Origin of the sequence: Aeribacillus pallidus (assembly GCF_050478865.1) — a bacterium.
GTDB lineage: Bacteria > Bacillota > Bacilli > Bacillales > JACDOC01 > JACDOC01.
This window is the reverse complement of record NZ_JBCNBW010000006.1, coordinates 1-57671: the sequence shown is the minus strand read 5'-3', so window position 1 is coordinate 57671 and position 57671 is coordinate 1. Positions and strand designations below refer to the sequence as shown.

General features: G+C 38.2%; 57 protein-coding genes and 1 pseudogene (1 of these 58 running past the window's edge). 23 read left to right on the top strand and 35 right to left on the bottom strand.

Going from position 1 to position 57671, the window contains the following annotated elements; translation table 11 throughout:
- The 7 genes from ABES52_RS02210 to ABES52_RS02180 all read right to left on the bottom strand — a co-directional run.
- A protein-coding gene (locus ABES52_RS02210; protein WP_429648488.1) for a hypothetical protein crosses the window boundary here: on the bottom strand, window positions 1-657 show its 5' portion. It extends 462 nt beyond the left edge of the window; 657 of the gene's 1119 nt are visible here — the first part of the coding sequence; the start codon lies at window positions 655-657; its stop codon lies beyond the left edge, outside the window.
- A gap of 13 nt (window positions 658-670) precedes the next feature.
- Complete coding sequence (locus ABES52_RS02205) at window positions 671-1945, bottom strand: hypothetical protein (RefSeq protein ID WP_429648486.1); 1275 nt, start codon at window positions 1943-1945, stop codon at window positions 671-673.
- Complete coding sequence (locus ABES52_RS02200; RefSeq protein WP_429648484.1) at window positions 1920-2810, bottom strand: ABC transporter ATP-binding protein; 891 nt, start codon at window positions 2808-2810, stop codon at window positions 1920-1922. The genes ABES52_RS02205 and ABES52_RS02200 overlap by 26 nt, the downstream gene beginning before the upstream one ends.
- The gene (locus tag ABES52_RS02195) at window positions 2804-3568 is read right to left on the bottom strand and encodes a hypothetical protein (protein WP_429648482.1); all 765 of its coding nucleotides are present in this window, start codon (window positions 3566-3568) and stop codon (window positions 2804-2806) included. The genes ABES52_RS02200 and ABES52_RS02195 overlap by 7 nt, the downstream gene beginning before the upstream one ends.
- Entirely contained in the window at window positions 3565-4116 is a 552-nt protein-coding gene (locus tag ABES52_RS02190; protein WP_429648480.1) for an RNA polymerase sigma factor, read from the bottom strand. Before ABES52_RS02190 ends, ABES52_RS02195 begins: the two co-directional genes overlap by 4 nt.
- A gap of 332 nt (window positions 4117-4448) precedes the next feature.
- A complete protein-coding gene (locus ABES52_RS02185) occupies window positions 4449-4934 on the bottom strand; it encodes an NUDIX hydrolase (protein WP_429648478.1) in 486 nt (161 codons plus the stop codon).
- Between the two features lie 96 nt (window positions 4935-5030).
- Window positions 5031-5795 carry a hypothetical protein gene (locus ABES52_RS02180; RefSeq protein ID WP_429648476.1) on the bottom strand — a complete coding sequence of 255 codons (765 nt, stop codon included), beginning with the start codon at window positions 5793-5795 and terminating at the stop codon, window positions 5031-5033.
- A gap of 339 nt (window positions 5796-6134) precedes the next feature.
- Between ABES52_RS02180 and ABES52_RS02175 the strand changes: the two genes are divergently transcribed.
- Window positions 6135-6848, top strand: coding sequence for a metal-dependent hydrolase (locus tag ABES52_RS02175; RefSeq protein ID WP_429648474.1), 714 nt, complete (start codon window positions 6135-6137; stop codon window positions 6846-6848).
- Between the two features lie 944 nt (window positions 6849-7792).
- Here the strand turns inward: ABES52_RS02175 and ABES52_RS02170 are convergent.
- Window positions 7793-8308, bottom strand: coding sequence for a hypothetical protein (locus ABES52_RS02170; protein WP_429648473.1), 516 nt, complete (start codon window positions 8306-8308; stop codon window positions 7793-7795).
- On the opposite strand from ABES52_RS02170, the gene ABES52_RS02165 reads away from it, so the two are divergent.
- A complete protein-coding gene (locus ABES52_RS02165; protein ID WP_429648471.1) occupies window positions 8276-9295 on the top strand; it encodes an IS1595 family transposase in 1020 nt (339 codons plus the stop codon). The genes ABES52_RS02170 and ABES52_RS02165 overlap by 33 nt on opposite strands.
- Window positions 9296-9358: 63 nt before the next feature.
- On the top strand, window positions 9359-9796 hold the full coding sequence (locus ABES52_RS02160) for an HIT family protein (protein ID WP_429648469.1): 438 nt from the start codon (window positions 9359-9361) through the stop codon (window positions 9794-9796).
- A 454-nt stretch (window positions 9797-10250) separates the two neighbouring features.
- Here ABES52_RS02160 and ABES52_RS02155 read toward each other — a convergent pair whose 3' ends face one another.
- Genes ABES52_RS02155 through ABES52_RS02145 form a run of 3 tightly spaced genes read right to left on the bottom strand, consistent with a single transcriptional unit; the run spans window position 10251 to window position 11870 of the window.
- Complete coding sequence (locus ABES52_RS02155; RefSeq protein WP_429648467.1) at window positions 10251-10460, bottom strand: hypothetical protein; 210 nt, start codon at window positions 10458-10460, stop codon at window positions 10251-10253.
- A gap of 23 nt (window positions 10461-10483) precedes the next feature.
- Window positions 10484-10864, bottom strand: a complete 381-nt coding sequence (locus ABES52_RS02150; RefSeq protein ID WP_429648465.1) for a tryptophan-rich sensory protein — start codon at window positions 10862-10864, stop codon at window positions 10484-10486.
- A gap of 46 nt (window positions 10865-10910) precedes the next feature.
- A complete protein-coding gene (locus ABES52_RS02145; protein ID WP_429648463.1) occupies window positions 10911-11870 on the bottom strand; it encodes a nuclease-related domain-containing protein in 960 nt (319 codons plus the stop codon).
- Window positions 11871-12091: 221 nt separating this feature from the next.
- Between ABES52_RS02145 and kynU the strand changes: the two genes are divergently transcribed.
- The 3 genes from kynU to kynA are packed head-to-tail and all read left to right on the top strand — an operon-like array spanning window position 12092 to window position 14837.
- The gene (kynU, locus tag ABES52_RS02140) at window positions 12092-13369 is read left to right on the top strand and encodes a kynureninase (RefSeq protein ID WP_429648461.1); all 1278 of its coding nucleotides are present in this window, start codon (window positions 12092-12094) and stop codon (window positions 13367-13369) included.
- A gap of 1 nt (window position 13370) precedes the next feature.
- Window positions 13371-14003 (top strand): arylformamidase, encoded by a 633-nt coding sequence (kynB, locus tag ABES52_RS02135; RefSeq protein WP_429648459.1) that lies wholly within the window; start codon window positions 13371-13373, stop codon window positions 14001-14003.
- Window positions 14004-14015: 12 nt separating this feature from the next.
- Complete coding sequence (gene kynA, locus ABES52_RS02130; RefSeq protein WP_429648457.1) at window positions 14016-14837, top strand: tryptophan 2,3-dioxygenase; 822 nt, start codon at window positions 14016-14018, stop codon at window positions 14835-14837.
- Window positions 14838-15079: 242 nt separating this feature from the next.
- Here the strand turns inward: kynA and ABES52_RS02125 are convergent, their stop codons facing one another.
- Complete coding sequence (locus ABES52_RS02125; protein ID WP_429648455.1) at window positions 15080-15502, bottom strand: hypothetical protein; 423 nt, start codon at window positions 15500-15502, stop codon at window positions 15080-15082.
- 675 nt (window positions 15503-16177) lie between these two features.
- Between ABES52_RS02125 and ABES52_RS02120 the strand changes: the two genes are divergently transcribed.
- The 6 genes and pseudogenes from ABES52_RS02120 to ABES52_RS02095 all read left to right on the top strand — a co-directional run.
- Entirely contained in the window at window positions 16178-16864 is a 687-nt protein-coding gene (locus tag ABES52_RS02120; protein WP_429648516.1) for a response regulator transcription factor, read from the top strand.
- Window positions 16865-16869: 5 nt separating this feature from the next.
- Window positions 16870-18273, top strand: coding sequence for a sensor histidine kinase (locus ABES52_RS02115; RefSeq protein ID WP_429648453.1), 1404 nt, complete (start codon window positions 16870-16872; stop codon window positions 18271-18273).
- Window positions 18274-18394: 121 nt separating this feature from the next.
- Entirely contained in the window at window positions 18395-19306 is a 912-nt protein-coding gene (locus ABES52_RS02110; RefSeq protein WP_429648451.1) for an ABC transporter ATP-binding protein, read from the top strand.
- Window positions 19306-20046, top strand: coding sequence for an ABC transporter permease (locus tag ABES52_RS02105; RefSeq protein WP_429648449.1), 741 nt, complete (start codon window positions 19306-19308; stop codon window positions 20044-20046). The genes ABES52_RS02110 and ABES52_RS02105 overlap by 1 nt, the downstream gene beginning before the upstream one ends.
- Before the next feature lie 13 nt (window positions 20047-20059).
- The gene (locus ABES52_RS02100) at window positions 20060-20803 is read left to right on the top strand and encodes an ABC transporter permease (protein ID WP_429648447.1); all 744 of its coding nucleotides are present in this window, start codon (window positions 20060-20062) and stop codon (window positions 20801-20803) included.
- Between the two features lie 309 nt (window positions 20804-21112).
- A pseudogene (locus ABES52_RS02095) lies at window positions 21113-21304 on the top strand (IS110 family transposase); the annotation flags it as partial.
- 149 nt (window positions 21305-21453) lie between these two features.
- On the opposite strand, the gene ABES52_RS02090 reads toward ABES52_RS02095, so the two are convergent.
- The 9 genes from ABES52_RS02090 to ABES52_RS02050 form a co-directional block, all read right to left on the bottom strand.
- Window positions 21454-21768, bottom strand: coding sequence for a VanZ family protein (locus ABES52_RS02090; RefSeq protein ID WP_429648514.1), 315 nt, complete (start codon window positions 21766-21768; stop codon window positions 21454-21456).
- A gap of 42 nt (window positions 21769-21810) precedes the next feature.
- A complete protein-coding gene (locus ABES52_RS02085) occupies window positions 21811-23643 on the bottom strand; it encodes a DUF262 domain-containing protein (RefSeq protein ID WP_429648445.1) in 1833 nt (610 codons plus the stop codon).
- Between the two features lie 190 nt (window positions 23644-23833).
- Window positions 23834-24178 (bottom strand): hypothetical protein, encoded by a 345-nt coding sequence (locus ABES52_RS02080; RefSeq protein WP_429648443.1) that lies wholly within the window; start codon window positions 24176-24178, stop codon window positions 23834-23836.
- A 731-nt stretch (window positions 24179-24909) separates the two neighbouring features.
- The gene (locus tag ABES52_RS02075) at window positions 24910-25104 is read right to left on the bottom strand and encodes a hypothetical protein (RefSeq protein WP_429648441.1); all 195 of its coding nucleotides are present in this window, start codon (window positions 25102-25104) and stop codon (window positions 24910-24912) included.
- Window positions 25105-25748: 644 nt separating this feature from the next.
- Window positions 25749-27128 carry a 23S rRNA (uracil(1939)-C(5))-methyltransferase RlmD gene (rlmD, locus tag ABES52_RS02070; protein WP_429648439.1) on the bottom strand — a complete coding sequence of 460 codons (1380 nt, stop codon included), beginning with the start codon at window positions 27126-27128 and terminating at the stop codon, window positions 25749-25751.
- 5 nt (window positions 27129-27133) lie between these two features.
- Window positions 27134-28006, bottom strand: coding sequence for a DNA-3-methyladenine glycosylase family protein (locus tag ABES52_RS02065; RefSeq protein ID WP_429648437.1), 873 nt, complete (start codon window positions 28004-28006; stop codon window positions 27134-27136).
- Between the two features lie 1161 nt (window positions 28007-29167).
- Window positions 29168-29965 carry a delta-lactam-biosynthetic de-N-acetylase gene (pdaA, locus tag ABES52_RS02060; protein ID WP_429648435.1) on the bottom strand — a complete coding sequence of 266 codons (798 nt, stop codon included), beginning with the start codon at window positions 29963-29965 and terminating at the stop codon, window positions 29168-29170.
- 232 nt (window positions 29966-30197) lie between these two features.
- Window positions 30198-31736, bottom strand: coding sequence for a fumarate hydratase (locus ABES52_RS02055; RefSeq protein ID WP_429648433.1), 1539 nt, complete (start codon window positions 31734-31736; stop codon window positions 30198-30200).
- Between the two features lie 198 nt (window positions 31737-31934).
- Window positions 31935-32111, bottom strand: coding sequence for an SE1561 family protein (locus ABES52_RS02050; protein ID WP_429648512.1), 177 nt, complete (start codon window positions 32109-32111; stop codon window positions 31935-31937).
- Window positions 32112-32254: 143 nt separating this feature from the next.
- On the opposite strand from ABES52_RS02050, the gene yfkAB reads away from it, so the two are divergent.
- Window positions 32255-33382 carry a radical SAM/CxCxxxxC motif protein YfkAB gene (gene yfkAB, locus ABES52_RS02045; protein WP_429648431.1) on the top strand — a complete coding sequence of 376 codons (1128 nt, stop codon included), beginning with the start codon at window positions 32255-32257 and terminating at the stop codon, window positions 33380-33382.
- 810 nt (window positions 33383-34192) lie between these two features.
- The gene (locus tag ABES52_RS02040; RefSeq protein ID WP_429648429.1) at window positions 34193-34648 is read left to right on the top strand and encodes an SRPBCC family protein; all 456 of its coding nucleotides are present in this window, start codon (window positions 34193-34195) and stop codon (window positions 34646-34648) included.
- 301 nt (window positions 34649-34949) lie between these two features.
- On the opposite strand, the gene ABES52_RS02035 is transcribed toward ABES52_RS02040, so the two are convergent.
- Together ABES52_RS02035 and cax are read right to left on the bottom strand one after the other, a co-directional pair.
- Window positions 34950-35759: a YfkD famly protein gene (locus tag ABES52_RS02035; protein ID WP_429648427.1), complete on the bottom strand. Its 810-nt coding sequence runs from the start codon at window positions 35757-35759 to the stop codon at window positions 34950-34952.
- 500 nt (window positions 35760-36259) lie between these two features.
- Window positions 36260-37312: a calcium/proton exchanger gene (cax, locus tag ABES52_RS02030; protein ID WP_429648425.1), complete on the bottom strand. Its 1053-nt coding sequence runs from the start codon at window positions 37310-37312 to the stop codon at window positions 36260-36262.
- Between the two features lie 138 nt (window positions 37313-37450).
- On the opposite strand from cax, the gene ABES52_RS02025 reads away from it, so the two are divergent.
- Window positions 37451-37870, top strand: coding sequence for a pyridoxamine 5'-phosphate oxidase family protein (locus ABES52_RS02025; protein WP_429648423.1), 420 nt, complete (start codon window positions 37451-37453; stop codon window positions 37868-37870).
- An 83-nt stretch (window positions 37871-37953) separates the two neighbouring features.
- Here the strand turns inward: ABES52_RS02025 and ABES52_RS02020 are convergent, their stop codons facing one another.
- Window positions 37954-38346: an OsmC family protein gene (locus ABES52_RS02020; protein ID WP_429648421.1), complete on the bottom strand. Its 393-nt coding sequence runs from the start codon at window positions 38344-38346 to the stop codon at window positions 37954-37956.
- Window positions 38347-38469: 123 nt separating this feature from the next.
- On the opposite strand from ABES52_RS02020, the gene ABES52_RS02015 reads away from it, so the two are divergent.
- Window positions 38470-39648, top strand: a complete 1179-nt coding sequence (locus ABES52_RS02015; protein WP_429648419.1) for an MFS transporter — start codon at window positions 38470-38472, stop codon at window positions 39646-39648.
- A gap of 246 nt (window positions 39649-39894) precedes the next feature.
- On the opposite strand, the gene ABES52_RS02010 is transcribed toward ABES52_RS02015, so the two are convergent.
- Window positions 39895-40842 (bottom strand): DMT family transporter, encoded by a 948-nt coding sequence (locus tag ABES52_RS02010; protein WP_429648417.1) that lies wholly within the window; start codon window positions 40840-40842, stop codon window positions 39895-39897.
- Between the two features lie 290 nt (window positions 40843-41132).
- On the opposite strand from ABES52_RS02010, the gene ABES52_RS02005 reads away from it, so the two are divergent.
- Window positions 41133-43061: a heavy metal translocating P-type ATPase gene (locus tag ABES52_RS02005; protein ID WP_429648415.1), complete on the top strand. Its 1929-nt coding sequence runs from the start codon at window positions 41133-41135 to the stop codon at window positions 43059-43061.
- Between the two features lie 484 nt (window positions 43062-43545).
- Here ABES52_RS02005 and ABES52_RS02000 read toward each other — a convergent pair whose 3' ends face one another.
- From ABES52_RS02000 to ABES52_RS01990, 3 genes are read right to left on the bottom strand one after another with little or no spacing between them, the layout of a single operon-like run.
- Window positions 43546-44379, bottom strand: coding sequence for a YihY/virulence factor BrkB family protein (locus ABES52_RS02000; RefSeq protein ID WP_429648413.1), 834 nt, complete (start codon window positions 44377-44379; stop codon window positions 43546-43548).
- Window positions 44380-44391: 12 nt separating this feature from the next.
- Window positions 44392-44700, bottom strand: a complete 309-nt coding sequence (locus ABES52_RS01995; RefSeq protein WP_429648411.1) for a hypothetical protein — start codon at window positions 44698-44700, stop codon at window positions 44392-44394.
- A gap of 15 nt (window positions 44701-44715) precedes the next feature.
- Window positions 44716-45183 (bottom strand): low molecular weight protein-tyrosine-phosphatase, encoded by a 468-nt coding sequence (locus ABES52_RS01990; RefSeq protein WP_429648409.1) that lies wholly within the window; start codon window positions 45181-45183, stop codon window positions 44716-44718.
- Window positions 45184-45336: 153 nt separating this feature from the next.
- Between ABES52_RS01990 and ABES52_RS01985 the strand changes: the two genes are divergently transcribed.
- Complete coding sequence (locus tag ABES52_RS01985; protein ID WP_429648510.1) at window positions 45337-45564, top strand: DUF1128 domain-containing protein; 228 nt, start codon at window positions 45337-45339, stop codon at window positions 45562-45564.
- 585 nt (window positions 45565-46149) lie between these two features.
- Here ABES52_RS01985 and motB read toward each other — a convergent pair.
- From motB to ABES52_RS01970, 3 genes are all read right to left on the bottom strand, one after another.
- Window positions 46150-46884 carry a flagellar motor protein MotB gene (gene motB, locus ABES52_RS01980; protein ID WP_429648407.1) on the bottom strand — a complete coding sequence of 245 codons (735 nt, stop codon included), beginning with the start codon at window positions 46882-46884 and terminating at the stop codon, window positions 46150-46152.
- Entirely contained in the window at window positions 46871-47671 is an 801-nt protein-coding gene (gene motA / locus ABES52_RS01975) for a flagellar motor stator protein MotA (RefSeq protein WP_429648405.1), read from the bottom strand. The genes motB and motA overlap by 14 nt, the downstream gene beginning before the upstream one ends.
- 131 nt (window positions 47672-47802) lie before the next feature.
- Entirely contained in the window at window positions 47803-48177 is a 375-nt protein-coding gene (locus ABES52_RS01970) for a DnaJ family domain-containing protein (protein ID WP_429648403.1), read from the bottom strand.
- Window positions 48178-48323: 146 nt separating this feature from the next.
- Between ABES52_RS01970 and ABES52_RS01965 the strand changes: the two genes are divergently transcribed.
- Window positions 48324-48515 carry a hypothetical protein gene (locus ABES52_RS01965; protein WP_429648401.1) on the top strand — a complete coding sequence of 64 codons (192 nt, stop codon included), beginning with the start codon at window positions 48324-48326 and terminating at the stop codon, window positions 48513-48515.
- Between the two features lie 42 nt (window positions 48516-48557).
- Here ABES52_RS01965 and hmpA read toward each other — a convergent pair whose 3' ends face one another.
- On the bottom strand, window positions 48558-49778 hold the full coding sequence (gene hmpA / locus ABES52_RS01960) for an NO-inducible flavohemoprotein (protein WP_429648399.1): 1221 nt from the start codon (window positions 49776-49778) through the stop codon (window positions 48558-48560).
- Between the two features lie 178 nt (window positions 49779-49956).
- On the opposite strand from hmpA, the gene ABES52_RS01955 reads away from it, so the two are divergent.
- The 3 genes from ABES52_RS01955 (at window position 49957) to ABES52_RS01945 (ending at window position 53142) form a co-directional block, all read left to right on the top strand.
- On the top strand, window positions 49957-50391 hold the full coding sequence (locus ABES52_RS01955; protein WP_429648397.1) for an Rrf2 family transcriptional regulator: 435 nt from the start codon (window positions 49957-49959) through the stop codon (window positions 50389-50391).
- Window positions 50392-50474: 83 nt separating this feature from the next.
- Entirely contained in the window at window positions 50475-51719 is a 1245-nt protein-coding gene (locus ABES52_RS01950; RefSeq protein WP_429648395.1) for an aminopeptidase, read from the top strand.
- A 139-nt stretch (window positions 51720-51858) separates the two neighbouring features.
- Entirely contained in the window at window positions 51859-53142 is a 1284-nt protein-coding gene (locus tag ABES52_RS01945; RefSeq protein ID WP_429648393.1) for an MDR family MFS transporter, read from the top strand.
- A gap of 19 nt (window positions 53143-53161) precedes the next feature.
- On the opposite strand, the gene ABES52_RS01940 is transcribed toward ABES52_RS01945, so the two are convergent.
- Window positions 53162-53908, bottom strand: a complete 747-nt coding sequence (locus ABES52_RS01940; protein ID WP_429648391.1) for a YkgJ family cysteine cluster protein — start codon at window positions 53906-53908, stop codon at window positions 53162-53164.
- A gap of 519 nt (window positions 53909-54427) precedes the next feature.
- On the opposite strand from ABES52_RS01940, the gene ABES52_RS01935 reads away from it, so the two are divergent.
- Window positions 54428-55834: a hypothetical protein gene (locus tag ABES52_RS01935; protein ID WP_429648389.1), complete on the top strand. Its 1407-nt coding sequence runs from the start codon at window positions 54428-54430 to the stop codon at window positions 55832-55834.
- Between the two features lie 221 nt (window positions 55835-56055).
- Here ABES52_RS01935 and ABES52_RS01930 read toward each other — a convergent pair whose 3' ends face one another.
- Together ABES52_RS01930 and ABES52_RS01925 are read right to left on the bottom strand one after the other, a co-directional pair.
- Complete coding sequence (locus ABES52_RS01930) at window positions 56056-57366, bottom strand: protoglobin domain-containing protein (protein WP_429648387.1); 1311 nt, start codon at window positions 57364-57366, stop codon at window positions 56056-56058.
- Between the two features lie 73 nt (window positions 57367-57439).
- Window positions 57440-57671 (bottom strand): hypothetical protein (locus ABES52_RS01925; RefSeq protein ID WP_429648385.1); only part of this gene is annotated, 232 nt, incomplete at its 5' end.

The following is a 57671-nucleotide window of genomic DNA, read 5'->3' as shown; positions in this document are numbered from 1 at the left end:
TCTCCCTTTTTTTGATGTATATTGTAATAAACGAACATGATTTCGTTTATCGGACACATAAATTGGAGATAACAGAACAATAATGCTTACGATGATGATGATTGTCACGTTTTTAATAATACGATTATAGTTTTCAAAAACGAACCATGGAAGAATGGATTGATAGGTACCACTATCGATGATTTGATTAATTTTCCCCTCTTGCTTTGGAGTTAGTTCCTCATATAATCCCTTGATCCACCGATCCCTCATTTCGTATCGTTCCATTATGTATTCCAACGCTTCGAGCTTTAAAAATAAATCCACTTGTTCTACATCTAATTCATCATTACTAAGGTCAGCCGTTCGAAAGTCTTCATACGTCCGAATTCCTGCATGCGCAAAATCTTCTCTGGACTGGATGTATTGATCGGCTTGTTTTACCATATCGTTATACCACTTTTTCAAGTCGGTAAATTCTTTTTCATCGATGGAAACTCCATATTTCTCTATCATCTCTTTTGATAGATGATATTCATCTAATGTCGGACGTCCATTCGGAAAATGCTTAATATCAAAATCAATAAACAAATAGTACATAACGATATTTATCAGTATAATAAGTAGAATATTTTTCCAATCAAACAGTTTTTTCATTTCATAATACACCAGTCTCATAATAATCCTCCTTTTAATACACATCCTGTTGTTTAAACCTTCTTACTGAATATAGCGCAACAATTAATAACAAAATCGACCAAACAACGATCGTAACTAGTTCATAGTATTTAAATGTAGTAAACGCACCGCTTTCCATGAACCATAAAAATGGGTTTAGTATTAATATAAATGGGGTGAAATGAGCAATAATGATAGCTATCGAATTTTTTGCCATCACACTCGGAAGTAATAACCCCGCTCCAAACAATACCCAAAAGAGAAAAAACACAAAGTAACTATGGCGAATCCACATGGCAATCACATACGTCATCGTACTAAATATCAAGACGCTCAACAAAAGGAGTATGCTTGCTAACGTTAAATACAAAACAAAAGGCAGGTTCCACCACGAAATATATGGATAATCATACTCCCAATTAAACCCACTGCTGATGGGTACCTTCCATAAACCTGAGTAATCAAAAATACTAAAGTACGCTATGAACGTTCCACCTAAAACAAGAACCGTTGTAATGGAACTAGCTGTGAGGGAAACGATCCACTTATCCACACTTAGCCTTCTCCCTCTTTTCGATGAATAGGTTAACAGATACGTTTTATTTTCAAATTCAAAATTAACCAAATAGCCTGTTAAAAGGACAGCTAATATTATGGATTCAAATAGAACCGCCCGAAACAACGTCTGGAACAACAATGTATGCATTTTGTAAAAAGAACCGATAAAAAACAAATGATTGTACTCGTTAGTTTCAATTAACTCGGTAAACCGTTCTTTCAGCTGGGCATACTGTTTATTAACAAAACGTTCAGCTTGCCCTGATAACCCGTATCTAGAAATTTGAAACTTAGCGATATTCATCACATCAAAGTTTTTATAATAGGTATCTAGGTCGTTAAGGTAATAGTAGTACGATTCCACAAGAGCAATTTCCTCAATCCATTGCAGTTGCTCTTCGTCTACCTTCGTTTCTTCAAAAGCTCCATGATGAAAATCTTCTAAAAACTCTTGAACTGTATGATACTCCTTTGAAAAATATACCTTTGTGAACTGTTGAAAATCGTCTAATTGTTCGAAATAATACTCCTTAAAGCGATCCGCCTTCTCACCATTCATTTCATGACCAAAGCGATCGACGAGTTTGGTCAACACCGCTAACTCTTCCCTTATGTGGCTATGTTGATAAATGATGAACATGTTAAATGAAAGAAAAATCACCAAAAGACTGACCAATATTGGAGACGTTCGGACTTTTGTAAACTCATATTTCATTATTGTCCACATCATGTGATTGCTCCTCATCTTGATACGCATATAAAAACACATCTTCTAATCTAGGTGAAACGATGGTCCAATCTGTTTGAGGACTCGATGCAATAAATCGAACTTTCCATTTTCCTTTTCGTTGCATTTCTGATAAGGTGAAATGGTTCTTCCTAAATTGCACCATTTCTTGATCGTCCACTTCTGTTTCAAATACTTTTCCCTCTAATAGTTGACAAATATTTCCGATGGTATCTTTATAAAGAACCTGTTTATTTTTAATCATAATAATTTCGTTGGCGATGGACTCGACATCCGAAACAATATGGGTAGAAAGAATAACAATACGGTCTCTTGCTAAGTCAGACAACATATTGCGAAAACGTACCCTTTCTTTTGGATCGAGGCCTGCTGTCGGTTCATCTAAAATCAAGATTTTCGGGTCATTTAACATCGCTTGAGCAATTCCTACTCGTTGAATCATTCCACCTGAGAATTTCTTCATTTTTTTATGAGCCACATCAGCAAGGGCTACTTTTTCTAATACATCGTACACCCGTTTTTTAGCTACTTCTTTTTCAATCCCTTTCAACGCCGCTAAATAAAGTAAATATTGAACAGGGGTATAATTTTTGTAGTAACCAAATTGTTGAGGCAAGTACCCTAACACTTCACGGTACCGTTCATCAAGCTGAAAAATATCGATTCCTTCATACAAAATGTCCCCTTTTGTCGGATAAAGTAAAGTCGTCAACATTTTGATTAATGTTGTTTTCCCCGCTCCATTTGGTGCTAATAATCCATATACTCCATGATGAAATTCAAGCGAAATATCTTCTAATGCACAAAAATCCCCGAAATATTTGGTCACATTGTTCATCACTAACATCTTGCCTCTCTCCTTCTAACCGTTGTTTGCATCATGTCTTGAATTTGCTTTACGTATAGATATCCACATAGAAATACAACGAAGATATACACATATATCGGTATTTGACTTAAACAAGTATGATAAAATTCGTCACTATATATGAAAAGCACACAATTTAGAAACACCCAGGCGGTGAGCCATCCATAAAACACCCGACGCGACCGATAGCGAATGATGACATAGATAAAAAGCGCTGAAAAAATAAAGAGGGAAGAAATCGAAATCGTGAATAATTCCCAAAAATGAACGACACGATTTACTTGAATACTTAAAAATGCTGCCCCTAGCAAACTTAACAAGATGCTGAGAATACTATAGACTAACATGCGAAAAGCTGTAAGTTGATAAAAGTTGTACTTACAAACCATTTCTACTTCATACGTTTGATCCTTATCTAGCAAAGCCCAGAATGAAAAACTAATATATATGAGGGGCGATGTGATAAACATAAAAGAGTAGACGTTTCCGATATCATTTTGGAAATAATTTGTGGATTGTAATACTGTAAACGTAAAAATAATGACCAACATGAATAACGTGAAGGCTGTTTCATACCAATCTCGAAACAAATGCTTCACACCAACTTGTCGATACATGTTTTTCAAAAAAGCGAAAAAAGAGTCCCGGTCATTGCCAAACTGATTGACAATCGTGTGAATTTCATACTGAATAGTTTCTTCATCTGGATATTCAACGTGAAATTTTTCCTTCCTCATTGGCCATCCCCCCTCATTTTGTTTTTGATTTTTTTCACAGCCGAATAATACTTCGTTTTCACCGTCGCCTCCGGTAGGTTTAATATGTCAGCAACTTCGGAAAACGTATAATCTGAAAATAGCTTCAGTCTGAATATTTGTTGGATGGAAGAATCGAATTGAACAAGAAGATGCAAAATTCTCTCGACATCTTCTTTATATTCCAACGTCAATGTAAAATCATCCCACTGAGAAGGCTCATATTCTTCAATCGGTTCTGCTAAGTGATGGTATTTGTAATATTTTGAACGGTAATAATCAATGATTCGATAGGTTGCTAGTTTATAAAGCCACGTCCTGAACGAAGCTTTTTTCTCATCAAAAGAACGGATTGATTGAAGCATGCGTAAAAAGATTTCTTGCGTTATGTCCATTGCTAATTCTTTATTCATCGTTTGCTTATACACATAGGCATATATTTCTTTATAGTATTTAGAAATCAGTTGATTGGCAGCTTTCCGGCAGGACTTTCTTTTGATTTTTCTGATCCACTGTCTTTCCTGATCCATCATTCACATCTCTTTTCTTTTCTAGCAGATTTATGGAATTGGAAACTTCTATCTATTTATTCGTAACAGAGGAAAAAATAGTTTTAAAGAAATTTATTTTTTAGAAAAAAGTGGATTGGTTCTGAGGATTCGAAATTGAGGAAGATAAGGGGAAAAAGGCGCCGTTGTTAGCGCCTTGCAAATTTCATACTCTTTCCAAAATAGCAAAGCGTTTTAAAATACAGTTTTTCCTAACATAAAATAACAGTTTCATAGAAGCTATTACATAACTGTTTTTTAGAATTATTTATATTTTCTTGTTGAACTAACACTCCCTTTTAATGGAAGATAAATTAGTTTGCAGCATGATTAAGTATTTCTTGATATAGTTCGTTCCAATCATGATAATATTCTATAACTTCGCATGGATTGATTAGAATTCTTTCTGCCGACTCATACTTGGCTTCAAAGTCATGTAATTTTTCAATATCCATACGATAGAAGATCTGATAACCAACTTTTGGATAAGGACTACGTTCATTCCATTTTGGGTTTTCAGTGTGGTCAACGATAATATACCCTAGAAGAGAGCATCTTCCCGTGACATACCCCTCTTCATAGGCTTCGCGCTTTATACATTCTTCAGGAGTTTCTTCATGCTCAATATGACCACCAGGAAAATCCCAACCCCTATGGTTTAAATGAACTAAAAGTAGCTTCTCATCTTTAAAACAAAATGCGTGAACGCTTGTAATGAACTCTCTTGGAGGAAGGCTCGTATCATGCTTCCAAGTTAACTTTACTTTTCCGTCTCCCCAATTGACAACTTTTGTGGTCAAATTCCTTCCTCTCCTCTTAAATAGATTCCTATTGAAACCACAAATATGTTAGAAAACAGGCTTTTAAAAATACATTTCTCCTTAATTCATTTTATTCTATTTCTCCACTTCCCACTCCACCTTTATACTCCCCGATAAATGGTGACCTGTTACGACGATGTAGTAGGTACCGGTAGCTTTTGCTGTAATCGAACGCGTATTTTCTCCCAATTCCGTTATGTCGACATATTGGTTTTCTTTGTTCCTTACATGATACCCATATCCACCGCCATTTGTCGGATGAAACTCAATGGTAAACGTTAGCGTATCACCTTGTTCTAAGTGAACGGGAATTTCGTGCTTCCCGTGAAAGTAGGAAAAGGTAGCTTGGAAGCTATTGTCGATTCTCGTTTCGTTCCATTGTTTTTTCGTCGTAAAGTCGATGGATAAAAGTGTGATAAGGAATAGTGGGATACCAACCGCAAATAACCACCGTCGCCACACATTCTTTTTCGAAAATATAGTTTCAAGATAAAACAGTAACGAAAAAATAGCTCCAACAGCACCAGCAAATAAAGTAAATGGATTTACACCTCGAACTAGAAAATAAGCAAATCCGGCCACGATATAAAGCACGATTTTCGTCGTTTGATGGAACTTTTTCACTCTTGTTGTTAGCCCATCAATAACGATGGAACAAGTAATTCCGTACGCGTAAAAAATAAACCAAAGCATCTTTGTTTGATTAAAGTTTTCAACTGTATCGTACATGTCAAATTCAGCGGACATTAAAATGACAAGAAAATAAATAAAGATGGAAAAGCCGGCACCGGCTAACTTTGTCAGTAAATATCGCCCAATGGTGAGGGCTTTTTCTTGCATCATGGAATCCCCCCATCGAAGCCGTTTATAATCTGTATTTATTTTCCATTGTACATGAAGAATGAAGTGTTTGGAGGAAAATTCCACTTAAAAAATAATTTCAAAGGATCTTCCAATTCATATTACACAGAAACTTGAAGATATTTATGATCAAAGGGATTATAAGTTAGATATTTTTTATCCGGAAAAGCTTAAATTTTCTTATACTAATTTTGAAAACAATATAATTTTTCCAGGAATAACATTAATGTATGATAGTATCAGAGGGAATATCTCGCCAGAAGACTCATTCGTAGAATTTCAAAAGGTTATATGGGATAACTGAAAGGATGATAGATAATGGAATACTTAGCGATAGGGGTAAATTTAATCCTCGCAACCTTACCACATATACTTGTGAGTAGTATAATAACCATTCTTACCTTGGTGAAAGATAATGATTCTTTTAAGAAAAAAATATTTATTCTGTTATTCAGTAGTTTAGTTGTAATTTCACCAGATATATTGAAAATAATGAGTATCCTTTCAAGCCACTCTTTATGGCTAGTTCCAATATTAGGTTTAATTCTTTCATTTATTTATGTTCAACTAAATAATGAAAATAAATTAAATAAAGTCTGGATGATTTTTTCTCTGATTATTTTATTTGGACATATTTTTATTGATTTTATTGGTAATGGAGCTAGACTATTTTACCCTTTTATTAAAGATGATTTTGAGTATACTATAATCAATAAAATAGACCTACTTTTCATAGCAATTCTCATGACTTCATTCATCCTTCTTTTCTTTTATAAGAAAAAAACTGCTATTGTTATAACTTCATTATCAATAATTGGTTTATATCTTGGTGCACTAACAGTTTCAAAAATGCACTTGGAATACACCTTAAAGAAGGAATTCAAAGATGAGGATATTGTTTTATTGATAACATATCCTGACGATGATTTTAATTGGGAATTTCAAGTAAGAACTGAAAGGTTGATTGTAACAGGAGAATCACCTATAAACAAAACAAATATAAAGATTGAAACCAGAACAGAAATTGATTAAAATAATGCTCATATTATTTTTCGGAGATAAATCGAATAAGGAGAGACGACAAATTTTTGATGATTTATTAGATTTTATAGAAATTATAATTTTAAATGCAACATAATGTCTATTATGTTGCATTGGAAAGTAAATAATCAGATTAGCCTCGCCTCTTTCCTATCAAGGGGTGAGGCTTTTTATGTTGACGAGATTGATATTCAAATGCAACATAATGAATCAAGTTGTTTTATTCAATCTAAAGTTTGTATCTTTAAACCCTCTAATTAGAAGGGAGAACAAAACCAAAAGTTCATGTTGGGAACGTTCTCCATATGGGGGTATCATGGGCACCAAATTTGTTATGGTTTGAATTCCTATTCCACCTACTCTTTATGAGAAGAGGACGGAAAGTCTTATTCCTTATATGTCAGACGAAAAATAACGTGTTGTACACATTCTAGTTTTCTTCACTCTCTTGTTAGGGTTTACTATACTCTACCAATGAAAATGTGCATGTTTGATGCACATTTTATCTCTCCTAAATCACGAAAATATTGATATATCAAGATTAGTATGTGCACATTTTTTTATTCTTTTGACGTTAGCTCTGCCCAAAAACTTTTTTTGAATAATGAAGGGAACCATCCTCCTTCTTTAAGAGATAAAAATAATTTATTGTCGGACATAAACATAAATTTGGGTATAATGAAATTATTAAATGTCAGACAAAAAAGGTGATTGAAATGAAAGAAGCGAGATGTTACCAGGAAGACGATTTTGAACAGTAATTGTTATCAGTCTTCCAGCACATACGGCCACAAAATGAAGAAGAAAAAAGGCGTCTTCAAGAAGCATATCTGCGGATTTTAGAGGAAACGTCACAAATGTGGAAGCAATTGGTTCAGGAGAATCAGTCCATTTACGATCGACTCGGGTACTTAGATGTCATTGTTTATGAGGATTTATCGTTTGAACGAAAGAAATTGAAGCGAGGGCGTCCAAAAGAACCGAAGACGAAAGAGCATCGGATTACGATTCGGCTGGAATGCACGTGCAAGAAGAACGTTAATACTTAAAAAGGAAATCGGATTTATGTGGGGAACATGTAATAATTGATGTTTGGCGGAGTAGTCCAAAATGTTTTTCTTAATATCACCTACACTTATGTCACTAGTACTGATGGCAATTTGTTTGATATTGAAAGCATATTGATGAAGTAATAAGAAGGCTAACACAAGAATGGAACTTTCCCCTGCATTTTTCTTACATGTATCCTCTTTATTCGTCTCAAAGCCGTGTTCATAGAAATGGGCCATCCAATCATCGTCTATATCGGAAAGTCCTGAACTAATTTGGTGGATTTTTTTCTTTGGCTCTGTTAAAGTATATTGTTGATTTTTTGTACCTTGTCCAAGTATATCGGTATTTCTAAGGAGGGTGTAAGGGTGAGCAAAGCGTTCAGAAACTTGTTGAAACATATCGGTAGTTTGCCTCGAAGCAAACAAGAACAAGTGTATCAATGGGTAAAACGCTATGTTGACCCTTCCTCCCCTGTTGGTGGTCGTTTAATTGATGAAATGAGGGAAACTCGCTTCAAAGAAGGCTTTGAGTGTCCTCGTTGTGCATCGGAGCACGTTGTTCGGTTCGGAAAATATAACGGTCGTCAGCGTTATCGTTGTAAATGTTGTGGAAAGACTTTTACGGATACAACCAATACCTTTTTATATCGCACTCGAAAAGGAAACGAATGGATTAAATTTGTTGAATGTATGTTTAAAGGCTTTTCCCTACGAAAATCAGCGGAAATTGTAGGGGTTACTTGGGTTACGCTTTTTTACTGGAGACACAAGTTATTAAACGCACTTAAACAAATGGATTTTGAGCAATTTGAAGGTATCGTTGAAGTTGATGAAACCTACTTCCTATACTCTGAAAAAGGTAAACGTGGGATTACAGGTCGTAAACGTGGCGGTAAATCAAAACATCGTGGTATTAGCAAGGAACAAGTCTGCGTCTTAGTTGCAAGAGACCGAACAAAAACAACGATTGCAAAAGTCACCTGTATGGGGCGAATAGTGAAATCCCAAGTTGATAAAATCATTGGCTCTAAGTTAACTTCTGAGAATGTACTTGTGACAGATGCGTGGAGAGCGTACAAAACCTATGCGAAAGAAAAAGGATTAGAGCATTATCGCTTAAAATCAGATGGCGGAACACACGTTATTAAAGGCATTTATCACATTCAGAACGTGAATGGTCTGCATTCTCGATTGAAGCAATGGATAGACCGATTTAAAGGTGTAGCGACCAAGTATCTTGATAACTATCTTACTTGGTTCTTGTTTATAGATAGTCGCAGTAACGAAAGCACAAAACACAATATCAAAGAGTTCCTACTATCCTCATTTGTATTTGAAATGACCGATACTTATGATAGTTTACGTTTATCTAAATTCAGTGTGTAATTTATGAATAAAGTTATCTTTTCCGACTAACTAAACAGATTACGAAGAAAAAGGGGGAAACATATGCCACAAGAAAAGTATTGTTTAGGATGTGAATTAGCAAACAAAAAACTACCAGTTTATGTTGTGTACGAAGATGAGTATGTGACTTGTATCTTAGACCACGCTCCCTTTAATGATGGACATACTTTGATACTACCAAAGAAACATTTTAAAGAAGTGGAAGAACTCAATGTGGATACAGCACATGCAATTATGAAGGCATCTATACTTGTTTCAAAGGCTATTAAGTTATTGTATAAACCTGATGGTATTACAATTTGTCAAAATGGTGGTATTTTTAATGAATTAACCCATTATCATATGCATATTGTACCAAGATACGAAAATCAGTCTTTTGCAGATTTTTACTTAGAAGATGAGACAGAAAATGATAATAAAGTAAAAAATCTTAGGGACGTAATGTTAAAATTACAAGAGGCAATATACGCTGTTAAATAATAATCTGTATCAGCTAACGATGGCGTTTTTTCAAGAAAAGAAGAACTTCCTTAAATCCGAAGTTCCTAAATTTTTGTGCTATATCAACATTAACCTTTAACACAGCCTTTTCTTTAAATAACGATGAGGTTTCGAAGCAGGGGAACATGCAGAAGCAAATATTTTCATCAGTTTTAAGCTATGGTACTCAATGTGTGGAAGGTAATCTTTCTCTACGTCTAGTATGAAAAGTGGTTGAGGAATAGAAAAAACATATTGCGCTCGATGTTTACTGTGTGTGATTTCCTCATATCCCCATCCAGGCACTAAAATAACATCATAATAATGATAAGTTGTTTCTACTGGGAAATAGGTTTGAAAGTGTGTACAAAATTAAACATTGTTATTATCCAGGATACAGATGCTTACATCTCGACCTTTTTTTAACAGTTCATGGAGTTTTAAAAAATTTTCACTATGCTCCCCCACCATTATTCCACCTCACTAACTTTTGGCGGAATGTGTGGATAAATTGTTCGTGTTGTTGATACATTTCTACCTCTTGATGTTCTTGTCGTTTTTTCCGTATAGTTGTCTCTAAGGTTCCAAAGTCAATTGTCCGACAAGGTTGGATTAACGACACGTCTAGTGATAGTTCGCGAAATATACGTTCCCATTGTGACACAAATTCACTCCAAATGACGGCACTTATTTTTGACAGCGACCGAGCTCTTTTTTTACAAGGTCAACCGCTGTTAAAGCGATAAGCATGGTATTAATGATCCCAAATAGCAACAATTTTAAGCGGAAAAAGAGCAGACTGAACGCTTGGTTGCATAAAAAATTGGTGATACATAACGAGAAAAACCGCTTCGTTTGGGAGTTATACCTATGGCGATCATTGATAATGGAAACGGCTAAAGCAATGAAGAAATAGAGGATGGACCGAACAAAGCCAATCGTGTAGCCGGTTGGAGTGAAAATCGGCTTTTTTAACTGGTGATACCAAAACGGGCGACGGTTGGTCAAAAAGGAGGAAAGGAACGAACTGACGTAAATTATGAATAAAAGGATAGACGATTTTTTCATGAAGATCCCTCTTTTTTACTTCTAACTTGTGTGGCCATCGGCCAAATTATTCTACTCTCAAGTAATATTTACGGTGTTTACTCCCTCCTTTTCTTTCCAGCGGCATGTTTGATAAAAGATCGAATGTGACTCTAATCGATGGACATTGTATAAAAGACCGGCATTTTTGATTCGTAATAAAAGGTTCTACCAGATACAAATAATCGAAAATCGCTTGTTCATGGGCCGTTTTAGATGAATAGTTACAATGTGGGCATATCCACTTACCCCAGACTCTCTCCATCGAAAAGTTATTACACTCAGGGCATTGGACACCAGTAATTAATTCGTTCGGTTGGATGTTGTAATGCGGTAAGATAGCTGGTTGGTGAGGTAAATGGTGAAGTAATATTTGTTGTTTTAATTGCTCTAATTTTTTTTCACTTAAAATAGGGTGGGAATAAATGCGAGCAAGCTGGTCCACTTTTTCGGGGAGAGTGTGGACATGCACTACGGGGAGCGGGTGTTCTAAGGCAGATTTTAAAATGGTTCTTTCATTGGTATTGACAACAAGGAATTCAATAGGGATATGTTCTACATCATATTGAGCAAACCACAATTTCAATTTTCGGCAAAGCCAATCAGCTTCGAAAATCGGATTCGGTAACCCTTTTTCCTTTCCATTCACCGTCTGAATTAGCTGTTCAAACTCATCAAAATAGAGCGTTCCGCAATAATGGATTTTTTTTATGATGAGGAAAAATGAAGGTGTCATGACCAACGCATCCAGTTGGATAAGCAGGTCATCTATTTTTAGTCGTACATCATGATAAATGTAATACGATCGTAAGTACAAATCTATATAAGAAAGAAATTCATCTAATAACTTTTCTCCCTCATACTCCTCCCTTCTTTTGAATAAGTCATTCTCTACTTCATTTCTTTTCGGATGATGCTTTGGAAGCCTTCGTTCAAGTGCTTCTAATGCTCGCAACTGATAAGGTACCGTTCGTTTTTTGACAATCAATAATTATCCCTCCTCTTATTTTTTATATTCAATTCTCTATTTATTTACAAAATCCTGCATCCATTGACAAATTTTTTACTAAATGACCTTCGTTGGAAATGCTCAATCTTCTAAAAATTCTTTCCTTATGCTTTTTTGCTCCGTTGACACAGCATTCATCATAGAGATACGATTAATTTATCAGAATTTATTTAATTTTTTTATCCAAAGAGGTGAAGGCCATGACGATGCCATACACGATTAAGCATGCACAGCAACTCGATGCGCGAGATGAGCTGCGTTCGTTTCGGGACGAATTTTATATAAAAGAAGGAACAATTTACATGGACGGGAATTCTCTCGGACTGCTTTCCAAGCGGGCGGAGGCATCACTTTTACAAATTCTTGATTCGTGGAAAGAGCTTGGGATTGACGGTTGGACACAAGGGGAGCATCCGTGGTTTTACTTGTCTGAACGGCTTGGGGATTTGATGGCACCGCTTGTTGGGGCGAAGCCGGAGGAGGTCATTGTAACCGGGTCGACGACGTTAAATCTTCATCAACTCGTGGCCACGTTTTATGAACCTCAAGGGAACCGGACGAAAATTGTCGCAGACGAATTAAGTTTTCCATCGGACATTTATGCGTTACAAAGTCAGTTGAAGTTAAAAAGTTTGAATCCGGATGAACATCTCGTCCGCGTGAAAAGTCGCGACGGACGAACGCTCACAGAAGAAGACATAATTGAAGCGATGACCGATGATGTCGCACTTATCGTCTTATCGAGCGTCCTTTATCGAAGCGGGCAAATTTTAAATATGAAAAAAATAACGGAAGAAGCGCATCGTCGTGGGATCCTTATCGGTTGGGATTTGTGCCATTCGATTGGGGCGATTCCGCATGCGCTTGACGAATGGGACGTCGATTTTGCGTTTTGGTGTAACTACAAGTATTTAAACGGCGGTCCAGGATGCGTGGCGGGTCTTTACGTGAATGAGAAGCATTTCGGCCGGACGCCAGGGCTAGCAGGCTGGTTTAGTTCAGATAAAAGGAAGCAGTTTGACATGGAGCATACGCTTACGCCAGCGCCGGATGCTGGAGCTTATCAACTGGCGACTCCGCATGTACTGAGCATGGCACCGCTGCTTGGTTCGTTGGAGCTTTTTCACGAAGCTGGCATCGACCGCCTCCGAAAAAAATCGCTCCAGCTGACGCAATATATGATGGACCTTATCCGCTATGAATTAGCCGATTTTGGCTTTTCGTTCGGCAATCCGTTAGACGACGAGACGCGGGGCGGTCACATCTACTTAGAACATTCGGAAGCTGCGCGTATTTGTAAAGCACTAAAAGCACAAGGCGTGATTCCAGATTTCCGGAAGCCAAACGGCATTCGCCTTGCCCCAGTTGCATTGTACAACTCCTTTGAAGACGTCTTCCGGACGGTGCAAATATTAAAAGCAATTATGACAGAGGAAACATACAAACAATACGAAAATACACGAGATGTGGTGGCATAACATGAAGAAAAACGAGTGGATTGATATTTCACAACCGCTTCATAACGAGTTAGCCCATTGGCCAGGGGATACGCCTTTTTCGTATAACCTTTCTTTTACGAAAGAACAGACGGGATCGGTAAACATCGGACGGATGACGATGAGCTTGCATTCCGGAACGCATGTCGATGCCCCATTTCATTTTAACGACCATGGAGAAAAAATTCTCGACTTAGATGTAAGCGTTTTTATTGGGCCGGCGCGCGTCATTGATGTGTCGCATTGTGAAAAAATTGACCGTGCTGCGCTTGAAGTGTTCGATTTAGAAGGAGTGACCCGGTTGTTGCTTCGGACGGCTGTTCCGAACGAACCGAACCGCTTTCCGGAAAAAATTGTCCCGCTTGATGCCGACCTTGGTCCATTTTTTTACGAAAAAGGCATTCGCCTCGTAGGTGTCGATGTGCCGTCTGTTGATCCGCTTGATAGTAAAGACATGGCAGCGCATCATTCACTGCATCAACACGGGGTGCACATTTTAGAAAACGTGATGCTCGACGATGTGGAACCGGGAGATTACGAACTTATCGCCGTTCCGCTTCCGTTAAAAGAGGCCGACGGAAGTCCGGTGCGGGCGCTCATCAAACCGATTCGATAGGAGGAGACGGCTTTGGTACACGAAAAAGACATTCACACCGATTTTCGCGATCGGATGACGTATGGAGAATATTTGCAGCTCGATGCGATTTTATCTAGTCAAAAACGATTGTCTGACCATCATGATGAAATGCTGTTTATCATCATCCATCAGGTAAGCGAATTATGGATGAAGTTGATTTTACACGAGCTCCGCGCAGCGACGGCTTTGATCCAGAAAGGGGAATTTTCACCAGCATTTAAAATGCTCGCACGCGTATCTAAAATTCAAACGCAAATCATTCATGCTTGGGACGTACTTTCTACGCTCACCCCATCGGAGTACATGGAGTTTCGCGACAAGCTTGGGCAAGCATCGGGCTTTCAATCGTTTCAATACCGGATGATTGAATTTGCGCTTGGTTACAAAACAGACCACGTGCTCAAAATTTATGAAAAGGATCCGAAACTATCGGCGGAACTCGAACAAGCGTACAAAGCACCCGGATTGTACGATGTCTCTATTCAAGCGTTAGCTAAAACCGGTTTCCCAATTCACCAAGACGTGCTCGACCGCGACTGGACAAAGCCATACAAAGAAGACGCCTCGGTGGAGCAAGCATGGCTCGAAGTGTACCGAAACGTCGACAAGTATTGGGACCTATATCAATTGGCAGAAAAGCTCGTCGACATTGAAGACTGGCTCCAACAATGGCGCTTCCGCCACATGAAAACCGTCGAACGCATCATCGGCCACAAAACGGGCACCGGCGGCTCATCCGGCGTCACGTATTTGAAAAAAGTATTAGACCAACGCTTTTTCCCAGAGCTGTGGAATATTCGGACGAAGTTGTAATTTTAGGGGACAATTTTAGGGGACAGTCCCGCATTACTTTAAAGCGTTAAATTATTCATTAATATAGCAATAGTTTGTTTTGAGATTGCAAAATTAGGCTCATAAAAGCTGGCATTGGGGTTTAGAGCAGTTTATTTGGCAATTAAAAAACGATTTAGGGCTCATAGAACAATTAGTTTTGGCACATAAGAAAGCCCATTAACGATTCAAATTTTGATTGGATAGAAAGGAGTAGCTAAGTGCTAACTCCTTTTTATTTTTAACCTTACAACGATGAATACAATCGCAACTATAACAAGCCCAAATCCTATTTTTAAAGCAACTTCTTTCCAATAATGTGGTGACCGATGCTTGTAGACTGCTTTCAAATAGCGATTGGGCTCCACTTCGACCGCAATGGCCAATTTTGTCGGTGTCCCTTTAATTTCATAATACTTCGTACCGACTGGATAAACATTCGACGCATCTCCCCAGTAATCACCTGTCCTATTGTCCGCTTGGGTTTTTACCTGGCCAATCATTTTTCCAATATCGGTCACTTCTTCCACAGTTACTTCATACACATGTCCTTTCCAGACAACGAACGAATAGGCCCAAGAAAGTGCATGGACGAATGGCTGAAATGTCCATACGAACATGAAAAACAACAATAGAACCCGTTTCAATCCCCCTATCCCTCCTATTAAATTTAGTTATTTTTTTACTTTACTAACGAAAACGAACATAATAACCAATAATGAGTGAACATGATGGTTCCGATTGCCAATAGCCCAGTAGCGAAATACATTCCTATTTTCATACCAGCTATAGTGGTTAACATTTTAACCTTACCTTAATTATATTACCATTATTTTACTATTATCCGTGTCCCTTTAATGTTTTCTCGTAAACGTGGGTTTTTTCCCATAAGATTTAGATTTTTTCCATAAAAGTTAGGATTTTTCCCATAAAAGTTCAATTTTTTCTCATAAATTTTGGATTTTTTCTCATAAGTAATGTGTTTTGCTCTAATTCATTAATTTATTCCCATTAGTATTTGCTTTATTAAAGGGACAGTCCCGCGCTCCTTTAAAGCTTTACCATAGCGCGGGACTGTCCCCCAATACTAAGAATCCATATTTTCTACAAATATGTTTTTAATACCCCTTTATTTTTTAGAAGATAATGAAAATAATTATAATATAATGTAAAAATTTACTATAAAGGGTTTGTTGCGCTCTGAAAATCATTAATAAATCAAAATCTATAGAATGACTATATTAGAAAAATCACGTCTAAATCTTGAGGAGGTAGACATATTGCTCGTTGATAATAAATACATAGAATCTAAAAAAATACTAATGATCGATGATGAAGAAGAAATTTTAGATTTGCTGGAAATTGTGTTAAGAAAAGAAGGATTCCGTCACATATACAAAGCCTCTCTAGGATATAAAGGAATAGAGATGTGTAAGAGTATTAATCCAGATTTAATTGTTCTGGACATTATGCTTCCTGATATAGATGGGTTTAGTGTCTGTCAAGAAATTAGATCTTTTACAATGGCACCTATTTTTTTTCTGTCAGCACGAGAAGAAGATGTAGATCGTATTGTTGGTTTAAGCATTGGAGCGGATGATTATATTACAAAACCGTTTAGTCCTAAAGAAGTTGCTTACCGCATGAAAGCTTTTTTTAGACGGGATCGATATTTAAGAGGAGAGCACCAACCTATTCATTCAAACGTATATCAATTTGGTGACATTATAATTAATGAAAAAAGCGGAGAAGTATTCAAAAACAATAAAACTCTTCATTTGACAGCCAAAGAATATCAACTTCTATTATTTTTAGCAAAGAATCCAAATCAAGTATTCAGCAAGTCCTCTTTATATGAAGCGATCTGGAATGAAGAATATTATGGAAGTGATAATGTGATTATGGTGCATATAAGACATCTAAGAGAAAAGATAGAAGATGATCCTTCTAATCCAAAATATCTAATTACTGTTAGAGGATTAGGTTATAAATTAAATACAAAGGAATAACGGCTATGAAATGGAAAATCACAATTTTATATATAGCTTCTATTATTGGACTACTATTGACAGTGTTAATCGTACAAGTAGCTATCGTTACTTATTTCGTCTTTCACAATAATAAATTGAACCATCAGGAATCTTCTCCGGAAGAAATTACCTTAAACTTAAAAAAACAAATCCAGTGGATGAATGGTAATTTTTATCTCACTCAAGAAGGAGAACACATACTAACTCAAAATAAAGCTTGGATGCAAATTGTAGACAAGAATGGAAATGTCGTTTATAACGCTCATACACCAAAGAATATAAAGCAGCACTACACAGCCAAAGACATTGTCTTTTTATACAAATATTCAGTAGATGGATATACCATTTTCGTGAGCGAACTAGAAAAAAATAACGAAAAATGGAGTTATATTGTTGCGTTTCCTTATCAAAGAGTTTCGCGTTTTTTAATCTATTTGAATATTAACAATATGTTTAGCTTGTATCCTTACGGGATCCTCATGCTAGTTATCGCGGCCATACTATGTGTTCTGATTTTCGCTTATGGGGTAGCTAAATATATGGCTAGACCTGTATGGATGTTGATCGATGCCATCACCAATTTGTCCAAGGGAATATATGAACAGAAAAGTGTAAACAAAGGTATATATAAAGATGTTTTTGTAAGTTTAAAACAGCTATCTACTAATCTGCAAGAATTAGATAAAAAGAGAAAACAATTGGATAAAATGAGAGAGGAATGGATTACTAACCTTACACATGATTTAAAAACTCCTTTATCTTCCATTAAGGGCTACAGTGAATTACTGGCGGACCAAAATTATCACTTTACAGCAGAAGAACGAATGAAATACGCCAAGATTATTGAGTCAAAATCTCTTTATATAGAAAAACTTATAGACGACTTAAAACTAACATATCAACTTAAAAACGATATACTCCCTTTAAACAAAAAAGATACAGATATTATAAAAATATTAAGGGACTTAATCATTTCATACGTAAATAATCCCGCTTACAAAGATAAAAATATAGAATTCATCGCAAACAGTACTCCTTTAATAATAAAAATAGATGAAAAATTAATCCAGAGAGCCTTAAATAATATTATTGTTAATGCGATTGTTCATAACTCGAGTGGTACACATATAAAAGTCGATGTTAAAGACGATAAACATGCAGTATATATCTTTGTCGAAGATAATGGTCGAGGCATTCCAGAAGAAGAATTAGAACATTTATTTGATCGTTACTTTAGAGGCAGTAATACGAAAAATATCGAGGGATCAGGTTTAGGATTAGCGATTGCGAAACAAATTATTAATGCTCACGACGGCGAAATTCATGTGCAAAGCAAATGGGGAAAAGGGACAACAACAACAGTAGTTTTAAAAAAGCGTATTAACTAAATGTTAATACGCTTTTTTAATTAAGCAAATCTTAAGGTAATGTGAAAAGGAAGTTAAACAAGATTGTGTATAGTTTTTTATGGTTAAAATTACACCACATCTAAAGGAGGAAAACAACAATATGTCTCAGTATATTGTAGAAACTCAAAACCTTACAAAAAAATACGGGGATCATTTTAGCGTGAAACAATTAAATTTAAAAGTAAAAGAAGGCGAAATTTACGGCTTCCTAGGGCCAAATGGCGCAGGAAAAACAACCACACTAAAAATGCTTTTAGGTTTAGTAAAACCAACCGAGGGGAAAATTAAAATTTTCAACAAAGATTTAAACATCCATAGAACAAACATCCTAAAAAATATAGGATCTTTAGTGGAATCACCATCTTACTACGGGCATTTAACAGGTTATGAAAACTTAGAAGTTATTCGTCGTTTAATTAACGCCCCAAAACAAAATATAGATGAAGTACTAGAAATTGTACGACTAACGAATCAAAAGGATAAGCTTGTAAAAAAATATTCGTTAGGTATGAAACAACGGCTGGGCATCGCTGCTTCTCTCTTAGCTTACCCAAAACTCTTAATTCTTGATGAACCTACGAATGGATTAGATCCGGCCGGTATACAAGAAATACGTGAGCTAATTAAGCAATTACCTTCTAAATATGGCATGACTGTTATTATTTCAAGCCATTTACTTAGTGAAATTGACCAGATTGCTACCCAGGTCGGTATTATTCAAAAAGGAAACCTTATTTTTCAGGATAAAATAGAGAAATTGCGAAAAAGTAAATCAATAGTAAAGATGAGAGTAAGCAATCTCGCCGAAAGCTATCGAATTTTGCAGAGTCATCATATTATTTCCACTATAAAAAATGGATGCTTAGTATTCAATAACTGCGATGATGAGAAGATTGCCCAAGCGAATCAGCTCATAGTAACAAACAATATATCCGTTTATAGAATCGAGGAAGAACGGCGCACATTAGAAGATATTTTCCTTGAGCTTACAGGCAAGGGAGGAAGTCTGTGATGTTATCGATATTAAAAAGTGAATTTCTCAAGTTAAAAAGAAAACAATTTGTACTTGTTATAGGTTTGATGCACTTATTAGAAATTGCTTGGGTTTTCACCTTAACAGCAAAAGCTAAACAAGAGTTTCTTACTTGGGAAAATTTAATACTAAATTTTGGCGTTCTTAATGGTCTGTTTTTTCCTATTATCATAGCGGTAATTGTATCCCGATTGATCGATCTAGAACATAAGGAAAACACTTGGAGATTGCTGTTGGCTACTCCTATCTACAAAGCTTCTGTATATTTCAGCAAACTAATTGTAAGTTTTGTGTTATTGCTAATACCTGCTTGCATTTCCTTTCTTAGCACTATAATCATTGGAAAGATCTTAGATTTCCCAGGATCGTTCCCTTTTATCTTAACTATAAAGTTTGTATTTGCATCGATTGTATCAAGTATATGTATTGTGGCTCTTCAACTGTGGATATCCTTGATAATTAAAAATCAAGCCTTTGCATTAGCGGCAGGAATGATTGGATCATTTCTAGGATATTTTGGCCAAATGTTCTCTGTGAGCCGTTTATTTATCTGGACATATCCAGCTATTTCAAACCCGATTACTTTTAAAATGATAGATGGTCATATGAATTACCAATACAATCCTTCTTATCTCTCTAATATATATTTAAGTTTAATTATCGGAATATTTTTGATTCTATTAAGTTTAAATCATTTTATAAGAAAAGATATTAACTAGGAGGATTTGATTTATGCCTATCAGATTCGTTCTTGCTTCTGAATTGCTCAAATTAAAGAGATCAAAGCTTTGGCTCATCATGATGTGTATACCACTCATTTGTATCGTGTTAGGACTGTTGAACTTTCAAGCAAATAAAGAAGTACTTGTACACCATGGAGAAAATGAATGGATAAAAGCTTGGACGCAAGTCGGTATGCTTTACAGTATGTTTCTGCTCCCTATTCTCATTGGTATTTACAGCTCATTAGTCTGTAGAAGCGAATTTTCAGGAAACAATTGGAACAAACTTCTTTCAATGCCCATATCGATAAAAAACATTTATATATCAAAGCTTATGATGATTGCTTTCCTTTCGTTGATAACGCAAATCTTTTTATTAGCAGCCTATACACTAGTAGGTAAATTAATGGGACTTCCAGGCTTTATACCGTTCACTATTATCAAATGGGTTTTTCACGGATGGATTGGCACAATCGCTATTGCTTCTCTTCAACTTTTATTATCTACGTCTATGAAAAGCTTCTCTGTACCCGTAGGAGTAAGTGTTGGATTTACATTTTTAGGAATATTATTGTATTTATTAAAAATCGGTTATATATGGCCTCTTTCTTACCCAGCAATAGCAATGGACCCCATTAATCTGAAAGGTCTGGATAACAGTTTTCATTTATTTTTATTTTACTTGGCTTCTACTTTTTATATATGTATCTTCTCTTTCATTGGGATTTGGCGAATGGAGAAAAGGGATGTGTAGCCAATAGCATCATTGAATCTCTCATAGATTAAAAATTCATACATAATAAAAACATCCATGAGTAATTTTACTCCCCACCCATGCATGAAAATCCATCATTCCTTCCCATAATGGATATGAACGCAAACAGTTTTGAAAGACGTTCTCTTTAATGGTAGTTCGATCCTGTAATAAAAACTGTTTGAGTCCATTTGGTGTTCCACCCATTGTCAGCCCTTTTCGTGCGAAAAGGTGACTACGAACAGAAAAATGCCTAACATACAAATGGTCTCTCTGTTTGCGAATTTATGGATGAAAGGAGTAAGGATCATGGATGTTCTTTATCATCGTTGTGCGGGATTAGATGCCCATGCCGAAACGATTATGGTTTGTGCGCTTCTTGGAGAAGAAGAACACATTCAAAAGGAAATCGAAACATTCCCTACTTTCACGAAAGACTTGTTTCGTCTTCTGAAATGGTTAGAAGATCGCTGTGTTACTCATATTGCGATGGAGAGTACGGAATTTTAGGGGACAGTCCCGCGCTCCTTTAAAGCATTACCATAGCGCGGGACTGTCCCCCAATACAGAAAAAACATCCGTATTTACCGCAAATTTGGTAGCGGAAATACGGATGTTTATATATGAAGACAGAAGGCAATGTGGTGATATCAATTGAATAAAGATGGCTTTTGGGACGATTTTATATTATCACTGAGCAAAGGGGAAATCATTTTAAGTATGAAGAAGCCCGTTATTGCTCCTAATGTATTTAACAAGATATCGTCAATATCAACAGAGCGATAACGAAGATGAATGATCATACCGATTTGAAATTGTAGATATTCAATAAAAAAAGACGTAACAAAACCAATAAAAGCGATCAATTTTAATTTGTTTTTCTTTTCCCATATAAGAGGAACATAGACACCTAAGGGGAGCATTAACAACAAATTTCCGCCAATCTGGGTAACAAGTATTTCCATTCTTGACTTTATAGTCACTTTCTTCCCTTTTTTCTTTAAAAACTATGAATTTGCAATTTCCTCTAATAAATCTAAACTCCATATTTTCTTACAAATTTCTTTATATAGTTTTTGTCTTTCTATCAATTCGGCTTTATTGAATTGGGCATACGGTCGAAAAGGAAGATTGGTATTTTGTATAAATCTCAAAAACGATGGATTATTACTGTAACAGTTTGCATTTAAAGTTCTTGTCAATAAATTTTCACTGTCATATTTAACGACTTTCTTAGTATATTCCATATCTTGCAAACTTCTGTTTTTATCCTTTGGAAGTATTAAAAGACCTCCAAATTTATTTCTAAAGTCTTTAAATTCCTCTTCCGTGGCAAAATCTATTTGATGATTTCCTTGTGTATAATCGTCTGCCCAAATATGTTCAATATCATATGGATTCTTCTGCTGACGATTAACATAATTGGCAAAACTACTGTTAATTCCGCAATTCTGTTCCAGATAGTATGTCATTCTTGACAAAATATGCAACATATACCTTCTTGTAAATTGATTCAAATAAAAGCCATCTATACCTTCTAAAGTATATTCCATTCCATTTATATAATCTTTCAAGATAGACACAAGTTCATCTATACTTTTTCTTCTAATTTTCTTAGTAATATTAAATACAGTATATCGGATAGAAGAATAATCAACTGTCTTAAAGTTAAACACACGCACCGCAATAAACTGGTCAATAAAGCAAGAAACAAGTTTTATCTTTTTATTGATAATGTCCATTGTATCGCCTGGTGCAATGGAGGCAAGAATAATCTGATACTGTAATGTAAATCCTCTATCAGCATTGTAAAACACATACTCATACTCTTTATCGAATGAACTGGAGTATTGTTTTAAACGAATATATATATCTGAAAAAGTGTTGAAATCTTTTAATATAAACCTCTCAAAATCCGAACTTTTATTTAGTTGCATAATGGATTTATTTTCTCTAACCCACTTATGGAAGGTTGTACCAATTATCTCAAAATCCTTGTTCTCCGCATCTCTTTTCCCTTCCCTTATAGATTCTGCATACTGTGCTCTTAACCAGTTTTTAATAAAGTCGGCATCTCCGTCTTTTTCAATTTCTTTTAATTTTAATACCCTTTCTTTCCATAAGTCGTTTGCTTTATTTCTCGTACTGTTATCATTGATTTCAGATAGTAGATACCCTTTAAGCATTTCTGTAGGAGTAAGCCTTAATCCTCTATCATTCATGGTAACAAACACTTTATGAGCATCCTGTTCGGAATCCGTTCTTATCTCAATAAAAACAATATTGTCTATCAACCATTCAATAAAAACTGGAAGAGCTTCACCCTTTAACTCATCTGGAAAAATTTCTTCAATATCCTTATAGCGATTATATAAATTGATAACGCTCTCTGATGTTTCATTGGTTATATCATAATCTCCATTATCAAATAAGCCTTCCAAACATCGTTCTCTTTCTGGCACATTAATACAAAAAGTTTTCTGCCCATACATTTCAGAATAAATCAGATTATCAACGTTTACTTTCGGATAAGTAGAATTTTTCTGCAAATTATTTAGATAAATAAGCAACAGCGTCATAGACGAGAGACGTTGTTGACCATCAATGATGGCATTGTCATTTGTCAAAATGATTGGTCCTAAGAAATAATTTCCGTATCTCATTACATCCCTTTGAGTATCTCCAGCTTTATAAAACTCAAAAAATTCATTTGTTAAATCTTCTATTAGTTCTTCAATCTGTTTTCGTCCCCAGTTATATTCCCTTTGGTAATACTGAACGGTATAACGATTATTAAAAAGCGTTCGAACAATCACTGCATTTCCAGTTATCTTATTCATATAAATTTCCCCTTTTTAACACTCCACTATTTCTTTAATATTCATTATTGAAATAAACGTTCCAATATACTTATTTTAACAAATCGTTGCCAGTTTTTATAAAAAATAACTAATAATTAAATAAAAAAGCTATTTTCTTACACTTTGTTGCCTTAAAAACAACAAGGTTAGAAAATAGCTCACTATTATTTTATAAGATACTATTCAATTCGGACAAAGAGATATAAGCAACTGCACTTCCACGTCCAAACTTTTTCATCACTTTTTCTTCTGCATTTTGTAACTTTTTCAATATTTCCAAAGGAGCTTCAGTGCCTTCAAAACGTTTTCTTCCCTTCTCAGAACCTTCTTCGATAATTTCCCATTTTGAAGGTTGAAATGCACAAACAACTTTTCCACCACTAACTCCAGCGACATATTGAATATACGGAATTCTGACTTTATTTATCTTCCAATTTCCACGAGTAGCTTCATAGTAATCCTTACCTTCTTTTAATGCGTTATGGATTTTCAATAATAAGATTTCCTCTTTCATAAGAGACTCCCCCTTTTCTTTACAAAATATTATACAACAACAATTCTTTATCCTTATAAAACAATAACTCTGTTGAAGACATTTTTCAGAAGGAATAAAACAAAACGTCACTAAACTGATAGTTTCTCAAAAACAAATAGACCACTAAAATGATTTAGAGGTATGAACTATTTCGTACTTCTTATGCAATTGCTCTAAATAGTTACTAAAATCGTATGAACATATTAAGAACTGTTTATTACTTCTTTGAGCATTGTTGTTCCCACATTTTCTTATAAATACTCTTTTTTCCTCTACTATTCATATGTTTTATCATTTGACAAATTAAATTAAAAATACCACAAAACACAATATATAGTATTTTGATACCAAAACAACCACAATATATATTGTTTGTACAGATAACTAATGATATAATGCTAAAGTGCAGGGGGAATGATTATAATATTCTGAAAGTGGAGGTGACTAATATGTTAAAAGTAAATGTCAATCAACTTAATAGAGCTATTAGCGAAACACAATTAAAGAAGCAAAAAATCCTCTTGTAGAGGGCCTTTTACACTTCATGAATCGGATAAAGTTGGTCTAATACAGAATAAAATCGCCAAACACGAATATACGTTCGTTTAAATTAACAAAAAAATTCCGTTTTGATACGGCAGATGTCTTCTATTTCCATTTCAGACCAGCATTTTCTTTTTTCGCTTAACATAAGTCGACTCTTCACTTTTTTATTTTCTCTCCCATGTCCCTTCGTAAATAGGGCATTGCCAGTGCGTAATCCTATCGAGTTCTCTGTTATAAATCCCAATTTTCAGTCTGGAAAAATAAGGCGGTGAATAATGTTCTCTCAAGTTGAAAGGAATTTTTTCTCCAATCAGGTCTTCTCCACAATGTGGACAATATTCAATTGGTCTTTCTTCCATGTTCCCCCTCCTTTTGGAGATATTATACCATCTAAAGGAAATTAGAGAAGAAGGAAAGGCCGTTTCCTTCATGTTGTGAACTTCAAATAATAGTAGGGAGATTGGTTTTATGCTTAAAGTCTTTGATGTAAGCCAAATATTGCACCCTGACATGTTCGATTTCCACATGTCTTTTGGAATTGTTGTAACTGCCCTGAGCTCTTTGTTTATTTATCTTCTTTTAATACTTCTTTGTTTCTTTCCTTTTCCCTATTCCCTAATGAAAAAAGAGAAACAGGATTCATCCTATTTCCCTTGCAAATTTTTTATTTTTTTCTCTTTTTTCATCCTAACTATGTTCAGCAATAATAAACCCTTGCTACTCTCCACCCCTTCATCCCTCATTCCTACGCCACCTATATTTTTCCATTCATAATAAAGTCGTTCACGAATCGCTCATTTTCTCGATTTTTGATTCGATTTTTTCTGCCACAACTTTATTATGATTGAAAATAAAGTCGTGATAAAAAATAGGGAAAAGGCTTGAGGATGAAGGGTTTTCCCTTTTCCCTCTTTCCTTTCCCAGCCTTGCTCCTGCCCTTTTGCACAACTTTATTTTGATTTTTGCAGGAGTTTATTTTATATGGCAAGAGTTTATTTTATATCTACAAATGTGCTACCAACTTTGCGACGATTTCGACATGCGCGGTATGCGGGAACATGTCGACGGGTTGGATGTATTCAACCTTGTATGATTTACTGATGTATTGGACGTCTTTGGCGAAGGTGGATGGGTTGCATGAGACGTAGACGAATGTTTTGGGTTTGATTTTTAAGATGGTGTCGAGTAGACCACGGTCACAGCCGGTGCGTGGTGGGTCCACAATGACGACATCTGGAATCCACCCTTCTTTTTTCCATTTCGGCAACACCGTTTCTGCTTTACCGACGACGTACTTTGCATTTTCAAAGCCATGCTTTTTCGCATTTTCCTTGGCATCTTCAATTGCTTCCGGGATGATGTCCATGCCGCGAATCTCTTTCGCTCCGTCGGCCACCCATAACCCAATGGTTCCGACGCCGCAGTAGGCATCGACGACTTTTTCTTCACCGGATAGATCGGCGGCTTTTTTCACTTCATGATAAAGCTTCACTGTTTGCTCAGGATTCAATTGGAAAAAAGCACGTGCCGACAATTCATACGAAAACGTCTCTAACTGTTCTTTAATCGCTTTTTTACCCGCTAAATGAATGGTTTCGTCCCCAAAAATGAGCGACGTTTTTTTCGGCTGGATATTTTGCATAATAGACTTTACTTCTGGCAGGCGCTTTTGAATTTCCGCCACAATAAGTTCTTTTCGCGGAAGTTCTTTTTTCACTGTTACGAGAACGACTTGTGCTTCACCCGTCTTAATACCAACCCGCACAACAACTGTCCGCACGACACCTTGTTTCGTCCGCTCGTTATAAATCGGAATTCGAAAGTCTTGTAAAATTTGTTTCACGACGTTGGTGATTTTAATCGTAAGTGGATGCTGGACGCCACACTCTGGGATGTCAATGAGCTTATGCGAATTTAAACTGTAGAGTCCAGCAATGACTTGACCATTTTTTTCACCCACTTGAAATTGACTTTTGTTACGGTATGACCACGGGTCGTCCATGCCGATCGTTGGGCGAATGTCTAGTTTATCTACATCGAGTTTTGTATGCCGTTCTAACGATTGTATGACAATGTCGCGTTTTTCTTCTAACTGCTTCTTATAGTCTAAGTGCTGTAACTGACAGCCTCCGCACGCCTCGTAAACCGGGCATGGCGGTGCCACACGATGAGGTGATTTTTTTCGAATGCGTTTAATTTTCGCTTCAGCGTATTTTGGATGGATGTTTGTTGCTTCTACAATGACTTCTTCGCCTGGTAACGCCCCAGGTACAAACACGACTTGCTTTTTAAAATAGCCGACCCCTTCCCCGTTAATTCCGAGCCGTTTAATGGTTAACGGAAAGGTTTGTCCCGGCCGAATCGTCACTTGCTGTTTTTTCATTCGTTTCACTCCGTTGCTTCAATACTTCTCCATAAATAAAGGGATGCATAGCTTAAGTAAGGTTCCCACGGACGTTTGTATTCGTCCATTTCGTCGTACGTTGGTTTCCGTTCGAGATTATACAATTTTTTTAACGCATTTTGAATGCCGATATCTGCTTTAGGAAAAAGATTCGGGCGACCGAGTCCAAAGAGAAGAAAGTTTTCCACCGTCCACGAACCGATGCCGCGAATTTTAACCATCCGTTTCATAATTTCATCATCCGAAAGTTCGGCGAGATCGGATAAGTTCAGTTCTCCCGTCACAATTAGCTTTGATACGCCGATAATATACTCCGCTTTTCGTTGACTAAACTGCATCTGGCGCAGCTCTTCGATACGTATATCTGCGATTTTTTCCGGCGACGGGTAAAACCAGACGCCCTCCTGTTGAAAACCATATGTATGCACGAAACGTTCCGTCAGTTTTCGAGCAAAGGCCATGTTCAACTGTTGGTGAATAATACATTTGACAAGACATGCATACAAATCAAAGTCGAGAATAAGCGGTGTCCCTTTATGTTTTTCAAAAATCGGCCGTAAATCAGTTTTCAAAAAATATTCGTGGATATCGTGAAGCGAAACGTCCCACTGCAAAATGTGGGCTACCCGCTGTAACACCTTGTCTTTAGGTGCCGGCCCTTCGCTCGTAACGATAAATTTCGGCGCATCCGTCGTTCCGACCCCTTGCACGGTCACCACTTGCGGCTTGTCCCCATAATACGGAATCTTTAGCGTTTTTGTACGTTGGTCCACCCAGTTGAGCGGATCGTCCTGCAAATGCGACAGAACTAAGTCAAAATTATATGGTCCCTCAAACTGAATCGTTTCTTGCCACATACTCGTTCCCCTCATTCGTAGAGATGTTTTTTGTATTATATCATGTTTTGGAGGCGGCATGCTTCATATGGGGATTGGCACGTCGACGAACGCTACGGACCAGAAGACGTGCGTATAGCCAAGTTATAGAACATCGAATTGGGAACACATATCGGCAACTCATTTGGCACATAAAAGGTCAACTTTGGTACATAAGTCATCTTTTTTGGTTCATAAGAAGATCGTTTTAGTACATAGACATCCATTTTTAGCTCATAAAAAAACACTTTGCCATATAGACGTCCATTTGAGGCACATAAGAAAATCCACTTTGGCATATAGACATCCATTTGGGGACCATAAGAAATCACTTTACCACATAGACATCCATTTGAGGCACATAAGAAAATCCACTTTGCCATATAGACATCCATTTGAGGCACATAAGAAAATCCACTTTGGCATATAGACATCCATTTGGGGACCATAAGAAATCACTTTGCCATATAGACGTCCATTTGAGGCACATAAGAAAATCCACTTTGGCATATAGACATCCATTTTAGGACCATAAGAAATCACTTTGCCATATAGACATCCATTTGAGGCACATAAGAAAATCCACTTTGGCATATAGACATCCATTTGGGGACCATAAGAAAATCACTTTTGTCTCATAGACATCCATTTTGGGACCATAAGAAAATCACTTTTGTCTCATAGACATCCCATTTTGGGACCATAAGAAAACACTTTTGTCTTATAGACATCCATTTTAGGCACATTTGAAAATAACTTTGTTACATAGTCCTCCTTTTGGGGCCCATAAGCACTTTTGCCTCATTTTGGGCCTATTAGAAATCACTTTGTCACATAGTCGGGAGTTTTCTCATAAAGTTCGATTTTTTCTCATAAACGTGTTTTTTTTCACATAGGATATAGATTTTTTCCCATAAAAGTTAAGATTTTTCTCATAAAAGGTCAATTTTTTCTCATAAATGTTGGATTTTTTCTCATATTTAATGTGTTTTGCTCTAATTCATTAAGTTATTCTCTTAAGAATTTGACTCATAAGAAAATCTCTTTGCCACATAGTCATCCAATTTGGGCCCATAGACGTTAACTTTTGGCACACAGAATGAGGATTATACAAAAAAGCTGAAAAAGGAGGGACTCCTCCCTCTATGGTGTAATCATTGGATATTTCATATCGTGGGTAATCATGTAGTGATCTAAGCTTTTAAATTGGTAGCCTTGTTTTTTCAATTCTTGAATGACACGTTCGAGAGCTTCGGCGTTGTCCTTAGAAACCGTGTGTAAAAGGATCACCGCTCCGGGATGGACTTGGGCGAGGATGCTGTCGTAAGCGTATTTCCAGCCTTTTTGCTTGTTTGTTTGCCAGTCGACGAACGCTACGGACCAGAAGACGTGCGTATAGCCAAGTTTTTGGGCAAGAGCGAGCGTTCGTTCACTAAAAATGCCGCGAGGGGGACGTATATATTGCATCGTGTCTTGACCAGTGATTTTTTCGACTTGTTCTTCTACCCGCTTCAGTTCTTTTACAAATTTCTCATCGGTCACTTTCGTTAAATCGGGATGACTCCACGTATGGTTGCCGACGATATGGCCTTCATCGACCATTCGCTTTAACAAATCGGGGGCACTTCGAATGTAATGACCGGTGACAAAAAAGGTAGCTGGAACTTTTTCTTTTTTCAGTACATCTAACACTTGAGCCGTATATCCGTTTTCGTATCCATTATCAAACGTTAAGTACAATACTTTTTTGTCGGCTGTGCCTTTATAAAACGCATCATATTTCGCAAGTAGTTCATCTAGTTCAGGGCCAGCTTCAGCTTGCTGACCGTTTTTTCCTTTTTTAAATCCCCAGTGGATCGCTTCATTGGAGACAGCTTCTGCCTGTCCGATCCCCCAAAGGAAGCTCGATCCAACTGCAAGAATGAACATCCATTTTTTCATCGATGTTACCTTCCTTCCCTACTTTTACCCTTATTGTGAGAAGAAAGAAAAAGATTCATGCTTGGCAAAAATTGAGAAACAGAGCTCATAGATGATGTTGTTGGCATATAGAACAGATAAATAGGCACATAAAACTTGATTTTAGGCTTATAATAGCTGAGAAATGGTACATAGAAAGCGATGTAGGTAAATAGAAAGAGGCCGACTCATCAATGTCAGCCTCTTTCCAGTCTTACTTAAAGACCGGTTCTTTAAATTGAGCGAGTTTTTCTAACGAAGATTTGTCGATGTCTTTATGCAAGCTGTTGCCGTGAGAGTCCATGGTCACAACGGCTGTAAAATCTTTTACTTTTAAGTGCCACATCGCTTCAGGAATACCAAATTCCAATAGATCGACACCTTCAACGGATTCGATACAATCCGCATAATATTGCGCCGCTCCACCGATGGCGTTTAAGTACACGCCGCCATGTTCTTGCAATGCTTGTAACGTCTTCGGACCCATACCGCCTTTACCGATGACCGCACGTACGCCAAATTTTTTCATAATGTCCCCTTGATAAGGCTCCTCACGAATGGACGTAGTTGGTCCAGCTGCTTTTACATGCCAGTTTCCGTCTTCATCTTTTAACATCACCGGACCGCAGTGATAAATGATTTGACCATTTAAATCGACAGGGGCATCGTGATCCATCAAATATTTGTGAATCGCGTCACGGCCGGTGTAAATCATGCCGTTAATGCGGACCACATCGCCCACTTTTAATTGACGAATTTGCTCTTCGGTAATCGGCGCTTCCAGTGTAACCACATTGACGTCAGCATCTGTTGTTTGTGGTTCTTGTTCTTCTTTAAAGTCAATTTTTTCTCCATCTTGGTATAACCATTCTGTAATTTCCCCTGTTTCAGGATCAATGTAGACACCTAAGCGACGGAACGCCCAGCAGTTGTATGCCACCGATACGAAGAAGCTTGCTGGGATGCGGTTCATCACACCAATTTTACATCCAAGAAGGGTCGTTTCTCCGCCGAAGCCCATCGTACCGATTCCGAGCTTATTTGCATTCTCCATAATGTATTCTTCTAGTTTGCGTAAATCTTCGTTCGGATTCACATCATCGACTGGACGGAAAAGCTGTTCTTTTGCCAGTTCATAGCCAGACGAACGGTCGCCACCGATACCAACACCGATGAAACCGGCGCTACATCCTTGACCTTGCGCTTGGTACACCGAATGTAAAATACATTTCCGAATACCGTCTAAGTCACGGCCTGCACGTCCAAGTCCATCCAACTCACAAGGTAAGCTGTACTGAATGTTTTTATTTTCACAACCGCCACCCTTTAAAATAAGGCGTACGTCAATATAATCGTTTTCCCATTGTTCGAATTTAATTACCGGTAATCCGATGCCTAAGTTATCCCCACTATTTTCACCCGTTAACGAATCAACAGAGTTTGGACGAAGTTTTCCGTCTTTTGTCGCTTGGGCAATCGCTTCTTGAATGGCCTTTTTCATTTCAATTTGGTTCACGCCAACAGGTGTCTTAATTTTAAACGTCGGAAGTCCTGTATCTTGGCAAATTGGCGAGACGTTTTCATCTGCCATTCGAATATTGTTTGTAATCGTTGCTAAACTCATGGCTGCCCGCGTTCCTGCATTTTCCCGCTCTTTTGCCGCTTTTATCGCTCGACGGACGTCTTTTGGCAAATTGGTGGACGTTTCCACGATGAGTTGGTACATACTTTCACGGAATTTTTCTATATTCATGATTCTTCCCCTTTCCCTTTTGCCCGAGCAAACAACAAGCAATTTTTAAAATTTCAAACTTTTTCCGATTATTATTATACTCCTATACATAGTAATAGAAAAGGGTTGTGCTGAAAACGGATTCAACTGGTAAAAATTTTTACCTATTAAAAAAACTGACCCATGCCGAGCCAGTTTTTCATCATACACTATGAAACTTTACTTTTTTACTTGTTCCACTTTTGCTTCAAGCTCATCAATCATTTCGATTAAGCGATCAATGTCTTCAAGTTCGGCTTGTTCTGGATCGAGAGCATCAAGCATTTGTAAAAACATGCTTAGACGTTGTTTGACGTATTCAAGTTGTTGGTCTTTGTTAACTGCTACGTTGTTCAAACTATCTCTCCTTTCGCTACTTCCATCGTACCGAATGGGTGGAAATTGTGCAATGATTTCTTCCATTTGTTTTATCGTTGACAATCTGTTGACTTCTCTTTGATAATGACATAAGGAAAATTCAATGTAAGGGGAAACCAATCATGGAACAAGTACAACAATTGAAACCAATTACCCCTTCCTACGATCCGTGGGAAGCTTATTTAGATGTAAAAGAGCACGGCCAATTGACACTTTCCAATGTCGAATTTACAACAACGACGTTATGTAATATGCGCTGCGAGCATTGTGCCGTTGGATATACGTTACAAACGAAAGATCCGGATGCACTTCCATTAGACTTATTATTAAAACGGTTAGATGAAATTCCACACCTTCGTTCGTTAAGTATTACCGGTGGCGAACCGATGCTTTCAACCAAATCGGTAAAAAATTATGTCTTACCACTTTTAAAATATGCCCATGAACGCGGAGTGCGGACGCAAATTAACTCGAACTTAACGTTACCGATCGATCGTTATTTAGAAATTGCCCCGTATTTAGACGTCCTGCACATTTCCCACAACTGGGGAACCATTGATGACTTCATCGATGCAGGATTTGCGATGATGGAGAAAAAACCTTCTCGTGAGCAACGGGCAAAACTGTTTGAGCGGATGATTGAAAACAGCCGCTTGCTCGCCGAAGAAGGTGTCATGGTCTCAGCGGAAACGATGTTGAACAAGCGGACATTGCCGCATATTGAACATATTCATCGTCAAATCGTCGAGGAAATGAAGTGCGGGCGCCATGAAGTACATCCGATGTATCCGAGCGATTTTGCATCCACATTAGATACGTTGACACTTGATGAATTACGCGAAGCTATTCATCGTTTGCTCGATATTCGGGATGAAAACGTATGGATGCTTTTCGGTACATTGCCGTTTTATCCTTGTAGCCAAAACGAAGAAGACTTAGCATTGTTAAAACGGCTGTACGAAGCGAAAAATGTAACGGTGCGTAACGACCCAGATGGCCGCTCGCGCTTAAATGTGAACATTTTTACAGGTGATGTCATTGTGACTGACTTTGGCGATGCGCCACCGCTTGGCAACGTTCAAACGGATGACTTACCGTCCATATTTGAACGTTGGCTCGAAAGTTCGTTAGCGAAGTCGTTAAACTGCCACTGTCCAGCGGTTCAATGCTTAGGTCCGAACGTCTTAGTCAAAAATGCGTACTATCCGGATGTTGATTTTACAACTCGAAAAGCGGAGATTGCTCGATAATCTATGGTGTGGAGCATTTAAATTATGAACAAAATTTCGGGCGTTATTAGCAAAAACCTTTGGATATGATTAAAAATTTCATGTTTGTGAGCAATAATCCTTGGGTTATGAGCAATAACTTCATGTTTGTGAGCAATAATCCTTGGGGTTTGAGCTTAATCATTGTGTTATGAGCAAAAACCTTTGATTATGGGAAAAAATCTTTTGGTTATGAGAAAAAATTTCATGATTATGAGCAATAATCGTTTAGTTATGAGAAAAAAATCCATCTTTACGAGCAAAAGCCCTGGGTTTGAGCTTAAACATTATGTTATGAGCAAACACCTTGATTGCTAAAACATTATGTTATCAGCAAACACCTTGATTATGAGCAAAACTTCATGTTTTTGAGCAAAAAACTTTTAATTATGAGCAAAAACTTTATGTTTATGAGAAATAATCCTTCAGTTCTGAGCAATGACTTTATCCTTACGAGCAAAATCCTTGGGGTTTGAGCTAAAACATTATGTTATGTGCAAACACCTTTGAATATGAGTAAAACTTCGTATTTATGAGCAAACAGCATTGGTAATGAGCAAAAACTTTATGTTTATGAGCAAAAACCCAATGTTATGAGCATTAACTTCATATTTATGAGCATAAGCCCGATTGTTATGAGCCGCTTTTAGAAAATATGAGCAAAAATCAGCAGGAGCCGCTTTCCAATGTAGTGGGCGGCTCCTTACCTTTGGTATTTTTTCTATAAAAAAGGATATTGCTTTACGAAGTGGAATTAATTTTATAAAAGAAAACTTACGATGGAGGTCTTTTATGAAAAAATGGACAAAATCGATCGAAATTAACGCTCCGATTGAAACCGTATGGGAGCTTTTTGACGGGTCACTTGAAAACATGCAAAAAATTATGCCTCAAGTTATAGAAAATACACCTGTTCATGAAACCGAAGAAGTCGTTGGCAGTGTCTATCGCCAAAAGTATCGGGAAGGCAAACGCGTCATGGAATACGACGTCAAAACATTAGAATACAAAGATACTCCTGATTATAAAAAATTAAAAGTAGGCTTTCATTTAGCCAACATGTTTGACATTACCGCAACTTATGAACTGACGAAAAAAGATGAAAATCTTACCGAGCTTACATATACAGCGACAAACCAACCGTTAAAGTGGTATACAAAATTGTTTCTTCTGTTTGCATCGGAAAAAGTCGTCGTTGATTTTGTCGAACGTGTGAAACGAGTAGCTGAGGGTCAGTTAGTAAAATAGCGTTTTATAAGCTGTGCCGATTTGGCCTGTCGCCAAATCGGTTTTTATTGTTTAGAAGTTGTTGATATGGATCAAATAAGAAAAAATTGGGCCAGCATTTACATCCTATGTGCCAAGCTAGGCTTCGAATGTGCTATTCTCTGCTCTTTATGTGCCAAATCCAACGCCTATATCCCAATTCCAGTCTTTTTTATGTTCAAATTTCGGACTTCTATGTGCCGATTCGCCCTCCTTATCGGATAATACTCCTAAAAAAACCAAACCAACATGTAATAAAGCGAACTCTAATAAAGAGCCCGCTTTATCTCGGTTGATCCGTAGCAATGAAGCTAAACATGATGTGGTCTTGTACTGGAATCCAGGCGCCGATGCCTTGAGACGTGACATTTTTGACGACGATTCCGCGATGCCTGCCTTTTAGCACGAGATACACTTCGCCATACGTGACTTTTCCTTTTTCGTTTACCGCAGGAGCATAGGCATATAAGTACCCTAGCCGTTTAGGCGGGATGTTATAAATTTGCTCCTTTTTCGTTCCCGCACCAACGATGGTTTCAAAAGATAGTGGGAGCTTCGTTTTTTCCATCGCTTTTAACAGCATCATTTTTTGGACGTCATCTGCTTTTAGAACCTTTGCAGTTAAGCCGCCTTTAATGACTTTTTGTACTTCTTGGACGTAATGTATTTGATAAATAGATTTTCCACCACGGTTGTCAAAGTAGTTTGTGTTTATTTTTTGGTACTGCCAGTTAGGAGCGGTTTCGGTTGATTCGTAATTCAGGGGCCACTCGCCTAAGTATATGGTTGCTCTCATTCCAATCGAAAATGGAGATTTGTTGATGGCTGTTTCATTTAACATCCGAATTAAATTTGGGTTTTCAATTTTTATTTTAGATGTTTCAAGTAATTCTTTCGTTAATTCGCTCGGTTGTAAATACGGTAAATCTTGCGTTGGGTTTGGGTACGTATTTTCTTTGGCGATGTTCATGACGGAAGAAGGAATTTGATAGGCTTGATCTTCTTTTGCTTTTTTCGCTTGTTCTCCCGATGCGTTTGGAGCAAAACTTAAAACAAATACTAGTGCCATAAGGATCATTCGATGTGAAATCATGTTGAGAACTCCTTTCTCAGTTAATCATCGAGTTTGTTATTATGTTTTCCAACCAAGTTCGATTTATCCATTCGAGTAACGTCTTCATTTAATAGTTTTTTAACAAAAATTCAGAATATTTTCTCCAAAAAACGAATAGTGTTATACTGTCACCCTTCAACAAAGGAGGTCTTAACCTCAACCTTTTATGGAGTATCCCAACTGCGAATTCACATCCAAAGGTAGGTGATCAACCGAAGCAAATCCGGACTTTTTCCATCATAATGTAAAAATTGAAAGGAACTCACATACGGAGTTCCTTTTTTTTTGGCTTTGTTATCCGATACTGTTGATATTTATACATTACGCTTGTGGCTGACGCTTTCTGCGGGCAAGCCGCGAGCCGTTTCCCTCGCTACGCTCAAATATGGGTCTTTCCTGGCTTTCTGTTCCCGCTGGAGTCGCCGCCGTGTGAACAACTTGCTAAAAACAATGAAATATAACATAGCTTTTTTTAAATCTTATAGTAAATAAAAGCCGATTCCCATAATCAAATAAGCGGCAAGTAGCGTAGCCCCTTCGAACCAGTTCGTTTCCCCGTCGTTCGAAATAACAATCATTAATAGGACCGCGGTAACCATCGCCACTAGTTCTGGGACGGTAAATACGAGCGGCATAGAAGTGGTAAAGAAGAGTGAAATGAGTACAAGAATTGGAGCTACAAACATAGCAATTTGTAACGTTGAACCAACGGCAATTTCAACGGCTACGTCCATTTTATTTTTATACGCCATGATAATCGCTGAAGCGTGTTCCGCCGCGTTTCCGACGATGGCAACAATGATGACACCGATAAATAGCTCGGACCATCCGAACGCATGGGCCACTTCTTCAAACGTATGTACGAGCGCTTCGGATACATACGCCACAGCAGCGGTCGCTAACGCTAAAATAAGAATCGATTTGTTACGTGACCATTCCGGTTCCTCTTCGTGTTCCTCCTGCTGCTCATGATGTTGATACACCCCACGATGAGTAACGAGTTTAAAGAACAGGGCTGCCATGTAGAGTAAAATCAAAATAATTGAGATTCCCACACTTAACATAAGTGTATCGGTTCTGTTCATCGTTTCAGCAAAAATTTCGGGAATCACAAAGGCGACAATGACAGCAAACATGAGTAGTCCTGAGTTATGTCGAGCATCATGAACATTAAACGTTTGCCGCTTAAATTTTAACCCCCCGACAAAAAAGGATAGTCCAGCCACTAACAATAAGTTTCCTAATACTGAACCAGTTAAAGAGGCTAATACCACATCAATAAGTCCTTCTTTTAATGCAAAAATCGAAATAATTAGCTCCACGGCGTTTCCGAACGTGGCGTTTAATAGCCCACCAATTCGTGGACCCGAAATAATCGCCAAACTTTCAGTAGCTCGGCCCATGTAGCTCGCCAATCCGATGATAGTAATACAGTAAATAACGAACATAAGAACGCTCGGCCAATGAAGTAAAGAGCCAATAACAGATAGCGGTACCCCACCGAATACGATAAAGGCAAAGATTCGATTCATCTTCTTCCCTCACATTCTTCTGAACTTTCTTTTCTTATCTCTTCCCTGAACCAGGCAAAATTATCGAACGACGGTAGTAAAAATTGAAAAAACGTACAAATTATAAAAGGAATAATCATTAAGGGGGTAGCTTGTATAATGGAACGAAATTTACAAGAAAAAGTAGAACAAGTATTGGACCAGCATCCCGTTGGCACGATGGCCACGGTTCGTAACGATAAACCATATTCCCGCTACATGACGTTTTTTCATGACGACCTAACGCTTTATACCGCGACGAATGAGCATACGCATAAAGTAGAAGATCTACGTTCCAACCCGAACGCGCATATTTTAGTGGGGCAAAATGGTACAAACGAGCCTCACATCGAAATTGAAGCCAAAGCGGAAATTGAAGATTCTCCACAATTAAAAGAAAAATATTGGGACGAATCGTTACGCCCTTGGATTTCTGGCCCGGATGATCCCGAATATGTATTACTTCGCTTACAACCACAAACGATTTTATATTATGGATCACCAGGAAGCGAACCACAAGAGATGACGTTCCCTTCCTAGCACTGGAGCCTTTAAAGGGCTCTTTTTTTTATCCCTCTAGTGGACAGTTTTTTCCTTCTAAAGAACAGTTCAAGAATTAGATGTTAATTATGCGTTTTAATCTCAAACGTTTCCTTCACGTCAATCGCTCCAAGGACGGATTGCACCATGGAGCAGTTTTTCTTTGTTAGTTCCATTGCTTTTTCGATTTTCCGTTCATCAAGGTCAGTTCCTTCGATCGTAAAATGAAGATGCACATGTTCGATTCGATTTGCTATTTCTTCATTTCGTTTGACGTTCGCTTCAATTGTGATGTCAGTAATGTTGAAGCGCATTTTTTCTAAAATTTTTCGTAACACACCACCACTACATACCGCAAGTGAGGAGACCATTAATTGATACGGCCGAAACCCTTGCGTCTCATCACCAGATACATGCAAAGTCCCGTAAGGTAGCTCTGTGACAAACCCACCTTCTGGCTTCATTTGGAATTTCATCGAAAATCCTCCTTTCCTTCTTTTTCTATTCATTCCCATCTTACTTGATAGAATTCAGTCTTGCCAACTTTTAAATGAGCCTTTACTATCAACTTATTGAGAACGGTAAAAGGAGAACAAGACATGCGCACAAATTATCACTTTTGGGTACTGATTAGCATCGTTGCCATTTCAGGGTTTTCCCAAGGAATGTTGCTGCCAATCATTGCCGTTATCTTCGAACAAGACGGAGTGTCTTCCTCGTTAAATGGACTTCACGCGACAGCGTTGTATCTAGGAGTATTGTTAGCCTCCCCTTTTATGGAAGTACCATTAAAAAAATGGGGCTACAAGCCGTTAATTTTAGCGGGAGGATTTACGGTGATTGCGTCGTTAATGATGTTTCCGCTATGGAAGTCATTTACGTTTTGGTTCGTTCTCCGACTGCTGATTGGAATCGGAGATCATATGCTTCATTTTGCAACCCAAACGTGGATTACATCCGCTTCGCCGAAAGAAAAACGGGGTCGAAATATTTCGTTGTACGGCCTCTTTTTCGGCATTGGATTTGCGTGCGGTCCGTTTATGACACCGCTTGTAGAAACGAATGAATCGTTGCCATTTATCGTATCGTCACTCATTAGTTTATTGGCCTGGTTAACGGTATGGGGACTAAAGAATGAGTTCCCAGAAAGCTCGATGGAAACAAATTCGTTCTTCGGGTCGCTCCATCGGTTCGGAAATGTCATGAAGTTCGCGTGGGTTGCGCTATTGCCCCCATTTGGATACGGCTTTTTAGAAGCATCTCTAAACGGTAACTTCCCGATTTATGCATTACGCTCAGGCATTACAGTCGAAACGGTATCGATATTATTACCTGCGTTTGCCATCGGGGGCATTGTTTTTCAGCTACCGCTTGGTATGTTAAGTGACCGATACGGACGCCCCTTCGTGTTACTTTTTGCGATGGCAATTGGGACAGTGAGCTTTTTTTCTGCTGAGTTTATCGACTCGACCATTGGCCTGTTTATTGCCTTTTTTGTCGCTGGGATGGTTGTTGGGTCCACCTTTTCACTAGGAATTAGCTATATGGCCGACTTGTTGCCAAAATCACTGCTACCTGCTGGGAACATTATGTGTGGCATGGTCTTTAGCATCGGCAGCATCCTCGGTCCGATTATCGGAGGGACAGTTATCCAATGGAACGGCAGCTTCTTCTTCATGATTAGTGGCATGCTGTTTCTTATTTTTCTAGCTCTTGCTTTTTTCCAAAAACAGCAACGTCAAGAATATGCGCCACGTAAAAAGCCGCTTCACGGTTAAGTGAGCGGCTTTTCTATTAGGCTATGTTATATTTCATTGTTGATTTTTAGCAAGTTGTTCACACGGCGGCGTCTCCAGCGAGAACAAGAAGCCGCAAGACCCATACTTGAGCGTTGCGAGGGAAGCGACTTGCCCGCGCGTCCGCCACAAGCGTAATATATAAATATCAACAGTATCGTTTAACTACACATAGCGCCCGACATATAAGCTTTCGCATTCTGCACCTGAAAGTGGGTATTTATAAGCTTATACTGTTTTTCTAACACTCCGATGTACCTTTTTTCCTTTATCACGATTCACAATAACAATTCCCGATGCGACAAGGGCTAGACCTAACAGGACAAATGAGTGAACTTCTTCCCCAAGCATCGTCGCGGATAAAAATACTCCAAAAACCGGGACTAAAAACATATATATCGACACTTTTCCCACTTGGTTGTATTTCATTACATTGTTCCATAATATAAATCCAGCTGCGGATAAAAAGGCTAAGTACAATAAAGCGAAGAACGATGTCCATTCAAAATCGAACGGAAAAGGACCGATTTGAACGATACCGAGCACTAACAAACCAATGGAGCCAAACAACATTTGGTATGACGTTAAATAACCAACTTCCATTTGTTTTGCTCCTTCTTTCGCTAAAATGTTCCCTAACCCTCCGGATAACATTGCGAGCAATAATAAGATTTCCCCGAGTCCAAAATCAAGAACAAATTCTCCTTTTGTTAAATTAACAGCGATTACTCCTGCGAATCCTATAAGAAGCCCAATGACTTTTCGCTGGCTCATTTTATCATCCGGATACATAAAATGCGCGAGAATCATTTGGAAAAACGACGTCGTTCCCGCAATAATCGATCCTTGAATGCCGGTGGATAAGCTTAGTCCAATATAAAACAAGACGTATTGAAAAAACGTTTGGAAGGCTCCGATTTTGACTACCGATCGAAACGTCTCCCGCTGAAATCGCATCGATTTTTTCATCATTGTAAAAAAGAATAAAATCAGTATGGTTGCTAAAAAGAAACGGTAGCCAGCAAACAACATTTGCTCCCCTAATTCATTGGAGCGAATATCCAATAATTCATAGCTTAATTTGATAAACGGAAAGGCGCTTCCCCATAAAAACGTCGCTGCCACCGCAGACACAATAATTCCGAGTGGATGAGTAAAAAATCGTTGGGCTGTCATTCCTTCACTTCCCCTAGTCTTTTTACTTTTCAATCCAATTTTGGTATGATACGATAGATTTAAACAAAGGCAAATTTTTTTGCTTAGCACCAACTATCTTCTAACTGAATAGGATATTAGTGTACCATGAAAACGGCTGAAACGCCTTATTTGAAACTTTCAAATATTTGTCTTGCATACATTGTCTGCCAATTTTAACTGTGCTGCTGTCATCATCTGATGGCAGCTTTCGTCGTTTTATAAGGGTATTGACGTTGATTATTCTTCTCAATGAAAAAAGGAGGACGGTTATGAGTTTAGAAGCAAAAATGTTATCGATGAAGAGAGAACAACAGAGGAACGTATCATCGGTTTGGGAGCAACTAAAACCTCATATGGAGTTAATTGCCGCGATTGTTAGTGGAATTTTGATTTTTTTCGGTTGGCTGTACAGTAAGCCTGAAATGACAGGCATATCCATTACGTTTTACATTCTTGCCTATATCATCGGTGGATTTGCAAAAGCAAAAGAAGGCATTGAAGAAACGATTGAAAATAAAGAACTGAACGTTGAAATGCTCATGGTGTTGGCAGCAATTGGCGCGGCGATCATCGGCTATTGGACAGAAGGTGCGATTTTAATTTTTATCTTTGCGATGAGCGGAGCGTTAGAAACATACACGTCAAATAAAAGTCATAAAGAAATCTCGTCCCTCATGGAGTTGCAACCAGAAGAAGCGTTACGTATTACCGATGGGAAGGAAGAAAAAGTACATGTTTCCAAGTTAACCGTTGGCGACCTTATTTTAGTAAAACCAGGGGAACGCGTACCAGCCGACGGCATTATTGTCAAAGGCGAAACGACAATCGATGAGTCGGCGATTACCGGTGAATCGATGCCTGTACAAAAAGAAATGGACAGTGAAGTGTTCGCAGGAACGGTAAACATCAACGGTTCGGTCACCATTCAAGTGACAAAGCCGAGCAGCGAAACATTGTTCCAAAAAATTATTCAGCTTGTTCAATCGGCGCAAAGTGAAAAATCTCCTTCCCAGCTTTTTATTGAAAAATTTGAAGGTCAATATGTAAAAATTGTGCTACTAGTCGTGTTCGTGATGATGTTCCTTCCGCATTATCTACTTGGGTGGAGCTGGACCGACACGTTTTATCGGGCGATGATTTTACTTGTTGTTGCTTCCCCTTGTGCACTTGTCGCATCAATTATGCCAGCCACACTTTCAGCCATATCAAACGGAGCTCGTCAAGGAATTTTATTTAAGGGAGGCGTTCACTTAGAAAACTTAAGTCACATTCGGGCCATTGCCTTTGATAAAACCGGGACGCTGACGAAAGGAAAACCAATGGTTACTGATGTCATTGTGCGTGATGATTTAAATGAAGAAGAAACCATGCAGGCCATAGCCTCCATCGAAAATCATTCGAACCATCCGCTCGCTCAAGCGATTGTACAATACGTGAAAAAGAAAGGAATCGATACGTTTATCGAACCAGAGCAAGTAAAAGATGTTTCTGGATGGGGGATTGAATCCACGATTAACGGTGTCCATTGGAAAGTCGGAAAAGCGGAATTCGTCGGTAACGAACAAGCGTACGCATTTGCTGACGGCCGAATGCATCAATTAGCCGTTGAAGGAAAAACAATCGTGTTTGCAGCCGATGACAAAGGCATTGCTGCCCTCATTGCATTAAAAGACGTAGTACGGGAAGATACGACTCAGGCGATTCAAGCACTGAAGGAACATGGGATTTATACGATTATGCTCACAGGAGATAGCGAAACGACGGCTAAAGCGATTGCTGCTGAATCAAAAGTTGATGATTATTTAGCGGAGTGCTTACCAGAAACGAAAGTGGAATATGTAAAAGAGTTGAAGAAAAAATACGGCACCGTGGCAATGGTAGGTGATGGGATTAACGATGCACCGGCATTAGCTGCGGCCAACGTAGGTATTGCGATGGGAGAAGGAACGGATGTCGCTTTAGAAACGGCTGATGTCGTTCTTATGAAAAATGACTTACCTCGCATTGCAGAAGCGATTCGCTTGTCTAAACGAATGAATCGCATCGTCAAACAAAATATCGTTTTTTCGATTTCTGTGATCATGTTACTTATTGCCTCCAATTTCCTGCAACTCATTGACCTGCCGTTTGGGGTCATCGGCCATGAAGGAAGTACGATTTTAGTCATCTTAAACAGCTTACGGTTGCTGAAATCCTAATGGAAGGAGTTGATCCTTGTAGGGTCAACTTCTCTTTTTTATGTACACGAGTTGGCACATAGAGGCCTTGAATTGGAACTAAAACTTTAATTTTGGTACAACTATTTTTTGGCACATTAAACTTATTTTTTTGCTCATAAAACCTCTGAATTGGGACATAAAACTTATTTTTTGACTCATAGAAGTCCTGAATTGGCACATAGACTTATATGAAGCAAGCCATAACCAAATTTCTGCTTTAATGAGAAGTAAATCTAAAAACAGTTCAATTTAAAAGCCAATCCCCCATTAATTGGAGAATTGGCTTTCCCTTAATGATAACCGTTTTGTTTGTTAGCCGAACTAGACGTTTTATGTTTCGGAGTTTGCTTTTTGTTTTGTTTTGTTCCGCCATCTTTATTTGCTGATTTTGTCATCACTCATCCCCCCAATTGTGGTTAATATCCACATCAATAGTATGTAACAGGAGGAGCACTTTTATGAGCTAACATTTTGTCTCTTCGCTAATGAATGCGTTAAGTTCGCCACCTAAAATGAGAATAACCGCCGTTAAATAAAACCAAATGAGCATGACGATAATTCCACCGATGCTTCCATAGATTGCTGAAAAATCACCGAAATTTGCGACGTAATAGGAGAACATCCATGAAACGACCATCCAGCCGAATGTAGCAAAGAGCGACCCCGGAACGACGGAACGACATTGGATTTTTTTATTTGGCGAAAAAAAGTAAACACCAATAAACACGACAAATAAAACGATGGCACTGATAAGCCAACTCGAGTAATTCCAAATTTGTACAAACTGATCTGACACGCCGAGTTGCAAAAAGATAAAATACCCGATTTGCTTACCGAACACCGGAAGTAGTAAAACAAGTAAAATCACGAATAATAAAAGGATCGTTAAGAAGATAGACATAACGCGAATGGTAATAAAAGACCGATTTTCATTGACATCGTACGCCCGATTCATCGCCTTAACAATTCCTCTCATGCCACTCGATCCAGACCATAACGTACCGATAATACCTATGGATAGTAAACCACTATTTGACTTTGTCATTACTTCTTCTAACGTTCTCTCAATAATAACCATTGGCTGCTTGGGAGCAAAATCCCGAATGATTCCGAGCAAATCATCTTGGGAATACGGTAAATACGAAATTAGTGTCACTAATACAATTAATAACGGAAATAAGGATAAGAAAAAAAAGTACGATAACTGTGCGGCCATTCCGAAGCAATCATGGTGTATAACGGATTGCAAATAACGATTGACAAACGAAACAAGCCCATTAGGATGCTTTCTCGGCATGCCTTCACTCCTTTATTCTTCTTTTTGCTCTTCATTGGAGGCAGACACTTCTTTTAGCGGTTGAGTTTGCTCTTTTAATTGGTTCACCATCTGTTCGACGTCGTTTTTAATTATTTCAAATTGTTCCCGATAGTCGTTGTACACTTGCATAACTTTCTCTATTTTTTCGTTCGGATTTTTTAAAAATTGTTGCACCCCTTGATAGCCGTCTTTCGTTTTGGACCAAACCGCTTTTCTTGTATCTTCGTCAAGCAGTGCAAGAAGCCCACCTACCAATGCGCCCCAGAGCACTCCTTTGACAAAACGTTTTTCCTCTTTCAATGATTCTCCTCCTTCTTATATGGATTCGTTTTTTCGAATATGCTGTAGTAACCCGCGACATCCTTCAGTTATTAGTTCATACACTTCATCAAAGTTTCCTGTGTAATAGGGGTCGGGTACGTTTTTTACCGGATGATCAACATAGTCCATTAAACGTCTTACTTCTGCCTTCGGATTTGCACTTATAATCCGGCGGACATCGCGCTCATTCGCTTCATCCATTACGACAATATAATCAAATGTTTCTTCATCTTCTTTTCGAATTTGACGAGCCACAAGTCCGGACGTATCAATATTGTTTTTGGTTAAAATATCAAGCGTTCCACGATGAGGTGGTTCGCCAACGTGCCAGTGACCCGTCCCTGCGGAATCAATGTGAATCTTGTCGGCTAGTCCTTCTTTTTTAACTAAGTCTCGAAACACCGCTTCCGCCATTGGTGAACGACAAATATTACCTAAACAAACGAATAGTACATTTACCATAATGAACTCCCTTCCTCTGGTGAAAATGACTTTTCCCACTTTCATCATACAATGATTTATCATTCTTTTCATATAATTTCCCTTTTCTTATTTGACAACCTTCCCGTTTCATGAAAAGATAAAACTACAAACGAGACGAAAGGAATGGAGAAAGTGGATCTTTCTGTTAAGTCAGTAGAAAATGTGGAGTATATGATTGAAAAAATTAAAGAAAAGTTAAAGGTTGTCAATATGGGAGCGATTAAACCAGAACACTTTGATGAAAATATGTACGAAGAACTTCGTGACATTTACGAAATGGTGATGAAACGCTCGTCATTTAGCCCAAGTGAAATGCAAGCAATAGCTGAAGAATTAGGAAGCTTACGGAAAAATAAGTAGCGTTCGTCATTTATCGACAACTGCATTTCCCAAGAAATACCCTGTTTAGAGATGAATCGACAAAAAGTTCCTGGCTATCGGTACTTTTTGTCTTTTTTTATATTCTGAGCTTTGTTTTTAAATAAAGAGCGAGGTGGCATGATCCTGTATCTACGCCTATGGATTAATTTCGTCAGATAACGGACCATTTTGTTTAGACAAATATGGTACATTTTTTTCTTTAAAGACAACCTTTGTTACTATTTGGTCAAGTAGACAGATTCAAATGAGCCGATCAACAAAAGGAAAGAGCTGTCCCCTTCTCTTTTAGGTCAGCTCTTTCCTTTACAATGGTGTATTTGCTATTTTACATTAAGTTCCATGGCAAATTCTTTCTGTATATCCGATTTTACTTTACGTTCCATGTTGAATACTTTCCGTTTATCCAATATTACTTTACGTTCTTGCTGAATACTTTCCGTTTATCCGATTTTACTTTACGTTCCCGCTGATTACTTTCTGTTTCTTCGATTTTACTTTACGTTCTTGCTGAATACTTTCTGTTTCTTCGATTTTACTTTACGTTCCATGCCAAATACTTTCCGTTTAACCTGTTCGCGGTAAAATAAGCACTTCGACGCGGCGGTTTTTGGCACGACCGCTTTCCGTATCGTTCGGTGCAATCGGTTGGAACTCGCCAAACCCTTTGGCGCTAAACCAGCGCGGATCTAATTGGTCATTTTCTAAAAGTAACTTCATAAAGTTTACCGCTCGCATGACACTTAATTCCCAGTTCGAAGAAAACTCCGAATTATTGATCGGTACATTATCGGTATGTCCACTAATAATAATGTTTCGTGGCGGATTCATAATAAGTAAATTGGACACTTCTCTGGCAACGTCCACATCTTCCGGTCGAACTTCCGCACTTCCTGATTCAAACAACACATTATCTCGTATCGTTAACAACAGTCCTTCATCTGAAAGGGATGTTTCAAACTTATCGGCTAGTTGCCGTTGCTTGATATAGGTGTCAATTTTAGCCTTTAATTTCGTCAACTCTTCTTGTTCCTTAGCCTGAATATCATCATCAGTAATATCTTTCGTCTGTTTTCCTTCCTCATTGGCGGGAACGGGTGTTTGGTATTCCATCACACCTGTCCCCCCAATAAATAATTCGTTAAACACTTGGGACAACGCTTGAAATTTTTTCGCATCCACCGAACTCATCGAAAACAAAACAATAAATAATGCTAGAAGAAGGGTTAAAAGGTCCGCATATGGAATTAACCACGTTTCATCAATATGTTCGTGTTCGTGCTTCTTTTTACGCCGGCTCATATTGCTTCACAACGCTTTCTTCCTGTAATTCTTTGCGCTCATTTGCTGGTAAATAGGAAGCCAATTTTTGTTCAATCGTCCGCGGTGATTCCCCTTCTAACACGGATAAAATCCCTTCGACCATCATGAGTTTTAATTGCACTTCTTGTTTGGATTTCCGTTTTAATTTATTTGCAAACGGATGCCATAACACATACCCAGTAAAAATACCAAGTAATGTCGCCACGAATGCTGCCGCAATGGCTTTTCCTAATTCGTCCGTGTTCTCCATATTACTTAAAGCGGCAATTAAACCTACAACGGCACCAAGAACTCCTAACGTTGGAGCATATGTACCGGCTTGGGTAAATATGGCCGCACCCGCTTGATGACGCTCTTCCATCGCTTCAATTTCTTCGTTTAACACATCCCTTATGTAATCCGCACTTTGTCCGTCAACCGCTAAGCTTAATCCATTTCGTAAAAATGGATCTTCAATTTCATTCGCTTGTGCTTCTAACGCCAACAGTCCTTCTTTTCGGGCAGTTTGCGCCCAATCGGTAAACAGCTTAATGACATCTTTCGGCTGCATATGATTGGATTCTTTAAACAAAATCCCGAACAGTTTTGGTACCTTTTTAATTTCATGTGTTGGAAAGGCAATGATTACAGATGCTGCTGTCCCAAGTAAAATAATTAGAATCGCAGCAGGATTAATTAAGGCCGATAAGTGAACCCCTTTTAAAATCATTCCTACCCCTACTGCAACAATTCCTAAAATAATTCCTATCAATGTTGTTCGATCCATTATCGTCACCCTTATTCCTTGTTTCTTCCCCGTCCTCCAAGTTTTCGCGGGGTTATCTACCTATATTTATCGACAAAAATCGCTAATTCTTTAGAAACCAAAAGAAAAAAAGCTGCCTTTGAAAAGACAACTTAATCAGAAGTTAACCGTTTTTCAATTTTTTGCTCGTAATTTTTAAAAATGGAAGAGTTTGTTTGAACCCGCTTTTTGGCCAGCCATTGATTATAACGAACACGCTTTTCGTTTAGTTGTTGCTCCAGTTGTTTTCGTTCCTCTTCGTCTTTACACGACTTCAACAAATCTTCAAACGTTAAGAGTTCTTTTTTCCAATTTGCTTCATCTGGTAAATAATTTGCGTTTTTCAACAGACGATACGCCATCCGTAATTCTTCCGGTACGTATTCATCATCCAGTTTTAAAGGCCTTCCAAACCCCGGTAAGTTTTGAAACTCACCCTCTTCATACGCTTTTTTTATACGCTCTTCCGACAACCGTATCCAATCCAACACGAATCCCTCCTTTCTTCTATTGTAAGTAAAATCGTATCGGCTCTGCACGACAAATACGATCCATTTTGTTACAATTTTTTACCATCAGGAATTCAACAATAGAAGAACATACTATGGATAAACGTATGAAGGAGGGATCTCAAATGGGAAGAGGAAAAGCGTTTCACCATAAGAAAAAAGGGCATGAACCACAATCACCTCATAACAGTATGGCCGAAAAACATACGAAAGAACGAATAGAAGACGAAGAATACATTGTGACGCAAGAAGCGTTTAAAAACCGAGTCGGAATGACACCAGAACCAGATTATGATAACGAGGATATGGTGAGATAGCAACAAGAGGGTGCCCAATTTAGGGACACCCCTTTTCATTTTTTAAGAATTCACGATTTCTAATTGATCCATGGCCATCGAAGGTCCAAAAAATTCATAACGAATGTGGGTTTCTGGAAGCCCAAGTTCCTGTAAGTGATGAATGATTGTCTGCATAAACGGAACCGGACCGCACACATAGCAAATCGTATCTTTATGAACGATTGATTGAAGGAAATCTTTCGTAATAAAGCCTTTTAAATCGTATTCGCTATTTTCATTAATTGGTTGCTCATAAATAGTGAATTGACGAGCATGTTCTAACTGACCAATCAATTGTTTGACATCCTCTTTAAACGCGTGAACATCTTCATTTTTCGCTGCATGAATAAAAGACACACGACGATTGGATTTTATTTTAACTAGGTGCTCTAACATGCTCATCATTGGTGTTACTCCTACTCCACCACTAATAAATGCCACATCATTTTCTTCTGTTTCCTCGAGAACAAAATCACCAGCAGGCACACTTACTTCGATTGTATCTCCAACATGGAAGTGATCGTGTAAGTAATTAGACACTTTTCCGTGGGGTTTTCGGTCCGCTTCCCGTTTAACAGAAATACGGAACGTATTATTTCCTGGAGCAGATGATAAACTATATTGACGATTCAGTGTATATTCTTCTCCAGGTATTTGCAGGCGAACCGTAATGTACTGACCTGGTTGAAACATTGGTAATGGCGCTCCGTCTTTTGGTTTTAAGTAAAAAGAGGTAATCACACTACTTTCTTCTTCTTTTCGTACAAGGACGAATTCTTTAAAGTCCTTCCAACCTCCTTCTTGTTCTGCCGCCTCTTTATACATCTCTTGTTCTATATCAATAAATACTTTAGCAATCACTCCATAAGCTTCTTCCCATGCTTGTAATACTTCGTCTGTTGCCTCGTCACCAAGCACTTCTTTTATCGCAAGCAACAAATGTTTTCCGACAATTGGATAATGTTCTGGTTTTACACCTAAACTGCGATGCTTGTGCGCTATTTGTTTGACCACAGGAAGCAATACATGGAGTTGGTCGATATGTTTCGCAGCCGCGTAGACTGTATTGGCTAATGCCGTTTGCTGACGACCTTTTTGTTGATTGGCATGATTAAAAATATTTAACAGTTCCGGATGGTTATTTAGCATCATTCGATAAAAACAAGACGTAATTTCTGTTCCGCGAGCAGCTAAAATTGGCACGGTAGATTTGACAATTTCAATCGTTTTTTGGGATAACATAATGGTCCCTCCTAAAAGAAGTATTTAAAATACATCTTTAGGGTATCGCTTGATCATTTTAAAAGCAATATTTCAAATACATCTTTTATAAAACTGTCACATTTTCGACAGGGAAATTGGCCACATTGTATAATGAAACCAACGTAACATGGACGTTGTAGTGAAGGAGATGAAACAAATGAGACTAACCAACTATACCGATTACTCCTTGCGCGTTCTTATTTATTTAGCCACAAAACCGAATGAAGAATTATCCAATATTAAAGAAATCGCAGACGTATACGGAATTTCAAAAAACCATCTGATGAAAGTCATCTACGATTTAGGACGGTTAGGATATATTGAAACGATTCGAGGTCGAAATGGAGGGATTCGACTGAACAAACGTCCAGAAGACATTAATATTGGTGAAGTCATTTTACAAACAGAAGAAGATTTTCACCTCGTCGAATGCTTTCATCCAGAAAAAAATAGTTGTGTCATCTCACCGGTTTGTTCATTAAAACATGCATTAAATAAGGCACTTGACGCTTATATTTCTGTTTTGAAAGAATATACCCTTGCAGACTTTATTCGAAATCCCGATGCGTACCGGGAATTGTTTGAGAAGTAACATTAAGCCCTACAATTTTTTCGACTCTCGAAGGAACTTATGATAAAATAAGGAAAGAAAATTTTGAAAAAGGAGCGACGATTATGTCGAATTTCCAGGAAAAGCTACATAAATATGCAGAACTAGCTGTCAAAGTAGGAGTGAATATTCAAAAAGGCCAAACACTTGTTATTAATGCATCCATTGATGCAGCTGAGTTTGTCCGTCTCACTGTCAAATATGCATACGAAGCTGGAGCAAAAAACGTCATTGTGAACTGGAACGATGACATAGTTACACGTACGAAATACGAACTGGCTCCAGATGAAGCGTTTCATGAATTTCCAAAATGGCGTGCAAAAGAAATGGAAGAGCTCGCGGAACAAGGAGCTGCGTTCATGTCCGTTCTTTCCTCAAGCCCTGATTTATTAAAAGGCGTCAATCCGGAACGTATCGCAAATGCTCAAAAAGCGGCTGGTCAAGCGCTGGCAAAATATCGTCAATACATTCAAAGCGACAAAGTAAGCTGGACGGTCATCGCAGCTGCTTCTAAAGAGTGGGCGGAAAAAGTATTCCCAGACGTCCGCAGCGAAGATCCAGTCGAAAAATTATGGGATGCCATCTTCAAAGCAACACGCATCGACCAAGACAATCCGGTAGTAGCATGGAAAGAACACGATCAAAAACTTCACCAAATCGTGGATTATTTAAATAACAAGCGATACAAAAAACTTCATTATAAAGCCCCTGGTACCGATTTAACGATTGAATTGCCAGAAACTCACATTTGGGTTGGGGCAGGTAGCGTGAACAAAGACGGGGTTGAGTTTATGGCCAACATGCCGACAGAAGAAGTCTTTACCGTCCCATTAAAAACGGGTGTAAACGGATACGTATCAAGCACCAAACCATTAAGCTACGGTGGAAACATTATTGATAATTTCACGCTCACGTTTGAAAACGGTCGAATCGTTGATGTAAAGGCGGAGCAAGGTGAAGATATTTTAAAACGGTTAGTGGAAACGGACGAAGGCTCACACTATTTAGGTGAAATTGCTCTCGTTCCACATTCTTCACCCATTTCGCAAACGAACGTCTTATTCTATAACACGCTATTTGATGAAAATGCGTCCAACCATTTAGCGATCGGAAATGCGTACGCCTTTTGCATCCAAGGCGGAAAAGAAATGTCCAAAGAAGAGCTTGAACAAGCTGGCTTAAACTCAAGTATTACGCATGTGGACTTTATGATTGGTTCGGCTGAAATGGACATCGATGGCATTTTAGCAGACGGAACAACAGAGCCAATTTTCCGTAACGGCGAATGGGCGTTTGATATAGCAAAATAATGGACATTGCGAGCAGGTATCGCCTGCTCCTTTTTTCAGCCAAAAGTAGGAGGAATTGACCATCTTTTTGCGCTTGTGAGAGATGTTAAAAACCAAGTAAGATGAGAAGGTCAACAAAGTGAAAACGGGGATGACAAACATGAACATACGAAATTGGGATCGAAACTTAAAGGTACGATTGTTTGGGGAATTTATGATGAACGTCACGTTTTGGATGTTCTTTCCCTTTTTAACGATTTATTTTACCGAAGCGTTTGGAAAAACAACCGCTGGACTTTTACTTATTATGTCTCAGCTTCTTGGCGTGTTTGCTAACTTAATGGGCGGTCATTTTGCGGATCGATTTGGCAGAAAGCGGATGATGGTTTTATCCTCTTTTGCGAATGGTATTGTCTTTTTCATTTTTGCTATGGTCAACTCGCCTTGGCTCGAGTCGGCACTCCTATCGTATCTCTGTTTTGCTTTATTAGGGGTGTTCGGGTCGTTTTACTGGCCAGCGAGCCAAGCGATGGTCGCCGATGTCGTAGATGAAAAGCATCGTAGCGAAGTGTTTGCGGTATTTTATACGTCCATCAATATCGCTGTTGTCTTCGGGCCGATTTTAGGTGGCATTTTTTACGTCCATTACCGCTTTGAGCTTCTTTTATTTGCCATGGCAATGAGTTTCGTTCTTTCCTTTTTACTGTACAAATGGACGCGGGAAACCGCTCCAAAACGCACGATGGACAAAGAGGAACGACAAACATGGGTAGGAGTTTTGACTCGACAGTTTTCCGATTATCGGGTCATTTTTACCGACAAAACATTTTTACTGTTTATTCTCGCTGGCGTACTCGTCGCGCAAACGTTTATGCAATTGGACTTATTAATTCCGGTTTATACTAAAGACACATTAGAGCAAGCAACGTTATTTTCCATAAACGGCTGGAGCTTCACGCTAATGAAAGAACAAGTTTTTGGGTTCCTTTTATCTGAAAACGGCTTGTTAGTCGCGTTGTTTACGGTTGTGATGACGAAATGGATGTCTAAATATAAAGAGAAAAACGTATTTATTTCCTCGGCTCTTGTCTATGCAGTAGCGATCTGGTTGTTTGGCCAGTTATCGACCATGTGGGGATTCATTTTTGCGATGGCTCTCTTTACGTTCGGTGAGTTAATGACAGCTGGGATTCAACAAAACTTTATTTCCAAATTGGCACCGGAGCATATGCGCGGTCAATATTTTGCCGCTGCGAGCTTGCGGTTTACGTTCGGGCGGACCATTGCTCCCCTTTCTATTCCGGTTTCGCTTTGGCTTGGATATGAGGGAACGTTTCTATTGTTAGCTTTATTGTCCGTTCTGAGCGCGGTTTTATATTACGTCATGTTCCAACGATTTGAAAAGAGACAAAGTCAACCAGTTCCATCCAATATCAATTTATGAAAACAGCCCGACCGTTCGCTTACGGTTCGGGCTGTTCATTTTTTAGTTCTTCTTGTAACAAGTTCGGTAAATAATCGTATTCCATTAAATCAAATGGGTAATTAAACGACACTTCTTCTCCGCCGTATAACAGTGCTTCAATGACCTCGTGTAAGCCGTCCATGTAGTAGCGATATAAAAATTCATAACTAAACGGCTCTTTCGGAACAAGATCATCTGCACACACTTGTGGATTGGCATAATTTAAGTACGTCCGACACGGAATGGGACGCACGTCATACGCCACACATGTATTCGTTTCCGTATCTAACAATGGACACGGGATTTGAGCAGAAATGTATTTATACTTAAAATCAGCGTCCGTTCGAAAATCGAGTGACGTGATTTCCGAAAGTTTATCTTTATAGTTTTCTACATAAGTTGTTATTTTTTGACGCGCCGCTTCTTCTCCCATCGTTTGTTTCATCGTCTCCCAAATGAGTTTCGCCTCAAGACGAGTGACGATAATCGGGAAGTAACAGCAATGCGCGCACCCTTTTCGGCACGTAGGCGACAACTTCATTTTTCCTTCAATTGTTTCGATTTCTGCATCGACGGTTTGAAGCAAATGACGGTATGCATTAGCTACCACTTCATCCGCTGTTGACTCCTCATCGGACAATATATCGTCAATGGCTTCGTCAAATCGCGAACCATCCGGAATGTGCGAAGCATTGATCTCTTCACATATTTGTTTCATTTCTTCAAACGATTTAAATTTGCTCATCATAATCCCTCTTTCCATTATTAATACTAGTGGATTTCAAAGGAAAATGCCATGGGAAACACGAGCTTGAATTAGAAACTTCATCCAATACTATGGTTGATTAATTATGAATTAACAAGTTCACCGAGAAGCCTCCCACCTCTAAGCGAAGTGTAGGTGAAAGAGGTTCATAGATCGGTAGAAGTCAAAGGCTTACGAATAAGCGATCAAAAACGAGTTACACAAGAAGGAATTGAACAAAAGAAACGATTTTCCCTCGCCCTTCCTATGTTACAACTTATATCATTCCTCAATAATATGAAGATGAATTGTCAAATGCCGTCCTAAAAAGAACGGCATTTTTCTTTTTGCAATCATTACTGAGGAAATCAATCTTTCTTCTACACCTCTCCACAAGTCTGCTAAAAAAGCTTGACATATACTTTCACAACTTATTTTTCCCTTCATATTCTGTATTACATCAGTTAGGTAATCATCATGTTTTTCCGATTGTTGATATAGATTGAGGAGGAAAAATGTATGGGTATTGAACTAACAGCATTGCATTGGCTCTACGTAGCCTTTATCTTGCTAATTATCGGCTTTATGATTATGCGTAGAGATACATCGCTAATTTGTATTGCTGGGATTTTTTTGTTAGCGTTTACAGCTACACATTCAGTAAGCGCCTCGATTAGTGGAGTATTTAATAGTTTTATTTTCGCTATTACCGAACTACTGCCAACTATCCTTGTTATTTCCATCATCGTTGCAATGAGCAAAACATTAACCGTTACAGGAATTAACGATGTCATGATTTCACCCTTTACCAAACTCATTCGTACACCAACATTAGCGTACTGGACGATTGGAGTACTTATGATGGTTATTTCTTGGTTTTTCTGGCCTTCACCAGCCGTGGCGCTAATGGGCGCCGTATTATTGCCTGTTGCACTTCGTGTTGGCCTACCAGCAATAGGCATAGCAATGGCAATGAATTTATTTGGTCACGGTATCGCATTATCGGGCGATTTCGTGATTCAAGCTGCTCCAAAATTAACGGCAGATGCAGCAGGTCTCCCTGTTTCCCAAGTTGTTTCCGCCAGCGTTCCTCTCGTTTTTATCATGGGAATTGTTACAGTTACTGTAGCCTTTCTCTTTTTACGGAGGGATATGAAGCGAGGAAAGATATCAATGGAAATGAACGAGCTGACAATTTCTAACAGATCCGTAAATAGCTCAAACATACCATCTCATCTATTATCTGTAACAGCCAAAAAATGGCTTGCTTTCATCATTCCATTGTTATTTATTCTTGATGTTGTTGCGATGTCTTATTTAAATTTGCAAGGCGGAGATGCAACCGCATTAATCGGTGGGACCTCCATTTTTATTCTAATTATGATATCTCTTTTGGCTCATAAAAATAAAGGTCTCGAAGAAACGACTAACTATTTAATTGAAGGTTTCCAATTTGGATTCAAAGTGTTTGGCCCCGTTATTCCAATCGCCGCCTTTTTCTACTTAGGGGACACAGGTTTTATAAAAATTATCGGAGAATATTTGCCTAAAACATCACAGGGGATAGTCAATGATTTAGGAGTGGCGCTTGCTCACGTTGTTCCATTAAACAAAGAAATCGGGGCAGTTACTTTAGCAGGAGTTGGGGCAATTACTGGTTTAGACGGGTCCGGATTTTCAGGGATTTCTTTAGCTGGTTCCATCGCCAAACTGTTCGCAACAGCCATTGGAACAGGTACAGCGACGTTAACAGCATTAGGACAGATTGCAGCTATTTGGGTCGGCGGCGGGACACTTGTTCCTTGGGCTCTTATTCCAGCAGCAGCGATTTGCGGTGTCGATCCGTTTGAGCTAGCGCGCCGCAATCTCCTTCCTGTAACGATTGGATTAATAGTGACAACGATTGCAGCGATGTTTCTCATTTAATCGAGTAGGAGAGGGCGACTAGCCCTCGTCCTCTCACACCACCGTACGTACCGTTCGGTATACGGCGGTTCAATTAATGAACCAATTATCCAAAGCGAACAAACACATTATAACGAAAAAAACAATTCGTTTTTTAGTAACTAGTGGATTTCAAAGGAAAATGCTACAGAAACACGAGCGTGAATTAAAAACTTCATCCATTACATATAGGTTACTGAATATTAATTTAGTTGTTGGGCAATTTGGTTGAGATGGTCCGTTAATTTAGAAATATGATTGGAAACCGTATCAATTTCGTCCATTCTCTCTTTAAATAAATTGAGTTGCTCTTCAATGAGTGCCATTTGTTTTTGTTGGGATTGCATGGACGTAAAAATTTCCTCAAAACTATGTTCTAGTTCTTTTGTTTTTTCTGATACGTTTTGGACCATTTGCGCAATTTCGGTAACAGATGTAGATACGCTCTCAATTTGGGAATTTGTACTTCCGATGAGGTCGTTGACATTGGAAACAGAATGCTTTGTTTCTTCAGAAAGTTTCCGTACTTCACCTGCCACAACCGCAAATCCTCGTCCCTGTTCGCCCGCACGTGCTGCTTCAATAGATGAGTTTAACGATAAAAGATTCGTTCGGTTGGCAATTTCTTCAACAATCCCTACCACGTCTCGAATTTGTTTGGATGTTTCATTTAACTCATTCATGTATTCGGTGATTTCTTTCATGTATGTCAACATGTCGGACATATTTTTATTTTGCTCGAGTAATTTTTCTTTTCCAAGCTTAGACTGTTCACTCGTTGTTAAGGAGATGTGAGTTCCCTCTTTGGCATAATTTAATACTTTACTAGAAAAATCGTTTAAATGTGAAATAGATGCAGCTGTCTCTTGAGAAAGAGCTGTTAATTCCTCCACGGCCGCCTTTACTTGTTCCTGAACTTTTCGCTTTTCTTCCATTTCTTTCACACGAATAGCCTCAATCTGGTCTTCGAACGCTTCTAGCACCAGCTGCTGTTCGAAGTTAATTAATTTATTAATAGTCTTTGCCATTTGGACAAATTCGTTTGTACTTTCTGCATGCTCTTGTGCTATTTGCAATAACGTTTCGTTCAATGTATGGAACGAAGCAATATACCATTTCGTATGTAATCCAATTTCTACATGCTTATGGGCAATAGCCAGTCTTCTTTGAATGTATTCTTCGTCAATGTTCTTAGAAAACATTTGTTGAATATGTATTTTTAATGTTTTTTTTAGTGCTTCCACACTACTATGTTTATTTATTAGCTCCATGAGTGATGGTTCTTTTCCAATGGCCTCATAAAACTTTGTCGTAATGGTATCAATTGATTGATGAATCCATGGAGCTAATTTTTTAGCCATCTCTAAATCTTTTTCAGTTAGTTGAATCATTTCAATTTGTTTTTGCAATTCTTTTCGAGGAACTTTTACAATTGGGGCCTCATTATGCTGTTGAGTCGAAGATTGTTCTATTAGCTCTCGCTGAAGAAAGCGTTGTAATAATTTTTTTGCCATCACTTAAACACTCCTTTATAAAAGTCACCCCACTATTATAGTAAATTAGTAATTTTATTCATATAGGACCATATTATTGCTTTTTATCCATAAGATACCATGTAGGTTCAAGTCGTATTTGTTTTGTTTCGAACGATAAAACTTCTTCTAAATGAGTAAGCTTCTTTCTGTCTTCCAATTCTACTATTAGGTAACGAGCCGCCTGTTGTTTTTGATACCCCACAATGTACCAATCTGGTAATGGCGATAGGTCGTTTTGTACGACCATTTCAGTAACGAATAAAGATTCATCACCACATTTTGTG

Excerpts from the sequence above, each read along its gene's own strand:
- ABES52_RS02205 (WP_429648486.1), bottom strand. The coding sequence starts at position 1,945 with ATGATGTGGACAATAATGAAATATGAGTTTACAAAAGTCCGAACGTCT.
- ABES52_RS02100 (WP_429648447.1), top strand. The coding sequence starts at position 20,060 with ATGCCTATCAGATTCGTTCTTGCTTCTGAATTGCTCAAATTAAAGAGA.
- ABES52_RS02115 (WP_429648453.1), top strand. The coding sequence starts at position 16,870 with ATGAAATGGAAAATCACAATTTTATATATAGCTTCTATTATTGGACTA.
- ABES52_RS02040 (WP_429648429.1), top strand. The coding sequence starts at position 34,193 with ATGAAAAAATGGACAAAATCGATCGAAATTAACGCTCCGATTGAAACC.
- motB (WP_429648407.1), bottom strand. The coding sequence starts at position 46,884 with ATGAGCCGGCGTAAAAAGAAGCACGAACACGAACATATTGATGAAACG.
- hmpA (WP_429648399.1), bottom strand. The coding sequence starts at position 49,778 with ATGTTATCCCAAAAAACGATTGAAATTGTCAAATCTACCGTGCCAATT.
- ABES52_RS02160 (WP_429648469.1), top strand. The coding sequence starts at position 9,359 with ATGCCACAAGAAAAGTATTGTTTAGGATGTGAATTAGCAAACAAAAAA.
- ABES52_RS02090 (WP_429648514.1), bottom strand. The coding sequence starts at position 21,768 with ATGGAAATACTTGTTACCCAGATTGGCGGAAATTTGTTGTTAATGCTC.
- ABES52_RS02035 (WP_429648427.1), bottom strand. The coding sequence starts at position 35,759 with ATGATTTCACATCGAATGATCCTTATGGCACTAGTATTTGTTTTAAGT.
- ABES52_RS02110 (WP_429648451.1), top strand. The coding sequence starts at position 18,395 with ATGTCTCAGTATATTGTAGAAACTCAAAACCTTACAAAAAAATACGGG.
- ABES52_RS02055 (WP_429648433.1), bottom strand. The coding sequence starts at position 31,736 with ATGAATATAGAAAAATTCCGTGAAAGTATGTACCAACTCATCGTGGAA.
- ABES52_RS02175 (WP_429648474.1), top strand. The coding sequence starts at position 6,135 with ATGGAATACTTAGCGATAGGGGTAAATTTAATCCTCGCAACCTTACCA.
- ABES52_RS02085 (WP_429648445.1), bottom strand. The coding sequence starts at position 23,643 with ATGAATAAGATAACTGGAAATGCAGTGATTGTTCGAACGCTTTTTAAT.
- ABES52_RS02200 (WP_429648484.1), bottom strand. The coding sequence starts at position 2,810 with ATGTTAGTGATGAACAATGTGACCAAATATTTCGGGGATTTTTGTGCA.
- ABES52_RS02105 (WP_429648449.1), top strand. The coding sequence starts at position 19,306 with ATGTTATCGATATTAAAAAGTGAATTTCTCAAGTTAAAAAGAAAACAA.
- kynU (WP_429648461.1), top strand. The coding sequence starts at position 12,092 with ATGACGATGCCATACACGATTAAGCATGCACAGCAACTCGATGCGCGA.
- ABES52_RS02080 (WP_429648443.1), bottom strand. The coding sequence starts at position 24,178 with ATGAAAGAGGAAATCTTATTATTGAAAATCCATAACGCATTAAAAGAA.
- ABES52_RS02195 (WP_429648482.1), bottom strand. The coding sequence starts at position 3,568 with ATGAGGAAGGAAAAATTTCACGTTGAATATCCAGATGAAGAAACTATT.
- ABES52_RS01965 (WP_429648401.1), top strand. The coding sequence starts at position 48,324 with ATGGGAAGAGGAAAAGCGTTTCACCATAAGAAAAAAGGGCATGAACCA.
- ABES52_RS01930 (WP_429648387.1), bottom strand. The coding sequence starts at position 57,366 with ATGGCAAAAAAATTATTACAACGCTTTCTTCAGCGAGAGCTAATAGAA.
- ABES52_RS02065 (WP_429648437.1), bottom strand. The coding sequence starts at position 28,006 with ATGTGGCAAGAAACGATTCAGTTTGAGGGACCATATAATTTTGACTTA.
- ABES52_RS02025 (WP_429648423.1), top strand. The coding sequence starts at position 37,451 with ATGGAACGAAATTTACAAGAAAAAGTAGAACAAGTATTGGACCAGCAT.
- yfkAB (WP_429648431.1), top strand. The coding sequence starts at position 32,255 with ATGGAACAAGTACAACAATTGAAACCAATTACCCCTTCCTACGATCCG.
- ABES52_RS02075 (WP_429648441.1), bottom strand. The coding sequence starts at position 25,104 with ATGGAAGAAAGACCAATTGAATATTGTCCACATTGTGGAGAAGACCTG.
- kynB (WP_429648459.1), top strand. The coding sequence starts at position 13,371 with ATGAAGAAAAACGAGTGGATTGATATTTCACAACCGCTTCATAACGAG.
- ABES52_RS02190 (WP_429648480.1), bottom strand. The coding sequence starts at position 4,116 with ATGGATCAGGAAAGACAGTGGATCAGAAAAATCAAAAGAAAGTCCTGC.
- cax (WP_429648425.1), bottom strand. The coding sequence starts at position 37,312 with ATGAATCGAATCTTTGCCTTTATCGTATTCGGTGGGGTACCGCTATCT.
- ABES52_RS02170 (WP_429648473.1), bottom strand. The coding sequence starts at position 8,308 with ATGTTTCAACAAGTTTCTGAACGCTTTGCTCACCCTTACACCCTCCTT.
- ABES52_RS02150 (WP_429648465.1), bottom strand. The coding sequence starts at position 10,864 with ATGAAAAAATCGTCTATCCTTTTATTCATAATTTACGTCAGTTCGTTC.
- ABES52_RS01940 (WP_429648391.1), bottom strand. The coding sequence starts at position 53,908 with ATGAGCAAATTTAAATCGTTTGAAGAAATGAAACAAATATGTGAAGAG.
- ABES52_RS01955 (WP_429648397.1), top strand. The coding sequence starts at position 49,957 with ATGAGACTAACCAACTATACCGATTACTCCTTGCGCGTTCTTATTTAT.
- ABES52_RS02010 (WP_429648417.1), bottom strand. The coding sequence starts at position 40,842 with ATGACAGCCCAACGATTTTTTACTCATCCACTCGGAATTATTGTGTCT.
- ABES52_RS01945 (WP_429648393.1), top strand. The coding sequence starts at position 51,859 with ATGAACATACGAAATTGGGATCGAAACTTAAAGGTACGATTGTTTGGG.
- ABES52_RS01950 (WP_429648395.1), top strand. The coding sequence starts at position 50,475 with ATGTCGAATTTCCAGGAAAAGCTACATAAATATGCAGAACTAGCTGTC.
- ABES52_RS02120 (WP_429648516.1), top strand. The coding sequence starts at position 16,178 with ATGATCGATGATGAAGAAGAAATTTTAGATTTGCTGGAAATTGTGTTA.
- rlmD (WP_429648439.1), bottom strand. The coding sequence starts at position 27,128 with ATGAAAAAACAGCAAGTGACGATTCGGCCGGGACAAACCTTTCCGTTA.
- motA (WP_429648405.1), bottom strand. The coding sequence starts at position 47,671 with ATGGATCGAACAACATTGATAGGAATTATTTTAGGAATTGTTGCAGTA.
- ABES52_RS02005 (WP_429648415.1), top strand. The coding sequence starts at position 41,133 with ATGAGTTTAGAAGCAAAAATGTTATCGATGAAGAGAGAACAACAGAGG.
- ABES52_RS02180 (WP_429648476.1), bottom strand. The coding sequence starts at position 5,795 with ATGCAAGAAAAAGCCCTCACCATTGGGCGATATTTACTGACAAAGTTA.
- pdaA (WP_429648435.1), bottom strand. The coding sequence starts at position 29,965 with ATGAAAAAATGGATGTTCATTCTTGCAGTTGGATCGAGCTTCCTTTGG.
- ABES52_RS02015 (WP_429648419.1), top strand. The coding sequence starts at position 38,470 with ATGCGCACAAATTATCACTTTTGGGTACTGATTAGCATCGTTGCCATT.
- ABES52_RS02000 (WP_429648413.1), bottom strand. The coding sequence starts at position 44,379 with ATGCCGAGAAAGCATCCTAATGGGCTTGTTTCGTTTGTCAATCGTTAT.
- ABES52_RS02020 (WP_429648421.1), bottom strand. The coding sequence starts at position 38,346 with ATGAAATTCCAAATGAAGCCAGAAGGTGGGTTTGTCACAGAGCTACCT.
- ABES52_RS01990 (WP_429648409.1), bottom strand. The coding sequence starts at position 45,183 with ATGGTAAATGTACTATTCGTTTGTTTAGGTAATATTTGTCGTTCACCA.
- ABES52_RS01935 (WP_429648389.1), top strand. The coding sequence starts at position 54,428 with ATGGGTATTGAACTAACAGCATTGCATTGGCTCTACGTAGCCTTTATC.